Source organism: Glaciimonas sp. OK215 (genome assembly GCF_057787885.1).
The window spans coordinates 1-57,671 of the sequence record NZ_CM173544.1; the positions used below are offsets into that span (position 1 = coordinate 1).

The following is a 57,671-nucleotide window of genomic DNA, read 5'->3' on the forward strand; positions in this document are numbered from 1 at the left end:
AACCGCTTGCCAGTGGCGGAGCGCCTTGCTATAGTTCGGCCTCTGTTGAAAACGACGCGCAATACCGGAAGCAGCGCAGGCTGATTTGGGGCGAAGTTGGAGATGGAAACGAGGTTGCAGTGTGGGTGTTTGCAGGGTGTGGAAGCGTTAAAAGCATTTAAGTTGTTTGTAAAAATGATTTAAAAAGCAGTTGACGAAAAGCACGCAACGCCACATAATCTCATCTCTCTGCTGCCGGCAAACAAAACGATTTGTCGGTGCTGCGAACACTACGGTGTGACGCAAAGCAGGGGAAGTTCTTTAACAATTAACAGCCGATAAGTGTGGGCGTTTAATGGAAGTGCAGCGTGAATTGCTTAGGCGGTTTGCGTAAAACTTAAAACATTAAATGTTCACAAAAGAAGAAAATAGGATGCTTCGCAAGGTCAAACTTGGGGAGCGCCTGTCAGTATTTTGAGTGAGCGATAGCAGCGATGCTAGGCAGCAATGCCACAAAACAGAGATTAAACTGAAGAGTTTGATCCTGGCTCAGATTGAACGCTGGCGGCATGCCTTACACATGCAAGTCGAACGGTAACAGGGAGCTTGCTCCGCTGACGAGTGGCGAACGGGTGAGTAATATATCGGAACGTGCCTTTGAGTGGGGGATAACTAGTCGAAAGATTAGCTAATACCGCATACGATCTACGGATGAAAGTGGGGGATTCGCAAGAACCTCATGCTCATAGAGCGGCCGATATCTGATTAGCTAGTTGGTGAGGTAAAGGCTCACCAAGGCATCGATCAGTAGCTGGTCTGAGAGGACGACCAGCCACACTGGGACTGAGACACGGCCCAGACTCCTACGGGAGGCAGCAGTGGGGAATTTTGGACAATGGGCGCAAGCCTGATCCAGCAATGCCGCGTGAGTGAAGAAGGCCTTCGGGTTGTAAAGCTCTTTTGTCAGGGAAGAAACGGTTTGGGCTAATACCCTGGGCTAATGACGGTACCTGAAGAATAAGCACCGGCTAACTACGTGCCAGCAGCCGCGGTAATACGTAGGGTGCAAGCGTTAATCGGAATTACTGGGCGTAAAGCGTGCGCAGGCGGTTGTGTAAGACAGGTGTGAAATCCCCGGGCTTAACCTGGGAATGGCATTTGTGACTGCACGGCTAGAGTGTGTCAGAGGGGGGTAGAATTCCACGTGTAGCAGTGAAATGCGTAGAGATGTGGAGGAATACCGATGGCGAAGGCAGCCCCCTGGGATAACACTGACGCTCATGCACGAAAGCGTGGGGAGCAAACAGGATTAGATACCCTGGTAGTCCACGCCCTAAACGATGTCTACTAGTTGTCGGGTCTTAATTGACTTGGTAACGCAGCTAACGCGTGAAGTAGACCGCCTGGGGAGTACGGTCGCAAGATTAAAACTCAAAGGAATTGACGGGGACCCGCACAAGCGGTGGATGATGTGGATTAATTCGATGCAACGCGAAAAACCTTACCTACCCTTGACATGGCTGGAATCCTTCAGAGATGAGGGAGTGCTCGAAAGAGAACCAGTACACAGGTGCTGCATGGCTGTCGTCAGCTCGTGTCGTGAGATGTTGGGTTAAGTCCCGCAACGAGCGCAACCCTTGTCATTAGTTGCTACGAAAGGGCACTCTAATGAGACTGCCGGTGACAAACCGGAGGAAGGTGGGGATGACGTCAAGTCCTCATGGCCCTTATGGGTAGGGCTTCACACGTCATACAATGGTACATACAGAGGGCCGCCAACCCGCGAGGGGGAGCTAATCCCAGAAAGTGTATCGTAGTCCGGATTGTAGTCTGCAACTCGACTACATGAAGTTGGAATCGCTAGTAATCGCGGATCAGCATGTCGCGGTGAATACGTTCCCGGGTCTTGTACACACCGCCCGTCACACCATGGGAGCGGGTTTCACCAGAAGTAGGTAGCCTAACCGCAAGGAGGGCGCTTACCACGGTGGGATTCGTGACTGGGGTGAAGTCGTAACAAGGTAGCCGTATCGGAAGGTGCGGCTGGATCACCTCCTTTCTAGAGTTTGTACGGACATTAAGCGTCCACACTTATCGGTGTGTTAATAAAGAAGAACAGTTATTAGGTGCGCTGTTTGTGAGCGGAAGATGCTGACGGACTGCCTGCTGATTACTGATCCAAACGGGTCTGTAGCTCAGTTGGTTAGAGCACCGTGTTGATAACGCGGGGGTCGTTGGTTCGAGCCCAACCAGACCCACCACAAGTTTCGGGGGCTTAGCTCAGCTGGGAGAGCACCTGCTTTGCAAGCAGGGGGTCATCGGTTCGATCCCGTTAGCCTCCACCAAAAATCAAACCTAAGTCGAACGCGCGAGCGTTTGGATTTAGGTTTGATCTTTTCAAGATCATTGGCTGTTTTGTTCTTTAACAATCTAGAAGAAGTAAAGATTCGTCCATGATGCGACAGCATTGTGGATGGGTATGATTGTATCAAATCAAAAAGTATGTAAAGAGTTCTCAAAAGAGCATGCGTTAAGCATGCGATGCGAAAACACTTTGGATACGGCAAACGCTAAACTCATAGAAATACCTCTATAGCCGCTTTTTGTCTGTGAACGCAGGCAGAAGCTAACGTTATAGGGACAAGTGAATAAGTGCACATGGTGGATGCCTTGGCGATTACAGGCGATGAAGGACGTAGTAGCTTGCGATAAGCTGCGGGGAGCGAGCAAACACGCATTGATCCGCAGATTTCCGAATGGGGAAACCCACCCTTTTAGGGTATTGCATACTGAATACATAGGTATGCAAGGCGAACGTGGCGAACTGAAACATCTAAGTAGCTACAGGAAAAGAAATCAACCGAGATTCCCAAAGTAGTGGCGAGCGAAATGGGAACAGCCTGCAAGATTTAGCATCAGCGATAATGGAACACCCTGGAAATGGTGGCCATAGAGGGTGATAGCCCCTTACATGAAATCGGTGGTGTGGAACTAAGTTTGCGACAAGTAGGGCGGGACACGTGTAATCCTGTCTGAACATGGGGGGACCATCCTCCAAGGCTAAATACTCGTAATCGACCGATAGTGAACCAGTACCGTGAGGGAAAGGCGAAAAGAACCCCGGAAGGGGAGTGAAATAGATCCTGAAACCGTGTGCATACAAACAGTAGGAGCGGACTTGTTCCGTGACTGCGTACCTTTTGTATAATGGGTCAGCGACTTACATTCAGTGGCAAGCTTAACCGTATAGGGAAGGCGTAGAGAAATCGAGTCCGAATAGGGCGTTCAGTCGCTGGGTGTAGACCCGAAACCAAGTGATCTACTCATGGCCAGGATGAAGGTGCGGTAACACGCACTGGAGGTCCGAACCCACTAATGTTGAAAAATTAGGGGATGAGCTGTGGGTAGGGGTGAAAGGCTAAACAAACTTGGAAATAGCTGGTTCTCTCCGAAAACTATTTAGGTAGTGCCTCAAGTATCACCATCGGGGGTAGAGCACTGTTATGGCTAGGGGGTCATTGCGACTTACCAACCCATTGCAAACTCCGAATACCGATGAGTGCGAGCTTGGGAGACAGACGCCGGGTGCTAACGTCCGACGTCAAGAGGGAAACAACCCAGACCGCCAGCTAAGGTCCCAAAGATTGGCTAAGTGGCAAACGAAGTGGGAAGGCTAAAACAGTCAGGAGGTTGGCTTAGAAGCAGCCATCCTTTAAAGAAAGCGTAATAGCTCACTGATCGAGTCGTCCTGCGCGGAAGATGTAACGGGGCTAAGCCAGTCACCGAAGCTGCGGATATCAATTTATTGATATGGTAGGAGAGCGTTCTGTAAGCCTGCGAAGGTGTCTTGTAAAGGATGCTGGAGGTATCAGAAGTGCGAATGCTGACATGAGTAGCGATAATGGGGGTGAAAAGCCTCCACGCCGTAAGCCCAAGGTTTCCTGTTCAACGTTCATCGGAGCAGGGTGAGTCGGCCCCTAAGGCGAGGCAGAGATGCGTAGCTGATGGGAAGCAGGTTAATATTCCTGCACCGTCGTGTGATGCGATGGGGGGACGGATCGCGGAAGGTTGTCCGACTGTTGGAATAGTCGGTTTTTGGCTCAGAGAAGGCTGTTAGGCAAATCCGGCAGCGTAATTCAAGGGGTTGAGACGAGTGAACTTGTTCACGAAGCAATCGGAAGTGGTTCCAAGAAAAGCCTCTAAGCTTCAGTCACACGAGACCGTACCGCAAACCGACACAGGTGGGCGAGATGAGTATTCTAAGGCGCTTGAGAGAACTCGGGAGAAGGAACTCGGCAAATTTGTACCGTAACTTCGGGATAAGGTACGCCCCGGTAGCTTGACTGGCTTGCGCCATGAGGGTGAAAGGGCTGCAATAAAAAGGTGGCTGCGACTGTTTAATAAAAACACAGCACTATGCAAACACGAAAGTGGACGTATATGGTGTGACTCCTGCCCGGTGCTGGAAGATTAAATGATGGGGTGCAAGCTCTTGATTGAAGTCCCAGTAAACGGCGGCCGTAACTATAACGGTCCTAAGGTAGCGAAATTCCTTGTCGGGTAAGTTCCGACCTGCACGAATGGAGTAACGATGGCCACACTGTCTCCTCCCGAGACTCAGCGAAGTTGAAATGTTTGTGATGATGCAATCTACCCGCGGCTAGACGGAAAGACCCCATGAACCTTTACTGTAGCTTTGCATTGAATTTTGAACCAATCTGTGTAGGATAGGTGGGAGGCTTTGAAGCGTGAACGCTAGTTTGCGTGGAGCCAACCTTGAAATACCACCCTGGTTTGTTTGAGATTCTAACCTTGGTCCGTTATCCGGATCGGGGACAGTGCATGGTAGGCAGTTTGACTGGGGCGGTCTCCTCCCAAAGTGTAACGGAGGAGTTCGAAGGTACGCTAGGTACGGTCGGACATCGTGCTAATAGTGCAATGGCATAAGCGTGCTTAACTGCGAGACTGACAAGTCGAGCAGGTACGAAAGTAGGACATAGTGATCCGGTGGTTCTGTATGGAAGGGCCATCGCTCAACGGATAAAAGGTACTCTGGGGATAACAGGCTGATTCCTCCCAAGAGTTCATATCGACGGGGGAGTTTGGCACCTCGATGTCGGCTCATCACATCCTGGGGCTGTAGCCGGTCCCAAGGGTATGGCTGTTCGCCATTTAAAGTGGTACGTGAGCTGGGTTTAAAACGTCGTGAGACAGTTTGGTCCCTATCTGCCGTGGGCGTTGGAAATTTGAAGGGGGCTGCTCCTAGTACGAGAGGACCGGAGTGGACGAACCTCTGGTGTACCGGTTGTCACGCCAGTGGCATTGCCGGGTAGCTAAGTTCGGAAGAGATAACCGCTGAAAGCATCTAAGCGGGAAACTTGCCTTGAGATGATATTTCCCGGGAACTAGATTCCCCTAAAGGGTCGTTCGAGACCAGGACGTTGATAGGCTGGGTGTGGAAGCGTAGTAATACGTTAAGCTAACCAGTACTAATTGCCCGTGAGGCTTGTCCCTATAACCTTAGCAGGTTATATGGTGAGCTTATTTGTTTGCCAGAAATGTGCAATCATACCCAGTACTGCAGGCACCTGATCAAACGGGTCTCTGCAGTACAAAACAACATACTTTACTTCTTCCGGATTGCGTTGCTTGTTGCCCTATTGGGAACAAACAACACTACAGTTTATGCCTGATGACCATAGCGAGTTGGTACCACCCCTTCCCATCCCGAACAGGACCGTGAAACGACTTTGCGCCGATGATAGTGCTGCAACCAGTGTGAAAGTAGGTCATCGTCAGGCTCTTATTAGAAAACCCTCCCCGAGCAATCGGGGAGGGTTTTTGCTTTGGGGCGGCGCTTCCTGCGTAAGCCCCCGGTGATCCCATCTTGACGACAAAGCCATTAAGGCTAGATCGGGGCCGCCGACTTCCAACGGTGCGGCGGCAATTCGCCGATGTCGCTCGCCCGTTGGGTCGGCAGTCGCGTGATGACATCCTTGAGATAGGCATACGGATCGTGACCGTTAAGCTGCGCCATCGGATCAGACTCATGATGGCCGCCGCACGCTGGCCCGCCCGCACTGAGCCCGCGAACAACCAGTTCGAACGCGCGGGCTGCCGCGCCGCCGCAAAGCTGAATAGTCTGGAGCCGCTGCGCTGGCTGACCGAGACACTCGAAAAACTGCCTACTTGCCCCAACAGCCAGATCGATTCCCTGCTGCCCTTCTCGAACTTTACACATAGCCTTAGCCTGGCAGGCTAGGTGGGCGGACTGGCCGTTTACGTCATATCTGCGCGCGAACGCGCAGAATCAACAGATCAGAAGTGAATTGAGTGGAAATTGATCAGTGATTTTCCAGTCACATCGCAGCGCGATGCTACCGAAAAGCTGAATTGGTATGTGATACGCTGGAAAATCGAGAAATTCCACAAAGTCCTGAAGTCAGGTTGCACAGCAGAAGAGTCGCGGCTACGGGCGGCGGAAGGGTTGGTCTCATGCAAGAATTGGTTTGCCCACGAGAAGCCAGCATACTGGTGTTGTTACGGAAGCGGATACTAGGCCGCCGCATTCGAGGGTGTGCGGGATTTTGTGTAAACGGAATTTCGTTTAATTCGGCGTCATCCGTTCTTCAAACTGAATTGTGAAGCGGTTGAGTGCTCCTTTCCAGTCCCGCAAGGGCATCGTCCACTTCTTGCTGATGTTGTTGAGTGCCAGATAAAACAGCTTGCTGACAGCCTCATCAGTTGGGAATGAACTGCGGGTTTTGATGACTTTCCGCAGGCTCATATTAATGGATTCAATGGCGTTGGTGGTGTAAATGACCTTGCGGATTTCCGGCGGGTAGTCGAAGAACGGCGTGATCCGAGCCCAATTTCGCCGCCAGGACAGGCTGATCGACTGGTAGTCCTTGTCCCACTTTGACTCAAATTCGGTGAGCATGAGTTCGGCTTCATCGACGGTCGCCGCACTGTAGATTCGCTTCAGATCGGTAGCCACTTCCTTCTGCACTTTCCAGGGAACGAAGTTCAGGCTGTTTCGCACCATGTGAACGATGCATAGCTGAACAGCGGCTTTCGGATAGACCGCCTCGATGGCGTCAGGGAAGCCTTTCAACCCATCGACGCAGGCAATGAAGATGTCTTGCACGCCACGGTTCTTCAGCTCGGTCACCACTTGCAACCAGAATTTGGCACCCTCGGTCTGAGCGATCCACAGGCCCAGCACTTCCTTGTGGCCCTCCATGTTCACGCCGATGGCCAGGTAGACGGCCTTGTTTCGGACAGCCCCTGTGTCGCGCACTTTGACGTGGATGCAGTCGAGATACAGAATCGGATACAAGGCATCGAGCGGCCGGGCCTGCCAGACCTTCACATCCTCGCTCACAGCGTCTGTGACGGACGATATCAGGCTTGGCGATACTTCGGCACCATAAATCTCTTCAAGGTGGCTCTGGATCTCCCTGACCGTCAGGCCACGGGCATACAGGGAGATGATCTTGTCGTCGAAGCCGGTCCAGCGGGTCTGATGCTTGCTGACGATTTGCGGTTCAAACGCGCCTTGACGATCGCGGGGAATATCGAGCGGGAGTGCGCCGAAATCGCCTTTGAGCGTCTTACTGCTGTGGCCGTTGCGAGTGTTGGCCGTGTCGTTGATCACCGCGTCGCTTTTGCCGTGACCGAGATGGTCCGTCATCTCGACCTCCAGCGCACGCTCGACCAACATCTTGGTCAATTGCTTGAGCAAGCCATTTTCGCCAATCAGGTCTTCAGGTTTTTTGTAGTTGGCAAGCAGGCTGTCCGCCAGCTTGACCAGTTCAGGATCGGGCTTGGCCCGTTTGCTGCGTTTTACGTAGGTCATTTTTTCCTCTATGGTGGCAGTGTCCTGCCAAATGACCGTTTACACAAAACTAAATACACCCTCCCGCATTCCGTGATATTCAAATTTCCTATGCAGTTAAAGCTTACTTGCCGCCGAGCTTCTGATTACAAACGAAGTTGTTCATGATGCCATCAGCCAGGGAACCCTTCACAGGGGCCGCAAATTTGCTGTTTTTAAGTGCATCCGAATGATCGCGCTTGTCCCCAGCGCCGTCATTTTCAACAAACAAAATCTCTCTGGTCAGGCGCGTCGTTTTCTCAGCGCAATTGTATTCAGTCAAATCTTGATAGGACTTAAATGTTGGAAAAGTGGGATCTCCTTCATTTTTACGTGGCTCCTTGAAATTCCACATCGACCATACTTGACGTATACCTTTTGTCTCTTTGATCGAATCCTTATCCAACTTCAAGCTCGACACATCGCTTTGACCGACAACCTGCCAGTCAGCAGCCTGAGCACCAAGACAAACAATACCTAACCCGAGAATGAGTGCAATTTTTTTCATGTGTAGTTTTCCTTGAATAATTGAACCGTAAATACGATTTATCTAGCGTATCTTAATTCCTTCACATCACATCTAATTTTACAAATAAACACATTTATTGCTGTATTCGCGATACGACTACAACTCATCGGCATCACTGACTTTGACTGAATGCAGTAAAGATACAGAATCGGATAAAGCGGATCGGGAGGTGGGTCCTGCCAGTACTCCAGATCCTCGCTCACAGCAGTGGTGATGGCAGAGCTCAGACTCAGCGATACCTCGTGTGCCATACATACCCCCCAAACACCAACAGGCTAATTGGACAAAAAAAAAGCCCGCGGACCTTACGGCGCGGGCTGAATCCAAACCTTAGGAGGTGTTGGAGGAGACAGGTGTAACTATATGGCACTGCAACATTCCAGTCTGCTTTATTTATGAAATAACAGATATTCACAAAACTACTATTAAACTTTCGGGAAATATCTTTGAGAGTATCATTGCTTATTTGGTAACGAATTCCAACCTGGTGACAGGGCAGTACCTATAAAAAAGCCAGTCAACAAAGACTGGCTTTTGAATTTATGCCAGGAATATCAAACTTAGAAGCGATAAGCTGCCCGGACTACGGCAAAATTTGCGCCGCTATTCGGTTCCTTGATGCCGCCATTGGAGAAATGCTGCAATTTCAGACCAAGATCAAGGCCGTTGCTGAATACATAGCCGGCGCCCAAATGATCACCGAACTCAAACGCCGTGGAAAAGCGACGACCATTGTTATTGTATATATGCGACATCAGGTGCAGGCCAATGCCAGCCTCGGCGTACAAGCCTTTTTTATCGTCCTTCTGAAAACGGAATACCGGCGTGAAGCCCATATCGGTCAGATTCTTTTGCTGGTCTGGTACGTTCTGATATTTGTTCTGCCGAAATTCAGCCAAACTCAAATCCCAATAACCACCGATGTGCGTACCATTCGATTGCCACCACTTACTGCCCCAGTCCCACTGTGTCGCGACGCGTACTAGTTGGCTTTTATTTCCAGTGCCAACTTCGAGTGAAGCAGAGTCAGGAGTGTAGTCAATTGCGTGGGCTGCCTGAGCGCCAGCCAACAGGCATCCGATTGCAAGGATTTTCAAACCCATTTGTTTATTTTGCATAAAGACTTTCGACAAAAGAAAAGATAAGAAACAGATGCAAGCAGATGATTGAGCCTGAAGTGTATGTGACTAACTTGCGCATCAGAATAATAGCCGTACAGGGTAGTTCAAAATCAAAATCGCTGCCGAACCAGCAGACGGCTTAAGCGGCCGACTGTAGATAGGCTTCCGCCAGATTAACCCAATAGCTCGCGCCAATCGGTAGCAACTCGTCATTGAAGTCATAGCTGGCATTGTGCAGATTGCAGGGACCGAGGCCGTGGCCGCTATCGCGATGGCCGCCCATGCCATTACCCAGGAATACGTAGCAGCCGGGCTTATGTTGCAACATAAAGGCAAAGTCTTCGGCCCCCATTGTCGGTTCAACTGTTGCATCGACGTTGTCGACACCTGACATCGCCTGCATTACCCCGACCGCAAAGGCGGTCTGCTCGGGGTGATTGATCAGTGGCGGGTAATTCCGATGGAAGCGGAAATCCACTTCGGCACCGAACGCCGCTACAGTGTGTTGCGCAATCTCACGCATGCGCTGCTCGATCAGATCCAGTACTTCAACCGAAAAGGTACGTACCGTGCCGATCAACGTCGCCTCATCCGGAATCACGTTGGTCGCGCTGCCGGAATGAATCTGCGTAATCGATAGCACGGCAGGATCATTCGGATTGATATTGCGGGCGACGATGGTTTGCCAGCTTTGGGCTAGCTGTACTGCGATCATCACCGGGTCGATGCTCTTGTGCGGTTGCGCCGCGTGCGAGCCTTTGCCTTTGACGATCACTTCAAATTCATTACTTGAAGCCATCATCGGGCCAGGCGTGACGCCGAATGTACCTGCGGCCATGCCGGGCCAGTTGTGCATGCCAAATACCGCTTCCATCGGGCATTGCTCAAATAGTCCATCATCGATCATGCTTTGCGCACCTGCGCCTCCTTCTTCCGCCGGTTGGAAAATCAGATAGACGGTGCCGTCAAAATCACCATGCAGCGACAAATGATGGGCAGCACCCAGCAGCATCGCGGTGTGCCCATCATGACCGCAAGCGTGCATCTTGCCCTGATGTTGGGAGGCGTGCTTGAAGGCATTCAACTCTTGCACCGGCAGCGCGTCCATATCGGCGCGCAATCCGATGGCACGATCACTTGTGCCTTTTTTGATGACGCCAACCACGCCAGTCACGCCAAGTCCTCGTATGACCGGAATATTCCATTCGGTTAATCTGGCGGCGACCACGTCAGAGGTGCGCTGCTCCTCGTAGCAAAGCTCGGGATGCGCGTGCAGGTCGCGCCGGATTGCCTGGATTTCCGCGTGGAACTGGATAATCGGGTCGATCAATTTCATAATATGCTCCTGATTGTATGGCATGCCTTTGCGCAGAAAGGCTGGCAGGTGTGTCGGGCCTAGACTGTGTATCTTACCCTTACCCGGCCGCCCAGTGTTCAACCGGGCGAGCACGATAAACGTCTATTCTGGCAGTGCCGTCCAATGGATAGAAATACTGCAATGTGGATGATCGGGATTTGTTAAAGTAACGATCTTCTCCGCTGCAGTTTTATCAGGATCATCATGACCACTTCCATCGTCCGTGCCGCCTGTCCGCACGATTGCCCCGACACCTGCGCGCTGCTGGTTACCGTCAAAGACGGTGTTGCCACCGACGTACGTGGCGATCCTGAGCACCCAGGCACCGCCGGTGTGCTCTGCACCAAAGTCTCACGATACACCGAGCGAACCTATCACAAGGACAGGTTGCTGCATCCGCTGAAACGGGTCGGCGCCAAGGGCGAAGGCAAGTTCGTCCGCATCAGTTGGGAGGAGGCGCTGGATACGATAGCGACCCGGCTGGGCGCGATTGCTGCGCATGATCCGCAGGCAATACTGCCGTACAGCTACGCCGGCACCATGGGACTGGTACAGGGCGAATCGATGTCGGCGCGCTTCTTCAACCGGCTCGGCGCTTCGCTGCTGGACCGCACCATATGCGCGGCGGCTGGCGGCACCGGCTACAAATATACAATCGGCGCGCGGGTGGGGATCGACCTCGAACAATTTCAGAATGCCAAACTGATCCTGATCTGGGGTGGCAATCCGATCGCTTCCAATCTGCATTTATGGATGCGCGTGCAGGAAGCCAAGCGACGCGGGGCGAAACTGATTGCGATTGATCCGTATCGCTCGCTGACTGCCGAAAAATGTCATCAGCATATCGCACTGCTTCCCGGGACCGATGCCGCGCTGGCGCTCGGCATGATGCATGTGCTGATTGCCGAGAATCTGCTGGACCACGACTACATTGCCGAACACACTCTGGGCTTCGATCAACTAAGGGAACGCGCACTGGAATGGCCGCCGGAACGCGTGGCGGAAGTGTGTGGGATTACTGCGCAACAAGTGATCCAGCTGGCGCGTGATTACGGCGTTGCTGCCAGCGCCGGCGACGGTGTCGCCATTCGCATCAATTACGGTCTGCAACGGGTCCGTGGCGGTGGCATGGCGGTGCGCAATATCGCCTGCCTGCCGGCGCTGGTCGGTGCCTGGCGCCATGCCGCCGGCGGCGTGCAATTATCGACATCGGATAGCTTTCCAAAGAACCTGCAGGCGCTGCAACGTCCCGATCTGTTGACGCGCCAGGGTGTGCAACCGCGCACGATCAACATGAGCACTATCGGCGACGATTTGCTGCGTAATACGTCACCCGGGTTCGGTTCGAAAATCGAAGCACTGATTGTGTATAACTCGAATCCAGTCGCGGTCGCGCCGCAATCCGGCACCGTCGCGCAAGGTTTTGCCCGCGAAGATTTATTCACGGTGGTGCTGGAGCATTTTCAGACCGATACCGCTGATTACGCCGATATCCTGTTGCCTGCGACGACGCAACTTGAGCATGTCGACGCCCATTCCGCGTACGGCCATTTGTACATGCTGGCGAACAATCCGGCGATTGCGCCGCTGGGCGAGGCAAAGCCGAATACAGAGATATTTCGCTTGCTGGCAGCTCGCATGGGATTTGATGATGATTGTTTCAAGGACAGCGATGACGCGATTGCGGCGCAAGCTTTCGACCGTCGCAATGAACGCGCGATTCACTTCGATTGGGACGCGTTGAAGCAGAAGGGCTGGCAAAAATTGAATGTTCCCGATGCGCCGTTTGCCAACGGTGGGTTCCCGACAGCGTCGGGGAAATGTGAGTTCTTTAGTGCCAGCATGCAAGCGGATGGACTGGACCCATTGCCGACCTATATCGCACCGTATGAATCGGTCGCCAGCAATCCGTCGCTGGCGGCGAAATATCCATTGGCGATGATCTCGCCGCCGGCGCGTAATTTCCTCAATTCCAGTTTTGTAAATGTACAAAGTCTGCGCGATACCGAGGGTGAACCGCGTCTCGATATGCATCCGGCCGACGCTCTGCAACGCGGTATCGTCGCCGGCGATACTGTGCGTATTTATAATGATCGGGGTAGCCTCAACGCCAAAGTCCGGATCACCGATAAAGCCCGGCCAGGACTGGTGGTCGGGCTGTCTATCTGGTGGAAGAAATTTGCCGCCGACGGCAAGAACGCGAATGAAGTGACCAGTCAGCGCTTGACGGATATGGGCCGGGCACCGACTTTTTATGACGTACTGGTCGAGGTCGAGGCGCTACGCTGAAAGTCTTTTAAGAAGTCGGACGCGTGCGCATTGGTCGCTTCCTGTCGACAGTGACGAAGATCTAACAAGACTTCCAAATGTTTGCGATGAAACCACGCGCCTTACTGATCACATGTTCGACTGCATTGTTCGCCTCGCTGGTCAGCGGCTGTGCGCAAGTCGGGTATTACGCCCAAGCCGCACGCGGACAGTTTTCCCTTCTTGCGGAAGCGCGTCCAATCAATGCCTGGCTGGACGACCCTTTCGCCAGCGACAAGCTGAAATCGCAGCTAAGGACTGTCAACGAAATTCGTCAGTTTGCCATCCGCGAACTGGGCTTGCCCGACAACGGCAGCTATCGAAATTATGCGCAATTGCAGCGCAGGTTCGTGTTGTGGAATGTGGTTGCCGCACCGGCCTTATCGTTGACGCCGAAGCAGTGGTGTTTCCCGGTGGCGGGTTGTGTCACTTACCGTGGCTACTATAACCAGCACAACGCGCAGGAATATGGCGCACAACTACGCAGTGAAGGCTACGACGTGCAGGTGCTGGGTGTGCCGGCCTATTCGACGCTGGGCTGGTTTAACGATCCGGTGATGTCGACTTTCATCAATTATCCGGAAGCCGAGTTGGCACGACTGATTTTCCATGAGCTGGCGCATCAGGTGGTGTATGTCAAAGACGATACCGATTTCAACGAGTCATATGCGACTGCGGTGGAGGAGGCGGGCGTTGAGCGTTGGCTTGCGGTCAATGGCGACGAGCGCAAGCGTCGGGCATACGCCGAGTATGAAGGGCGCAAACATGAATTCCTGGCGTTGCTGTTGAAGTATCGGCAGCAACTGCAAAGCGTCTATGCCAGCGATATCAGCGATGCGGAAAAGAAGCAAAACAAGGCACGCATCTTTGCGGCGCTGAAGGACGAGTATCAAGTCCTGAAAGCACACTGGGGCGGTTATGTCGGGTATGACCGCTGGTTTGCCGAGCCGTTATCGAATGCACATCTGGCGCTGGTAGCGACCTATTACGATCTGGTGCCGGGGTTTCGGGCGCTAATGGCGCAGCAGCAAAGCTATGCCAAATTCTATGTTGCCGTCGCTAAGCTCGCGCGGCTAAGCAAAGACGAGCGGCGCCATCAATTGCTTGGCCTGGCATCGACGTTAGCACAGCACTGAAAAGCCGAGGGCAGCAAGCACCGCTTCCGTATACCTTATTTCAGCTAAATGCCAATCCGGCAATAAAGTTTGGTTACAATCCAAAAATGACATTTGACACCGACCTGCATCGCTATACGCTGAAATTACCGGACCGCTTAAGCCATGGTAAGCCGCTGGAAATGAGCGTGATCGATGCCGGTCCGCAGTACGGGCGAGGCCCACGGCAGGAACAGCCGACCATGGTCTTCCTGCATGGTTTTGGTGGCCGCGCGGGTTATTGGGAACATCAGCTCGAACAATTTCAGGTCGAGTATCGTGTCATTGCGCTCGATCTGCGTGGCCATGGCTACACCGATGTGCCTGGCGAGGCGGATGGCGCCCGCTACGATGTGCCGGAACTGGTCGACGATATCGTCGCGGCGTTAGCGCTGTTGCAGGTACCGCAGCAATTCGTTCTGGTCTGTCATTCTTTCGGCGGGGCGTTGTCCGCCTATTTTCTCAAGAAGTTTCCCGAACGTGTTTCGGCATGCATCCTGATTGCTTCGGCAGTGCGGTTTCGCTTGCGCCTGTTGGGGCGTGCGTTGCTGCGGATGCCGCCACCGATCCTGATGTGGGTGTTTAAATGCCTGCCGTATGTCGGGGTCAAGGCCGCGCACATTTACCCGCCTGCGCATGTGGTCTATTTGCAAAATAAAAATGCGTTGCGCGCATGGGATGGGACTGAATATCTGCGCGCCATCAGGATACCGACGCTGGTGATTCTCGGGCATCGGGATATCCTGTTTGTGGACGCGGCCTACAAGGAAGTCGCGCGGCTGATTCCGAACGCGGAAGAAGTCGTGGTGCCGGTGTCGGCGCATCAGGTGATGGTGGAGCGCCCGGACGCTGTGAACCGGGCCATCGAGCGGTTCTTGATGCTGCAATCGGATCCGGTGGCACAAGCCGAGCGCCGGGCTTTGCAAAAAGTTGAACGGCGCGCGGCACGCGAAAAACTGGAGCTCGAGCGGCCGTGGCTCAAGCGCTACGACGCCCGCACGCCGTACAACATCAACCTGCCAACGGTGCCATTGCCGCGGTTATTGGAAGCTACCGCCAGACGCTACGCCAAGACCGTGGCGTTGTCGTATTTCGGTGGAAAAATTGACTGGCGCGAGCTCGAGCGGCAAGCAAATCGCTTCGCCCATGGCTTGATCCGGATGCGCGTCAAACCGGGTGAGCGAGTGATGCTGGCGTTGCCGAATATGCCGCAAACGGTGATTGCTTATTTCGGCATCCTGAAAGCCGGTGCGGTGGCGGTGATGACGGATGCCGAGACGACGAAAGAAGTGTTGCTAACGCGGATCGTCGAGGCCGAAGCGGTGATATTGCTCACCACGTCCAAGCGCTATGCCGACTTGCGCAACGACCTGCAGTCAGACCGGCGTGCGACCGGATTGCGGCGCGTGGTGTTCGCCTCAATGATCGAATACATGGGTTGGCGCGAGAAACTGAGATTTGGCTTGCTGCACCACGTCCAGGATGGCCATTGGCTGCCCTGGTTTCGCCACGATAGTCAGCATCGGAAACAGGAGCGCCGTTATCTTAAATTCAATCAGGTGCTGGGACGCGGCCGTCATCAGGCGCCGGAAATTGTCCAGCATGTGACCGACACTGCCGTCATCGTCTACACCTTTGGCGCCACCGGCACGCCGTTGCCAGTGCCGCTGTCGCATCGACATCTGGCCGCCAACGCCTTGCAGTTACGCCACTGGCTGCCGGAATCGCGACCGGGCGATGAACGGTTTTTGGCGCAGCAACCGCTGTCCACGGCCTACGGTTTGACGGGGTTGCTGCATCTGGGGATGTATCTCGGCGCGACCCTGATATTGTTGCCGGACGCAGCGCTGGAACCATTGTTGAAGACCGTCAAAAAAATGCGTCCAACCTATTTCCCGACTACCCCGCAACTGGTTCGCCAGCTTACCTACAGTCCGGGCGTGCGGCGCTATGGACTGGCATCGATACGGGTGTGCGCGGTCAGCGGTTCGCCATTGGCACCGGAAACACGTGAAGAATTTGAAAAGATTACGCGTGGCCGGCTGATTGAAGCGTATGGGTTGAGCGAGGCTGCGCCTGCGGTATTGGCGATGCCCTTGGCGGCGCGCCGACAGTCGGGTGTGGTCGGCTTGCCATTGCCGGACACTGAAGTAAAAGTGCTGGATCTGGACAGCGGGGCGACGCTGGCAACCGATGCGCTGGGCGAGTTATGGGTGCGCGGCCCGCAAGTATTTGATGGTTACGATGTTGGCAACAGTCGCGATGGTGAGCACCAGCAACGCATGCGCGCATTGACGGCCGAGCGCCTGCGCGGAGGCTGGCTGGCAACCGGCGACATCGCGAGTATCGACGCAGACGGCTATGTGTCGATTATCGATCGCAAGGAGAATATGCTGGTGCGGGGTGGCCAACGCGTATTCCCGCGGCAGATCGAGGATGTGTTGTTTGAGCATCCGGCGGTGGCGCTAGCGCAGGTAAAATGGGCGCCGGACGAAGAGGGCGTGATTCACCTGCGAGCGCACATTATGTTGCACCAGAGCATGCATGCCACTACCGAGGAGTTACACAAATATGCGTCAAAACGCTTGCAAGCGAGCGCTTTGCCCGATAGCATCGCGATAGAATAATAAAACAACCGTGCTTTTTTTAATGCGCACTGTAATTCCCTTCCAGGAGTCTGCGGGACTTAGGGAGTCGATGCTCCCGAAGTCCCGCAGTCACTTCACAAGATTGCATCAATCACAAGTAGAGACTAAAGGCAGAACATGGATAAATTTTGGCTTAAATCGTATCCCGAAGGCGTCCCCGCCGAGATTGATTACACCCAGTATCGCTCCTTGGTGCATTTGCTGGAGGAGGCGTTTCAGAAATATGCGACCCGCAATGCCTACGTTTGCATGGGGAAATATCTGACCTACGCCGAGGTCGACCAGTTGTCGAAGAAGGTTGCCGCGTGGCTGCAAAGCAAAGGCCTGCAAAAAGGTGCGCGGGTCGCCATCATGATGCCGAACGTGTTGCAATATCCGGTCGCGATTGCGGCCATTTTGCGTGCCGGCTATACCGTGGTCAACGTCAATCCCTTGTACACCCCGCGCGAACTGGAACATCAGTTGAACGACTCCGGTGCCGAAGCGATTTTCATCCTCGAAAATTTTGCCACGACCTTGCAGCAAGTGGTGGCACGCACCAGGATCAGGCACACCATCGTCGCCAGCATGGGTGATTTGATGGGCGCCAAAGGATTGATCGTGAATCTGGTGGTGCGGCATGTCAAAAAAATGGTGCCGGCATTTGCGTTGCCCGGTTCCACACCGTTCAAGCGCGTGCTGGCGGAAGCTTCGTCGCTGTCGCTGAATCCGGTTGACATGACCCAGAACGATGTCGCCTTCCTGCAGTACACCGGCGGTACCACCGGTGTCTCGAAAGGAGCGACGCTGTCGCATCGGAATGTGATCGCCAACGTCTTGCAGGCCGAAGCCTGGTTGTCGCCAGGTCTGGAGAAGGGGGCCAAGATCGAACAACTGGCCTTTGTCTGTGCCTTGCCGCTGTATCACATCTTCGCGCTGACGGTGTGCGGGATGTTGGGCATGCGCGCAGGCGCGCTGAATTTGTTGATCCCTAATCCGCGCGACATCGCAGGTCTGATCAAGGAATTGTCCAAGTATCAGATTAATACGTTCCCGGCGGTGAACACACTCTACAACGCATTGCTGAATCATCCGGATTTTGCCAAGCTGGATTTCTCCGGTTACCGGGTCTGTGTCGGTGGCGGCATGGCGGTGCAAAAGGCGGTTGCCGACAAGTGGATGGCGGTGACCGGATGCCCGATCATCGAAGGCTACGGACTGTCGGAAACATCGCCGATCGCCTGCGCCAATCCTGCCACGATTACCGCATATAGCGGCACCATCGGTCTGCCGCTGCCATCGACCGACATCGCGATTCTGGATGACGCCGGACATCCGGTGGCGTTGGGGCAGGCTGGTGAAATTGCCATTCGCGGGCCGCAGGTGATGGTCGGTTACTGGAATCGTCCGGATGAAACGGCCAACGTCATGACGCCGGACGGGTTTTTCAAGTCCGGTGATATTGGCGTGATGGACGAGCGTGGTTACACCAAGATTGTCGATCGCAAGAAGGACATGATTCTGGTCTCCGGCTTCAATGTCTATCCGAATGAAGTCGAAGGCGTGGTGGCGCAGCATCCGGGCGTGCTGGAATGCGCTTGCATCGGTGTCCCGGACGAACATGCCGGCGAAGTCGTGAAAATTTTCGTGGTGCGTAAAGATCCAGCGTTGACGGCTGAACAGTTGATGGGTTACTGCCGGGAGCAGTTGACCGGCTACAAGCGGCCGAAATATATCGAGTTCCGCAATGAGCTGCCGAAGTCCAACGTCGGCAAGATTCTACGCCGTGAATTGCGCGATCAGAAGGTTGAGCAAAAGAAGGCTGCTTGATGCGCATACGCGCAAGTTAGGCAGCTGAAGCACGTCCTGATTTGCTTCCACCGACGAAAAATCCCTGAATATGCTTAACGCACATCAGGGATTTTTTATTTCACGATAGCTTTTTACCACTCGGCGAAGCTGCCATCCTTGTGCCGCCAGATCGGATTGCGCCAGCGGTGTCCCAGCGCGGCGCGCTCCTTGACGTATTCTTCGTTGATTGTGATCCCCAGTCCCGGCCCTTGCGGGATCGTGACGTAGCCTTCGTTGTAGGCGAAGACGGCGGGATCGGTGACATAGTCGAGCAAGTCATTGCTCTCGTTGTAATGGATGCCGAGGCTTTGTTCCTGAATGAAGGCGTTGTACGAGACCGCATCGACTTGCAGGCAGGCGGCCAGCGCGATCGGGCCAAGCGGGCAGTGGAGTGCGAGCGCGACATCGTAGGCCTCGGCCATGGTGGCGATCTTGCGGGTTTCGGTGATGCCGCCGGCGTGCGAGACATCGGGCTGGATGATGTCGACATAACCCTCGCTCAGGATGCGCTTGTAATCCCAGCGAGAATACAGGCGTTCGCCCAGCGCGATCGGCGTGCTGGTCAGGTGCGCCAGTTCCTTCAGCGCCTCGTAGTTCTCACTCAGGACCGGTTCTTCAATGAACATCAGCTTGTACTGTTCCAGCTCCTTGATCAGGATCTTGGCCATCGGTTTGTGGACGCGGCCGTGGAAGTCGACGCCGATGCCGATATGCGGGCCGACCGCGTCACGTACCGCCGCGACATTGGCCAGCATGGCTTCGACTTTTGCATACGAATCGACGAACTGCAACTCCTCCGTACCGTTCATCTTGACGGCGCTAAAGCCACGCGCGACCGCATCTTCGGCCGCAGCTGCGGTGTCGGCCGGGCGGTCGCCGCCGATCCAGGAATAGACCTTGATGCGGTCGCGCACCGGCCCGCCCAACAGCTGACTGACCGAGACGCCAAGCGCCTTGCCCTTGATGTCCCACAAGGCCTGGTCGATGCCGGCCAGCGCACTCATGTGGATTGCGCCGCCGCGATAAAAGCCGCCGCGATAGAGCACGGTCCAGTGATCTTCGATATTGCGCGGATCTTTGCCGACCAGATAGTCGGATAGTTCTTCGATCGCTGCAGCGACGCTGTGGGCGCGGCCTTCGACTACCGGCTCGCCCCATCCCACTACGCCTTCATCGGTCTCGATCTTCAGGAAGCACCACCGTGGCGGCACAATGTAAGTAGTCAGTTTGGTGATTTTCATGACGTCAGCTCCCTATTTTCTGTCTTGATTTTTTATGCTATCGCACGCCATGCAGCGACGAATTGTTGGGCATTCCGGCTGACCTGATCTATACGCATGCCGGGTTTGAACAGCGCTGATCCAAGGCCGAATCCGGAAGCTCCGGCGGCGACAAACGCGGCCATGCCGGCTGGTGTGATGCCACCGACCGGGATCAGGGCGACGCTAGCCGGAATCACGGCACGCCAGGCTTTCACCACGTCCGGACCGAGCTGTTCCGCCGGAAACATTTTGAGGACGTCGGCGCCCGCAGCCAGTGCCGCAAACGCTTCGGTGACGGTGGCAACGCCGGGCGCACAAGCCAGTCCGGCCTGTTTGGCAGCACCGATGACGGCAGCATCGCTGTGCGGCATGACGATGATTTCGCCGCCAGCGTTTTTAACCTCATCCACCAGCGCCGGCGTTAATACGGTACCTGCGCCCACTACGCAATCGGCGGCCAGGGTCGTACGCAGCAGGCGAATGCTCTCAAATGGCTCCGGCGAGTTGAGCGGCACTTCAATGACACGGAATCCGGCGGCGTATAGCACCGCGCCTATTTCCGCGACTTCGCTGGGGCGCACGCCACGCAAAATTGCGATCATGCCGCACTGTTTCAGCGCATTTTTCAGCATCGGATATTCCTTCATCTGGTCTGGTTTGAAGCGGCTCTGCGCGCCGCTTATCTGGTGTGTGTGGGCGCAGCTGCAATCAGTCCGGCCTGCACTGCCAGCAGCCATAAGCCGCGCACAGTCGCCTCTGTTGTTACTTCGGCGTGGTTGATTTCGTATACTTCGAGCGCTTTCAGATAGCGCGCGCACAAAGTCGCATCACCGATCAGGATGATTTTGCCGGGTTGATGGGCTTGTTCTTCCAGCACAGCGCGCAACACCGCGACTTCATGGCCGATCAACAGTCCTGAAAGATATTCGCGTTGACCGGCGTCATCCAGCACACCGGTCAAGCCCAGCGTGCGCGCGCTGAAAATAGTGGAGAGCACACCGGCCCGCCCGGCGACCGTCTGCGCCACTTCCAGGCCGCGCAGAAATGCCGCATAGTCAGCATCGTCCGCGCCAAATTCAAAGGCGTCGTCTACCCGCATGGTGCGCCCCAGAATCGTGTGCGCACAGAGTGCCGCATAGACTTCACCGGTCATGAACGTATCGAAGTGCAAAATGCCGGGCTCGGTACTGTGTTGATGCACGCGTACCCATTTGGAATGGGTGCCCGGCAGGCCGATCAGTACATCGTCATCTTGTTTTTTATGTTTTTCGGCTGCGAGCGCGAGTGCGCCGATGACCTGGGTTTCTTCGCCGCGCATCACATTTGGCAAGGTCGAATGTTGGATCAGGCCCGGCACGATATGGAGCGTTAGCCCAGCGTGCGTTTGCATGGCTTGCAATTTGTTGCCGATCTGATGGAGCGCGATCGGGATCGGCAAGTAGGGCGCTTCGCACCAGCCTTGCATGCTGCCGACCATGCCGCAGGCGATGATCGGTGTTTGCGGTGCCTCAGCCAGCCAGTCGCCGCAGGCTTGGCGGAAGGCCAGTTCAAAGCTGGCCTTGTCGCCTAGCGCAAACCGGTCGTCGGTCGTAGCTGCCGGCAAATGCATGATGCCCCAGGGCAGTCCACGTTGCTCAAGCACCACACCGTCGGTACCGAGACGGTAAGCGCGCAGCGATGAGGTACCCCAGTCCAGTGCGATTAATTGGGATTGGTTCATGCGTTTGCCTTCATCGTTGTCTTCCGCGATGGGATTGTTGTGTCGATCCATGTCGGGCCAGTTCGTCAATTTCAAGGCACGAACCAGAGCGTCGGATCGATGCGTCAGATTACTCCAATGCCATGCATTGTTGCCGGTTTGCCGAACTCTAGACCTTCATATCCGGGTTGTCAATATATGATATTGAATACCAATATATGGGATTAATGCTGATTTTGTGTGAAAATGCGATTCAGTGCACTCGCTGTTTCAGATTGGAACCGGTATCCTGTGCGCCTGTTTAATACTGATTTTTTAAATCGAAGGTCTGGAAAATGCCTAAGCCGCTGATGGCAGTTGATGTATCGCAAAACGGTAGTGCCCCGACCGGCACGCAGACGTTGACGCGCGGGCTGGCGGTATTGCACGCAGTGGCCGCTGGCGCGCGCGATTTGATGGAAATCGCCGCCGCCGTTGGCACCACCCGCAGCACCACGCATCGACTCGCCAGTTGCCTGGTGCAGGAGCGCTATCTGCGCTTTACGTTGAATACGGGATACGCGCTCGGACCGAAATTGATCGAACTGGGTTTTCAGGCACGTGAAGAAGTCTCGCTCGCCGTTGTCGCCCGGCCTTATCTGGAATGGCTCGCGGAGCAATCCAACGACACCATTCATCTCGCGGTACGTGATGCCGATGACGTTCTTTACCTGGATAAGATTCCCGGCAAGAAAGGCTTGGAGATGCGGTCCCGCGTCGGCCATCGAATGCCGATTGCGACCACCGGAGTGGGGAAAGCGTTGATGCTGGGGCTGACCGAGGAGGAGTGGAAAGATCTGTACCAGAAGCGCACGTTTGCACATAGTGCCGACAGCGCCAAGCTACTGAAAAAGGGGAGCTGGAGCGAATTCCGCGAGCACATGCGGGAATATGCAGAGGGGGATTTTTCCTTCGATCTGGAAGACAACGAGCCGTCGATCCGTTGTGTTGCGGCACCGATACGCGATGCCGGTCATGCCATCGTCGCCGCCATCAGCGTTTCCAGCACGGTGCCGTACATGCCGCTGAAGCGGATGCAGTCGCTGATCCCTGTCGTCAAGCAGGCCGCGGCCGACATCTCAACCGAATTGGGAGCGGTGCTTAAAACACGTTCACGCTGAACGGAGTGCGTCCAGCGCTGGAATCTGCCGGGGTTTGCGGCTGGCGTCGGTCGCAACGTAGGTCAGTGTGGCTTCGGTCACTTTGACGGTCTCCGCCTGCAGGCGATTGCGTTCGGCGTAGACTTCTACATTGACGGTAATCGAAGTATTGCCGACCTTGACGATATCAGCGTAGAAAGACAACAGATCGCCGACGAAAACAGGATTTTTGAAGACAAACGAATTTACCGCAATGGTTGCCACGCGGCCATTGGCGCGCCGGGTGGCCGGTAACGAGCCGGCAATATCCACTTGCGCCATAATCCAGCCGCCAAAGACGTCGCCATACACATTGGCATCCGCCGGCATCGGCATCACTCGCAATTGCGGCATTTTGTCGATCGGTAAAGCATGCGGGCTTACATTGTTATTTTGTTCAGTCATCTTTGATTCTCCCTAACAGCTACAATTGCTGATCCGCCTGTAGCTTAAACCATTCCATAAGATTCTATCCATGCGCCGTTACTCTTCATCCTCCGCAGATGCCCCCAATCCAGCGTCCGGGCCGGCTCCCAAACACAGCGACTGGGTCACGTTAAAGACGTTGATCCCGTATTTGTGGACCTACAAATGGCGGGTATCGCTGGCACTGCTGTTTCTGGTCGGCGCCAAAATGGCCAACGTCGGCGTGCCGCTGGTCCTGAAGCGGCTGGTCGATAGCATGACGATTACGCCGTCGCATCCACAGGCCATGCTGGTATTGCCGCTGGGCATCCTGGTGGCCTACGGCGCATTGCGGCTCAGCACGACCTTGTTCACCGAATTGCGCGAATTTGTGTTCGCCCGCGTCACGCAGCGCGCTGTCCGCACCATTGCCTTGCAAGTGTTTCGCCATCTGCATTCCTTATCGCTGCGGTTTCATCTGAATCGCCAGACCGGCGGCATGACGCGCGATATCGAACGCGGTACGCGCGGCATATCGTCGCTGGTGTCGTACGCGTTGTTCAGCATTTTGCCGACACTGGTTGAGATCACGCTGGTGCTGAGCTATCTGGCGCTGCATTACGACATCTGGTTCACCGTGATTACCGTGGCGGCCCTGGTTACCTACATCACTTTCACCGTCATCGTTACCGAATGGCGCACGCATTTTCGCCGCACCATGAATACACTCGATTCGAAAGCGAATACCAAAGCCATCGATTCGTTGATCAATTACGAAACCGTCAAATATTTCGGCAATGAAGCTTACGAAGCCAGGCGCTACGATGAAGGCTTGATGGACTATGAAACCGCAGCGGTGAAATCGCAAACGTCGTTGTCGTTGCTGAACAGCGGACAGTCGCTGATTATCGCCATCGCGGTGACCTTGATTCTGTGGCGCGCGACGCAAGGGGTGATCGACGGCAAGATGACGCTGGGTGATCTGGTGCTGGTCAACTCGTTCATGATCCAGCTGTATATTCCGCTGAATTTTCTGGGCGTGGTTTATCGCGAAATCAAGCAGAGTCTGGCTGACATGGAGCGGCTGTTTACCCTGCTCGACGAGAACCGCGAAATTGCCGACGCGCCGGATGCCAAACCGCTGTTCACCGGCGGCGCGCAAGTACGTTTTTCCCATGTCGATTTCAGCTATGAAAGCAAGCGTCAGATTCTGTTCGATGTTGACTTCACGATAGCCGCCGGCACCACCACTGCGGTGGTGGGTCATAGCGGTTCAGGCAAGTCGACGCTATCCCGCTTGCTATTCCGCTTTTACGATATCGATCACGGCAAAATTACGATTGACGGCCAGGAGTTGCGCGACGTTACGCAAGCTTCATTGCGCCAGGTCATCGGTATCGTGCCGCAGGATACCGTGCTATTCAATGACAGCATCGAGTACAACATTGGCTATGGCATGCCGAGTGCCAGCAAGGAGCAAATCATTGCGGTGGCGAAGGCCGCGCATATACACGAATTTATCGAGTCGCTGCCGGATGGCTACGCGTCGACGGTCGGCGAGCGCGGTCTGAAACTATCGGGTGGCGAGAAGCAGCGCGTGGCGATCGCGCGCACCTTGCTGAAAAATCCGGCACTCCTGATTTTTGACGAGGCGACGTCCGCGCTGGACTCCAAAGCAGAGCAGGCAATCCAGGCTCAGCTGAAGGAAATTGCCAAAAACCGGACCACGCTGGTGATTGCGCACCGCTTGTCGACGATTGCCGATGCCGAGCAGATTCTGGTGCTGGATCACGGCCGCATCATCGAACGCGGCACCCATGCGCAATTACTGGCAGCCGACGGCGCGTATGCGCAAATGTGGGCACGCCAGCAGGCACATCCGGAAGAAGCGATGTCTGCGTCGCCACCAGCCATGCCGCAGATGCCGCTCGCCGCAGTCTGACGACTCGGGTTACGATAGCGGAATGGAAAGCAAATGGTTAGAAGACTTTATTTCGTTGGCCGAAACGCATAGTTTCAGCCGTTCGGCCGAGTTGCGTCACGTCACGCAGCCGGCTTTTTCGCGCAGGATTCAATCGCTTGAGGCCTGGCTTGGTGCGGATCTGATTGATCGCACTTCGTATCCGACACGATTGACGCCCTCCGGGGAAGTTTTTTACGAGCAGGCCATGGAGATGCTCGGCCAGATCAACAATGCGCGCGCGCTGATGCGCGGCAAGCGGCCGACCGCGGTGAGCACGGTAGATTTCGCCGTGCCGCACACGCTGTCATTGACTTATATGCCGCGCTGGATCCGCTTGCTCGAAACCGACTTCGGGCCACTCAGCACGCGGCTGATTGCGCTCAATGTCCACGATGCGGTGATGACCATGGTCGACGGCGGCTGCGATCTGCTGCTGTGCTATCACCATCCGCGCCAGCCGGTGCAACTCGATTCCGGTCGTTATGACATGCTGACTTTGGGCAGCGAAGTGTTGCGTGCGTATGCGCATTGCAATAAAGCAGGGGTCCCGGATTTTCTGTTTCCAGGTAGCAGCGCTGCACCTTTGCCATTTTTGTCCTACACCAGCAATGCTTATCTCGGGCGGATGGTGGAGTTGATTCTGGCCGATGTGAAGAAGCCGCTGTATCTGGAAAAGCGCTATGAAACCGATATGGCAGAAGGCTTGAAAATGATGGCGCTGGAAGGCCATGGGATCGCCTTTTTGCCGGAGTCGGCAGTCACGCGCGAGGTCAAGCTAAAGCAATTGGCCAGCGTGGACGGCGGCGCGCCGGAGTGGGAGGCGATCATGGAAATTCGCCTGTATCGCGAGCGCCCGACCGCACAGCGCCCGGGCAAGCCGATTGTTGCGCGGCTCTGGGCTTATTTGTTGCAGCAGCAGGCGCTGCAGGAACAGTCGCGGAATCGCGTAAAAAGCAAAAAACAGAAGGCGGCCTCATAAATAACTGCTTTATGCAAAATTTGCATAGTTGCATGCGTACAAAGCATTGGAAATGCTGTGTGCCGGTGTTCTACGATTCGTGGGCTAAATTGGTACGGCTGCTGCACGGGTCTTACCCGCACTGATTTGCTACACACTGCTTACCTACGGAGCGCATTCACAATGTCTATTCAGCATGAAGTCCCTTCCTATTTGTCGAGCCATGGTATTGGTCCATGGGGCGATTACCTTGAACAGATCGATCGTGTCACACCCTATCTCGGCTCCTTAGCACGCTGGGTCGAAACCATGAAGCGGCCAAAGCGCATGCTGATCGTCGATGTGCCGATCGAACGCGACAACGGCACCATCGCCCACTTTGAAGGCTACCGCGTACAGCACAATACTTCGCGCGGCCCAGGCAAAGGCGGCGTGCGTTTCCATCAGGACGTAACGCTGTCGGAAGTAATGGCCTTGTCCGCCTGGATGACCGTCAAAAATGCTGCAGTCAACGTTCCATACGGCGGTGCCAAAGGCGGTATCCGGGTCGATCCAAAGACGCTGTCGCCAGGCGAGTTGCAACGGATGACGCGGCGCTACACCAGCGAGATCAACATCATCATCGGCCCCAACAAAGATATCCCGGCGCCGGACGTCAACACCAACGAGCAAATCATGGCCTGGATGATGGATACCTATTCCATGAACCAGGGCAGCACTGCTTCCGGCGTAGTGACCGGCAAGCCGATTTCGCTGGGCGGCAGCCTGGGACGGCGTGAAGCCACCGGTCGCGGCGTGTTTGTGGTTGGCTGCGAAGCGGCTTCGAAGCGCCATCTGGATATCAAGGGTGCACGGGTTGCGGTGCAGGGTTTCGGTAACGTCGGCAGTATCGCCGCGCGCCTGTTCTCCGAAGCCGGCGCCAAAGTGGTGGCGGTGCAGGATCACAAGAGCACCGTTGTGCGTGAAAGCGGTCTCGATGTTGCGGCGCTGCAGGCGTATGTGCTGGAGACCGGTAGCGTTGCCGGTTTCCGCGGCGGTGAAGAGATTGCCGACCGCGCACTGTTTTGGGCCACTGATTGCGACATCCTGATTCCGGCGGCACTGGAGCAGCAAATCAATGTGGAAAATGCGCAGACCATCCGTGCCAAGATCATTCTGGAGGGTGCGAATGGTCCGACCACACCGGCCGCTGACGATATTTTGCATGACAAGGGTGTGTTAATCGTGCCTGACGTGATCGCCAATGCGGGCGGCGTGACCGTTAGTTATTTCGAATGGGTACAGGATTTCTCCAGCTTCTTCTGGACCGAAGATGAAATCAACTTGCGCCTGACACGCATCATGCGTGAAGCCTTCAGTTCGGTATGGCAACTCGCCGAAGAGAAAAAAGTATCGTTACGGACTGCGGCATTTATTATGGCTTGTACCCGTGTCTTGCAAGCGCGCGAGATGCGCGGTTTGTATCCTTGATTGAGGGTGCGCCACAGGCGAAGAATTTCCTGCACGCAGTGCCGCAGCGGGTTGGTCAGCGCCAGTCGCTTCGGGGCAAGTGCAGGGCAACAATCGGGTACCGCTGTTGATGGACTGCCTATCTCTGGCTTAAATCTTGCATAACAGACATGGCAGCGGTATCGGCGCATCTTTTAGGGGAGAGATGTGGTCGATCGCGGTCAGTTACGGTCATTGAATATCACCGTGGTTGAAGGACCAGATCACAGCGATTCTTTCTCTATGGTTGAAGATAAAACCGCAAATGCTTGCGCGATGGACGATTTCCCGCTGTTTGGTTTACGTGCGACATCCAGCAATCCCCCGTTTCCCATCCGATCAGGTCGGGAATTGATGCAGGCGATTGGTGTCGCGTCGGATTTTTCGTAAAACCGGAATATATCGGTGTACGTACTCGATGTTTTGGCAGTCGCAGCCCTAAAAAGATAGGTCAAGTGCATATTTTTTAGTACTGGTTATTGAATTAGTAATAGGATAGTAAAGTACTGCTGTAGCAACATCGATTTTGTTAAACTAAACAAATATTTTTTTCAGGAGTCGTTATGAAGGTATCAAAGTTAATCGTCGCTCTAATCAGCGTGGGAGTTATTGCTGGCACCGCACAAGCTCAGGAACTGACCGGTACTCTAAAAAAGATCAAGGACACCGGCGGCATCACGCTGGGTGTGCGCGATTCCTCGATTCCATTTTCTTACCTTGATGACAAGCAATCGTACCAAGGCTATTCAATCGATCTGTGCCTGAAGGCGGCAACTGCCATCCAGAAGCAGCTCGGCATGACAGCGTTGAAAGTCACGATGGTGCCAGTCACTTCGGCGACCCGTATTCCACTGATTTCCAACGGCACTATCGATCTGTCCTGCGACTCGGCCACGAATAACCTTGAGCGTCAAAAAGTGGTGTCGTTTGCGCCAACGATGTACGTCACAGCGAATCGCCTGCTGGCAAAAAAATCGTCGAATATCACCAAGCTGGAAGATTTGAAGGGCAAGACCGTCGTATCGACTTCCGGTACCTCGAACCTGAAACAAATCACCGTGTTGAATGGCGAGCGTAACCTGGGCATGAATATCCTGGCCGCCAAAGATCACGCCGAAGCTTTCCTGATGGTCGAAACCGGCCGTGCGGTGGCATTTGCCATGGATGACATCCTGTTGGCGTCGCTGGCAGCCAATTCGAAGAAACCTGACGATTACGCGATCACCAAGGAAGCTTTGTCGGTTGAGCCATACGGCATTATCGAACGTAGCGGCGATTTGCCTTTCAAAAAGGCGGTCGATACCGCACTGACCAATGTCTATAAATCAGGTGAAATCAACAAGATCTATGCAAAATGGTTCCAGTCGACGATTCCGCCAAAGGGTGTCAACCTGAACGTACCCATGAGCCCAGAACTGAAAGCAGCATTTGCCAAGCCAACCGACTCGGGCGATCCGGCTTCTTATGCGGTAGTGCCTGAGGCGCAAAAGCAATCTTCCAAGAAAAAGTAAAACGAACACCATCCTAAGCGAAGCTGGGGGGCGCAAGCCTCCCGTTTTGTTTCTGGGACAGAGTTGTTGCGGCGCACAAAATGGGTTGTTTTGATGCCGGCATCACCATCAGCAATGATGATTTGTGGAATAGAGGGGACTTGATATGCATTACAACTGGAACTGGAACATCTTCTGGCAGGTGTCTCCGGACGGTGTCAGCACTTATATGGACACCCTGCTGGTAGGCCTTAAGTGGACGCTCGCGCTGTCTGCTTTCGCCTGGCTGATGGCACTCGCGATCGGTACCGTTATCGGTACGATTCGCACCATGCCAAATAAATGGGCAGTACGCGTAGCCAATGGTTACGTTGAATTATTCCGTAACATCCCGCTGCTGGTGCAGATGTTCCTGTGGTACTACGTGATGCCCGAACTGGTTCCTGCATCACTCGGCGGCTGGCTCAAGAGTTTGCCGAACGCGTCGTTCATCACTGCTTTTCTGGCGCTGGGTTTCTTTACCTCGTCGCGTGTTGCAGTACAGGTTTCTGCCGGGATCAATGCGTTGCCGCGCGGCCAAAAGCTGGCTGGCACCGCGCTTGGCCTGACACTGCCGCAAACTTACCGGTTTGTACTGTTGCCGATGGCCTTCCGTATCATTGTTCCGGCATTGACCAATGAGTTCGCGGCGATCATCAAGAATAGTTCGGTGGCATTGACGATTGGTCTGGTCGAATTGACCGCAGCGACGTATTCGATGCGTGAATTTACCTTCCAGACTTTCGAATCGTTGACTGGCGCAACGATCATCTACATCATCATCTCCGGTTTAGCCTTGTTGCTGGCGCGTTACCTGGAGAAAAAAACAGCGGTCCCGGGCTTTATTACCGCCGGTAGTGCTGGAGGGGGCCATTAATCATGTTTTCGAATTTTGACTTTGACGTTATTCAACGTTCCTGGTTCTACCTGTTTACGACCGGCCTGAAATTTACGCTGATGCTGACGGTGACGGCAATGATCGGCGGTATTTTCTTCGGCACCATATTGGCAATGATGCGCTTGTCGCACAACAAAGCGATTTCGCTCGTAGCGACCAGCTACGTCAACACGATTCGCTCGGTGCCATTGGTGCTGGTGATTTTCTGGTTCTATTTTCTGGTGCCGTTTATCGGTGCCTGGGTCACTGGCGCCTCGCAACCGATCCAGGTCGGTGCATTTTCGTCGGCGCTGATTACCTTCATCCTGTTTGAAGCGGCGTATTACTGCGAAATCATGCGATCGGGAATACAGTCGATTCCACGTGGTCAGGTTTCGGCCGGTTATGCGCTGGGTATGAACTACTGGCAAATGATGGGGAACGTCGTGTTGCCACAGGCATTCCGGAATATGATTCCGATCCTGCTGACGCAAACCATCGTATTGTTCCAGGACGTCTCGCTGGTGTATGTGCTGGGATCGGTGCCGGAGTTTGTCACCGTGGCGTCGAAGATCGCGCAACGCGACGGCCGTCTGGTGGAAATGTATCTGTTCGTCGCAGTGGTTTATTTCGCGATGAGTTACGGCTTGTCGACGCTGGTCAAGAAACTGCAGGAAAAAGTCGCGATTATTCGATAACGTGAGCCGCTTGGCGCGGCTTCCGGGCGGGGCGCGACAAAGTGGAGCACTTGCAAAACTGAATTCAGGAATTAGGAGAATGACTCATGATTAAACTTAATAACGTCAGCAAATGGTACGGTCAATTTCAGGTGTTGACCGATTGCAGCACCAGCGTTGCCAAGGGCGATGTGGTGGTGGTGTGCGGTCCTTCCGGTTCCGGCAAGTCGACCCTGATCAAAACCGTCAACGGTCTTGAGCCGTTCCAGAAGGGCGATATCACCGTTGACGGTATTTCGGTCGGCGATCCAAAAACCAACCTGTCGAAATTGCGCGCGCGCATCGGCATGGTGTTCCAGAACTTTGAACTGTTCCCCCATCTGTCGATTCGTGAAAATCTGACGATCGGCCAGATCAAGGTACTCGGGCGCAGCGTCGACGAAGCGACTGAAAAGGGTTTGAAGTATCTGGATCGCGTGGGCCTGATTGCGCAAAAAGATAAATTCCCGGGCCAGTTGTCCGGCGGTCAGCAACAGCGCGTCGCGATTGCCCGCGCATTGTCGATGGACCCGATTGCGATGTTGTTCGATGAGCCGACGTCGGCGCTCGATCCTGAAATGATTAACGAAGTGCTGGACGTCATGGTTGGCCTGGCGCAAGAAGGCATGACCATGATGGTCGTGACCCATGAAATGGGTTTCGCCAAGAAAGTCGCCAACCGCGTGATCTTTATGGATCAGGGCCTGATCGTTGAAGATTGCAAAAAAGAGGACTTCTTCGGTGCTCCGCGCTCTGAGCGTGCGCGTGACTTCCTGGCGAAAATCATTCACTAAGCTACCGTTTAGATTCAATTGGCTTAAAGCCGCTTCAGGATAAAACTGCAGCGGCTTTTTTACACATCAAGCAACATGCTGTCATTGCGACTTCAGGAAGAAATCTTCGACGCACAAGAATCCGCGTTGCGTTCGGAGTAATGCCAATTTACGTTAAAGACAGTGATTCAGCTTGTGAACAGTATTAGTGCATTTAGTCCGGCGACTCTGTCATTTTCCATCCTGTTTTCAAGCGCTATTTTCGCGCTCATCGCGTCAGCGATCTCGCTGCAAATAGTCAGACCCAGCCCGCCTCCTGCATTGCTGCTGGCAAATGGCTGAAAAACGCTGTTCTGCAAATCGTCCGCTAAACCCGGGCCGGTATCCCATACACATAACAATATGGATTGATCCAGGTTTTTAATCTTAATGCCAAGCTTCGAATTGTTCGGCGTATGGCGTATGGCATTATGCAGCAGGTTGGAAATCAATTCGCCGAGCATCCACGGATGTCCCATAATTTTTACTTTCTCGACCTCAACCTCCATTTCAAAGTCTAAATTTTTATCGCTGATCAATGGTGATAAATCGACGACAGCTTCTCTGGCGAGCATGGCGAGGTCACACAACTCCTGAGCGCCGCGACCGCGCAGCTGTTCAACTTTTGCAAGCGAAAGCAACTGGTTCGCTAAATTAGTCGCGCGGTCGACTGTACTAGCCATTTCTTTCAATGCGCTGATTGCCGGCGTATCTCCTCGCAAGCCGGATTGCAACTGGATTTTAAGGATGGCAAGCGGTGTGCGTAATTGATGCGACGCATCCGCCACAAAACGCTGTTGATGGTCAAGCAGTCGTTGCAAGCGCGCCATGAGTTGATTTAGCGCACTTACAACGGGTTGAATTTCTCGTGGAGCAGATGGGGCTGCGACGGGAGAAAGATCTTCATCGCGCCGTTGATCGAGTTGTTTTTTCAAGGCGTCGAGCGGGCGCAGCGCATGTGAGACAACAAATATCGTCACCATCGTGACGAGTGCCAACAGCGCCGTCAGACGTAGAAGAGTCTGCCAAAATATTTTTTGAATTAATCGCTTTCTGTTTTCGACGGATTCTGCCACCTGAATTAACGCGCTGCCACTAGCGTCGTTTGATATGACAGGTTGAAAGAGAGCCGCAACTCTGACCGGTTCCCCTTCATACTTATCTTCATAAATATGGACTACAGCAGGATAGGATGCATGACTTTGTACCGGTCCGGTGTATTTTGGAAGTCCTCGGTCTCCGGACAAGAATTCCCCGGTTAAACCATTAATTCGGTAGATCATCTGGCTGGAACCATCGGCTTCATATATTTCCAAAGCTGCGCGCGGAAGAGATACCTCCAAATGGCCGTTTTGGATGCGCAACAAATCGCCTATTGAATGCGCCGACGCGATGAGCATGCGGTCATACGCCGTATTCACAGAATCCAGGGTGTTACGGTAGAGAGTGAAAGTGTCAATCGCAATGAAAATAGCGATAGGTGAAATAATCCATACCAGCAGATAGGCCCGTACCGAGCGCGGTGGCGATAAAAAAGTCATGCCTTACAACGCGCTTGCTGTGCACGTAACAAATAACCCAGTCCTCTCAATGTCATGATCTCCGTTTGCGTGCCTGTCAGCTTTTTTCTAAGCCTGTGAATGATGACCTCGATTGCCTCAATTTGTATCGCTTCTTCAAGTGGAAACACTAAGCGGAACAACCGCTCCTTGGTAATAGCGTGGCCGGGTTTAGCGATCAGGGCTTTTAAAAGCGCGTACTCTCTCGGTGTAAATTCCAAAGGTTTCTCGCCGTGGTAGAAGGCGCCGGAACTACGTTCAAAGCACAATTCACCGAATTTTTGCAAGGACGCCTCACTGCTGTTTTTACGTCGCAATAAGGCGTGAATACGGGCATCCAACTCATCCAGATCGAACGGCTTGGCCAAGTAATCGTCTGCACCCGCGTTAAGTCCTACAATGCGGTCTCCCACTGCGCCCCGTGCAGTAAGTACGATCACAGGGGTGTCGATTTCCTGAGCGCGAACGCGCTTTAACAGATGCAGGCCATCGAGTATCGGAATATTCAGATCCAGAATGATCAAATCGTGTGTGCTCTCTTTGATATTGCGTAATGCAGTGGCGCCGTCGAAACAAGGCGTGACAGAAAACCCACGCTTCTCAAGTGCCCTCATGAGTGCTTTCGACATGTCTATGTCATCTTCAACCAGCAGGATATTCATTGGCTTACGTGTCGATCAGAAGTAGCTTTTAGTATCCCGTTTATACATCCAATTTGATGTCGGCGCTAGTTAGTGTCCTGACTCGCATGATGAGAAAACACAGAAGAATGAAAGCAGACTGAAAGGCATTGGAAAGCACAATGCAAGGAATCTGCCGATTCTGGACTTGTTGATTCGCAAAAGTCAGAAATCTATCCTAGACTGCGTCACAGCTTAAGAACTGCTTTTCAAAGCCAGTCAATGATAAAAGGAGACAACATGCGATTAATTAAATACCTGGCAGCCCTGGTCTTGTGCATGCCCATGCTTGGGTTCGCGCAGGACAGCTGTTCGAATCGTGGCGACCTTGATACGCCATACTGCGACGCCAATAAAGACCTCGTAGCGGATGCTCCCACTGATCCGCAGAAGTTCAAGAATCCGAATACGCTGGTCTTTACTTTCACCCCGGTAGAGGATCCGGCAGTCTATGACAAGATGTTTAAGCCCTTTACCGATTACCTCGCTCAGTGCACGAAGAAAAGAGTGATGTTCTTCCAGGTGCAATCAAATGCTGCCGAAATCGAAGCCATGCGCTCCGGGCGTCTGCAAGTCGGTGGTTTTTCGACCGGTCCCACTGCTTTCGCTGTGAATATCGCGGGCGCAGTGCCGTTCGCCGTTATCGGAAATCAAAACGAATTTCAAGGTTATAACCTGATATTGATCGTCAGAAAAGATAGTCCGATTCAAAAGATCACAGATATCAAGGGGAAAAAAGTTGCCCATACAGCCCCTTCGTCCAATTCAGGGAATTTGGCGCCATTGGCGCTGTTCCCTAAAGAGGGTGTGGTCCCGGGCAAGGATTATAAAATCATTTTTTCAGGCAAGCATGATCAATCGATTTTGGGTGTCAAGTCAGGAGATTACGACGCCGCTGCGGTAGCCTCGGATGTATTTGATCGGATGGTGGAGCGCGGCATCATTAAAGCAGAGAACTTTCGCGTACTCTATCGTAGCGGCAAATTTCCTACGCAATCTTTTGCCTATGCACACGACCTGGAGCCGAAATTTCGTGACCATATGCTGAAGTGCTTTTACGACTATCGCTTTACTGATGAGCTGAAAAAAGCGTTCGCCGGCTCAGATCGATTCTTTCCTATCGATTATAAGAAGGACTTCAGTTTGGTGCGTTCTGTATCCCAGGCTGCAGGCGAATCATTTAACCGCGCGGCTTACGATAAACAGGCCGCAAATCCAAAAAATTAAGTCCTCTTAAACTTTTCCCTCAGTTCGAGCCATCAGTCGCTGTAAGCGCAGCGACTGAGAGGGGGGCTTTACCTAAAATTTTGATAGAAAGCGATTTTCTATGTCTCACGCTCTCGAAATAAAAGATCTGGTCAAGGAATATACGCCAGGAAATTCCATTTTGAAGGGGATTAATCTCAACATAGATGGCGCTGGATTGACTGCAATTATCGGCCCTTCCGGCACTGGTAAATCGACGTTGATTCGCTGCATTAACCGTCTGGTCGATCCAACCAAAGGTGAGATCTGGTTTACTTCCGAAGGACGGCGTACCGATCTTGCACAACTGCACGGCCGCGAGCTGCGTTCGAGTCGGCGCCGTATCGGCATGGTCTTTCAGGAATACAACCTGGTAGAGCGTTTGACGGTAATGGAGAACCTCCTGTGCGGGCGGCTTGGTTATGTCGGCGCTTGGTCAGCCTGGCGGCGCAAGTTTCCCAAAGAGGATGTTGATTGCGCATTTGAGTTGCTGGACACCGTGGGGCTTGGTTCTTTTGGGAACCAGCGGGCTGACGCTTTGTCCGGCGGCCAGCGCCAGCGTGTGGGCATCGCACGTGCATTGATGCAGAGGCCGCAACTACTATTGGCCGACGAGCCGACGTCGTCGCTGGACCCGAAAACCTCATTTGAAATTATCTCTTTGCTGAAAGAGCAAGGACGGGCACAGGGAATTCCTGTGATCGTCAATATCCATGATGTCGAACTTGCCAAACGCTATTCGGATCGGATTATCGGCATGTCGGGAGGGCATGTGGTCTACGATGGCACTCCCGACGGGTTGAGAGATGATTTTCTCAAACAAATCTACGGCGGTGAGGACTGGCTGTGATGAGCACCTCAAACATTTTGCCGCCGCTGCGTGTTTCTCATGCATTTCAGACGGGCATCCTCACACGAATTGTCGCGCTTCTTATTTTCGCCTACACGCTATACGCTTCCACTCAGCTAGGATTTTCGTGGGATCGCTTCGTCTCCGGTTTGGTTAACGGAGGCAAATTTCTCAGCCGAATGTTTCCACCAGACTTGCGTAAAGGGGACATTCTGTGGGGCGGTATCGCGGAAAGTCTGCAAATTGCGGTGTTGGCGTCGCTTGTCGGGATTCTTCTGAGCTTGCCTATTGGCTTGTTGGGCGCAAGAAACCTGATGCCTGCATGGGTCTCCTGGCTTGCGCGCGGACTGGTATCGGTTTGCCGTTCGCTGCATCCGGTGATCGTCGCCATTCTATTTGTCAAAGCCGTAGGATTCGGCGCTTTGGCCGGGATTCTTGCGTTGATCGTGTCAACCATCGGCTTCATTGGTAAATTATTTTCAGAAGCGATTGAAGAAATTTCGGCCAAGCAGGTCGAGGCCGTGCGCGCTACAGGGGCACCGTTCATGAGCGTTATCTTGTTTGGCGTATTGCCGCAAGTGCTCGCTCGTTTCGTCGGCTTCTCAACCTATCAACTTGACTCCAACCTGCGTAACTCGACCATGCTCGGCATCGTCGGCGCCGGTGGTGTAGGAGGGGTACTGTTCTCTGCCTTCCAGCGCTTCGACTACGACTTCGTGTTGACTATCCTGGCGACCATCATTTCTATCATCATAGTGGGTGAGTTGTTGGTTAACTATGTGAAAAAGGTATTCCATGTCTAACACGACAGCAAAACACAGTGCGGGCGACTTCGCTATGCCCGAACCAAACAGCCGTATTTGGCAGCGCCATACGCTAACCGAGAAACTGTTTCGTTTCACTGTATGGCTGGCGATTGCTCTTGCGGTCGCGCAGTCACTGCGCAATATCGAAGTGATACCAGAGTTTCTTTATGATGCTCCCGCGCAGATGAGCGACATGATGGCGCGTATGTGGCCAATTGATTGGGCATATTATCCTTCGGGCGTACATGCGGCTTTAGTGGAAACAATTCATATTGCTAGCCTTGGCACCCTGCTTTCGATCGTGCTGGCAATCCCGTTCGGCCTACTGGTAGCGAGCAACCTTACGCGCAATAAGGCGCTAAATTTGATCGCACGGGTAGTGCTGGTCGCCAGTCGTTCTGTCAATTCGCTTGTTTGGGCATTGCTATTCGTCGCTATTTTTGGACCCGGCGCGGTTGCAGGCACGTTGGCAATCGCATTTCGTTCAATCGGCTTCATCGGCAAACTAGTCGGCGAGACAATTGAGCAAATGCCGCGTGGCCCGATTGAAGCGCTGCAGGCGGCGGGCGCCAGCAAGTCCGCTGAAATCTGGTATGGCTACTGGCCACAGCTCAAGCCGGCTTTCTGGTCGATCGTCTTGTTGCGCTGGGATATCAACGTCCGCGAGTCGGCTGTGTTGGGTCTGGTCGGTGCGGGTGGTGTCGGCATGGTACTTGATACCGCGCTCAACCTGTTCCAGTGGCCGCGCGTCGCCGTGGTATTGACAGCCATGTTCGCCATCGTGATCGTGACGGAAATCGTGGTCACCCAGATACGCAAACGCGTCCTGTAAAACGGCGATTCGATGATTCACTTTTATCTATCTGTACTTTCACTCACGAGGACAACGATGATGAACACTGCAAATACAATATTACACGTCGCAAAAGGACTGGGATGGCGCATCGGTCTGTGCAGCGCAACCCTGTTATTGGCCGCATGCGCCAGCCAGCCGACCATGACGCTGAAAACGCTCGATGGCAATCCGCCCTTGATTATTGGACATCGCGGTTTGCCGGGTCTGTATCCGGAAGAAGTCATCGCCGGCTATCAGGCAGCGATAGCGGCGGGTACCGATGCGCTCGAATTTGATCTGCAATCGTCCAGCGATGGTGTGCTGTTTGCCTGTCATAACGTGTTTTTGAGCGATACCACCGACGTTGCCAGTCATCCTGAATTCGCAGCACGGAAGAAAGCACGCATGGTGGACGGTGTCGCCACCGGACCGGAATGGTACATCAGTGATTTCAGCGCCGCCGAACTGAAGACGTTGCGCGTCAAACAGCCGATTGCCGCGCGCAGCAAACAATACGACGGCTTGTATCCGATGGCGACGTTTCAGGAAATCATCGATCTCGCCAAGCACGCCATGGCCGCAGATCCCAAGCGCAGGATCTATATTTACCCTGAAACCAAGAATCCGATTTATCAGCGTCAGCTAGGTTTGCCGCTGGACGAAAAGCTGGTGGCGATGCTGGGCGCAGAAGGCTGGAATACCCCGGATGCACCGGTTTTCGTACAGTCGTTTGAGCCGGTCAGCCTGAAGCACATGCGCAAGCTGGGCCTGAAAACCAAGGTCGTGCAATTGATCGACGGCGACGGCACCGACTTCAAAACCGGTGTCATGACCTATGGCTCACCCGATACCGCAAAGCCGTTTTCCTGGCTGCAAGCCAACGACCCGCGTACTTTCGCGGCCATGGTAACGCCGGCAGGCCTGGCGGAAATCAAGACCTACGCCGACGGCATCGGCCCATGGAAGCTGTATATATTGCCGCCGCAAGGCGTGGATGCCGCCGGCAATGCAGTGAAATCGCTAGACCAGGCCGCGAATATGGCGCCAACGACGTTGGTCGCCGATGCGCACAAGCTCGGCCTGTTCGTGCATCCGTTTACGTTTCGTGACGAAGCTGCACGTCTGACGAAAACCTATCACGGCGACCCGAAAGCCGAATACAAGGCGTATTTCGATTTGGGTATCGATGGCGTCTTCACCGATTTTTCCACGACTGGCCGGGTCGCGTTGACGGAGTGGCTGAAGACGAACGCGCCTAAATAGTCGACTCTGAGCAAGAATGATGATCGGGTGATTCTGGTGTCGTGATGAGATTGCTGGCGGTTCTTGTCGACATACCGGCAAATTGCCCGGCTGCGGTAAAATGTCGACCTACGCTTATCAATGCAGAAGAGAATGAAGATGACTGATACCCTGACCATCACCCGTCCCGACGACTGGCATTTGCATTTGCGCGATGGTGATGTGCTGGCCAGCGTGTTGCCTGACAGCGCGCGCCAGTTTGGCCGGGCGATTGTGATGCCGAATTTGAAACCTCCGGTGACCACTGTCAAGCAAGCCGCGGCCTATCGTGAGCGCATTCTGGCGGCACTGCCGGCGGCGCTATCGTTCGAGCCCCTGATGACGCTGTACCTGACCAACAACACGCCGCCGGATGAAATCCGGCGCGCCAAAGACAGCGGTTTTGTGCACGCCGTGAAGCTGTATCCGGCTGGCGCCACTACCAACTCCGACGCCGGCGTCACGGATCTGAGCAAGTGCTACAAGACGCTGGAAGCGATGCAGGAACTCGGCATGCCGCTGTTGGTGCATGGTGAAGTGACCGATCCGGCGATCGATATCTTTGATCGTGAAGCGGTCTTCATCGAACGCGTGATGCAGCCGTTGCGTCGCGCTATGCCGGAACTGAAAGTGGTATTCGAACACATCACCACCAAAGATGCGGCGCAGTATGTCGCCACTGCCGAAGGACCGACTGCGGCGACGGTCACGGCCCATCATTTGCTGTACAACCGCAATGAAATTTTCAAGGGCGGGATTCGTCCGCATTACTACTGCTTGCCCATCTTGAAGCGTGAAGAACACCGCCTGGCGCTGGTGCAAGCCGCGACCTCCGGCAGCGATCGCTTCTTCCTGGGTACCGATTCCGCACCGCATCCCAAGGGTTTGAAAGAACACGCCTGCGGTTGTGCCGGTTGTTATACTGCGCTGCACGCGTTGGAACTGTATGCGCAAGCCTTTGACCAGGCCGGCGCGCTGGATCAGTTGGAGGCTTTTGCCAGCTTCAATGGCCCGGCGTTCTATCAACTGCCGCGCAATCAGGGTAGCGTTACGTTAAGGCGTCAGGCCTGGACCATCCCGGCAGAATTGCCTATGGGCGAAACCACAATGGTGCCGTTAAATGGCGGCGAGACGATCAACTGGCAGCTGGCATCAAGATCTGATGGCTCCTGAGTTCTGAGATCATCCGCGTCAACCCATAAAATCGCACCGCCTGGTGCGATTTTTGCATGTGGGAGGAGGATAATCCGATTACGGTAGCGTTGTCCGGCGCGCAGAGTCACCGCGTCTGAAGCCGGCGCGGATCCAAATAACCGATGTTTCTCCGGCCTTGTAGCATGCATAACCTGCGTATTGTTGTAGTCAATCCGGTTGCCATCGATGGCGACAATGATCCTGCGTTCACAGCGCAGGCGGCGCGTAGCAACGCTTTGCGCATAGGATTGCTGCAGGCTGGTTACAACATCATTGCGTCATTGCCTGCGGACCTTTACCTGCCGGAACGGATTGCCCAATTGCAACCGGACATGATCATTATCGACGCGGAGTCCGACGCCCGTGATGTGCTGGAGCACGTGGTGATCGCCACCCGCGATGCGCGCCGGGCTATCGTCCTGTTTACCGAGGATGACAAAAAATCCAGTATGGAAGCGGCGATGGCGGCGGGTGTCTCTGCCTATGTCGTCGCCGGGTTGCAGGCAGCGCGCATCAAGCCGGTGCTGGAAGTCGCGATGGCGCGCTTCAATCAAGAGCAGAAGCTGTTGAACGAGTTGTCTGACACTAAACTCAAACTGGCCGAACGCAAAGTGGTTGAGCGCGCCAAAGGACTGTTGATGGCGCGTCAAAATTTAAGCGAGCAAGATGCCTATAAAAAATTGCGGCGCCTGGCGATGGATAAGAACCTGAAATTGTCCGAAGTAGCCCAGCGGATCATTGATGCCAATGATTTGTTGGGGTAACTCCCAGCAACAGAGCTTGATCTGTCTCCTGCAGCACTGCACCAATAAATGCGAGCAAATCTGGTGCGCCGCACAAAGGCGGTGCGCATTTCGTTGTAAAAACCCGCAAACTAATCCTGAAAACGCTGGCACGTCACTTGCCTTAGTAATGGTATGCGCCAACGCTGGCGCAACTGGATTTGGCCAACGGCGGTCGGTCCAATAAGACAAAGGTGTCTTTCCGTATGACTTGCTCATCGCGGAACGACGCCTTTTTTATTGCTGAAACAAACGTGGAGCGAATGCGATGGAACGAAAAGATGCAGTCCCAGACAACGATTCGGTTGCTGTTGGGAAAGGCCGGATTGTTGTTAAGCGTCGTCAACTCATTCAAACCGCGACCATTGCGGCAGGAGCTAGCATGTTAGGATTATCCACTGGCGGTGTGTGGGCTGCAGGCTCGGATAAGCCGGAAAAGACCGAGGTCAAGATAGGTTTCATTCCGCTGACCGATTGTGCATCGGTAGTGATGGCGTCGGTACTTGGCTTCGACAAAAAATACGGTATCAAAATTGTCCTCAGCAAAGAAGCCTCATGGGCCGGCGTGCGCGACAAGCTGGCGAATGGCGAACTGGATGCCGCGCATGTGTTGTCGGGCCTGATTTACGGTGTGCAGATGGGGATCGGCGGACAGAAAAAAGACATGGCGATTCTGATGGGCCTGAACAATAACGGTCAGGCCATTACATTGTCTAAAAAGCTGGCAGACAAAGGCGCGGTGGATGGCGCCTCGCTGGCAAAATTGATGGCCGCCGATAAGCGCGAATATACCTTTGCCCAGACCTTTCCGACGGGCACTCACGCGATGTGGTTGTACTACTGGATGGCCGCCAATGGCATTAATCCGATGAAGGATGCCAAGGTCATCACGGTGCCGCCGCCGCAAATGGTGGCCAACATGCGCGTCGGCAATATGGACGGCTTCTGCGTCGGTGAGCCGTGGGGCCATCGGGCGATAGTCGATGGTGTCGGCGTCACTGCCATCACTACCCAGGAAATCTGGAAAGATCATCCGGAAAAAGTACTCGGCACCAGCGCCGAGTTCGTCCAGAAAAACCCGAACACCTGTCGCGCCCTGATTGCTGCGGTGCTCGATGCCAGTAAATGGATAGATACCTCGCTGGCGAACAAGAACAAGATGGCGGAAACCATTGCCGACAAGTCGTACGTCAACACCAGCAAGGATGTCATCGATCAACGCATTATGGGCCGCTATCAGAACGGCCTTGGCAAGACCTGGGACGATCCGAATTACATGAAGTTCTACAACGACGGGCTGGTGAATTTTCCCTATCTGTCGGATGGCATGTGGTTCATGACGCAGCACCGTCGCTGGGGTTTGCTAAAGAGTGACCCCGACTATCTGGCAGTCGCAAAATCGGTCAGTCAAATCGATCTCTACAAAGAGGCTGCGACGTTGACAAAAACCAGCGTGCCGAAAGAGCCGATGCGTACCTCAAAGCTGATGGATGGCACAGTCTGGGACGGCAAAAATCCGAAGGCCTATGCTGCCGGATTCAAGATCAGAGCTTGAGTGATGCCATTCGTATAGCCAGCGTGCGCTGTAGTAGCGTAATGCCGGCGAGCCTCGGTCTCGTTCGCGTTTGATCTGGAAATGGCGTGAGGCATGCGGAGTGAGACATACGGAGTGAGACATGGGCCCAGTGCATCGATTAATCGGGGAGTCAGTATGAACGCAATCATCAAGTCCGCCGCAGGTACGGATCGCCACACCTCGACAGCCGGCAGCGTATCTGCAGGAAGCCGCATCGGCGCCGAGGCAGCAGCATCACCAATCGTCACCCGCTCGATAAAAAAGGCGGCATGGCGCCGCAGCACCGTGAGTCCGGGCTTGCTGGCGCTGGCAGCACCATTATTCGGCTTGTTTTTTCTGGTGCTGATCTGGCAGTTGATCGCGACGAGCAATAGCCAGTTTCCGACGCCGCTGGTGACGTTGAAGGAAGCCGTTAAATTGTTTTCGGACCCGTTTTACCGAGCCGGGCCTAACGATCAAGGCATCGGCTGGAACATTCTGGCGTCCTTGCAACGCGTGGCGATTGGCTTTGGCCTGGCGGCTTTGGTCGGGATTCCGTTGGGCTTCATGATTGGACGTTTCGCATTTTTATCCAGCATGTTCGGACCGATTATCAGTTTGTTGAAACCGGTCTCACCGCTAGCCTGGTTGCCGATTGGTTTGCTGGTCTTCAAGTCGGCCAATCCGGCTGCCATCTGGTCGATTTTCATTTGTTCGATCTGGCCGATGGTGATCAACACCGCAGTCGGTGTGCAGCGGGTACCGCAGGACTATATGAACGTCGCGCGCGTGCTGAATTTGTCCGAGTGGAAGATCGTCACCAAGATACTGTTCCCCGCCGTTTTGCCTTACATGCTGACCGGTGTCCGGCTGGCGATAGGCACGGCGTGGCTGGTGATCGTTGCGGCAGAGATGTTGACGGGCGGTGTCGGTATCGGCTTCTGGGTCTGGGATGAATGGAACAACCTGAATGTCCCGCACATCATCATCGCGATTGTGGTGATCGGCGTGGTAGGCCTGCTGCTGGAGCAACTGCTGGTGGCATTGGCTAAGGCGTTCACCTATGAGCAAGTCGGCAATTGATTGGTAAACGGTACGAGCCCTGGCGACGCATGCAATAGATCTGCCAGTGGCGCAGACAAGGAGAGAAAAATGGCACTGCGTGACGCAAAATTCATTGATATACATCAGGCAGAAATGCTGTTTCACACGCGCAAGGGCGATTTCCATGCGCTGCGCGAGATCAATCTCACGGTGCGCAAGGGCGAATTCGTGACATTGATTGGACACTCCGGGTGCGGCAAGTCGACTTTGCTGAATCTGATTGCGGGCCTGCTGCAGCCGAGTGACGGCGTATTGCTGTGCGCCAATCGGGAAATCGCCGGGCCGTCGCCGGAACGCGCAGTCGTGTTCCAGAACCACTCGTTGCTGCCATGGTTGAGTTGTTATGAAAACGTTTATCTTGGCGTCGAACGGGTATTTTCGGCTACCGAAAACAAGGCGCAGTTGAAACAACGCACCCATGCAGCACTGGCGTTGGTCGGCTTGACGGCTTCCGCGCAAAAGCGTCCGAACGAAATTTCCGGCGGCATGAAGCAGCGCGTCGGCATCGCCCGCGCATTGGCGATGGAACCCAAGGTGTTGCTGATGGACGAGCCGTTCGGCGCCCTCGACGCCTTGACCCGCGCCCACTTGCAAGATGAGTTGCTGAAGATCGTTGCGAAGACCGGATCGACGGTGGTGATGGTGACCCACGATGTGGATGAGGCGGTGCTGCTATCCGATCGCATCGTGATGATGACCAACGGCCCGGCTGCCACGATTGGTGAAATTGTTGAGGTGCGCTTGCCGCGACCGCGTGAACGCGTTGCGCTGGCGCAGGACGCGCTGTACGCAGATTACCGCACCTCGGTGCTCGAATTCCTGTATCGCAAGCAGGCCAATCCGGCGGCACAGGCAGCTTGACAGCCACCAAATATATGCAACACCGGGAGGAGACGAGGAGGGCGCTGTAAAATGTGCGCAAAATGTACACTCCGTCCCTTTCCTCAACTGCTCGCTTCCTTGATGCCATTGACTGGCAACAGCCGTGGCTTACGCCATTCCGTGCCGACGGCGTGCAATTCCTGGCGGCGGAGGATTGGCGTCAGGCGCTCAACAGCATCGCCAGCGCGCGTGATATCCGCAACCATCTTGGCTTGCCGATTGGCTTTGTGCCGCAAACCGCATTGCCTGCCGCTACCGCCTATGAAGCCTTCATCAGTGACACCGGTCAGGTGCCGACGCGCGAGAATCTCCATGATTTTTTAAATGCGCTGGTATGGCTCTCATTCCCCGCGAGCAAAGCGCGTCTGAATGCGCTGCAGGCAGCTGAGCTAGCCAAGGCCTGCACCCTGTCCGGCAGCGGCAAGCCGCGTGGCGCGGCGCGCGATGCTGCGACCATCTTCGATGAAAACGCGGCGTTGCTGGTGGTCCGTGATGGCCTGGTCGGGCAGTCATTGATTGCGGCGCTCAGGGAGCATCAATGGCGGCAGGCCTTTATCGAACAGCGTGCTGCATTTGATGCGGATGCCGAGGTCTGGCTATTCGGTCACGCGCTGGTGGAAAAGCTGGTGCGGCCGTACAAGGCGATTACCGCTCACACACTGGTGCTGCTGGCAACTGAAGAATTTTTTGCGCAAGACCTTGATGCCAGAAGGGGCTGGATCGATCGGCGAATTGCCGCGCATTTGACGCAGCAAGGCATGACGATCGGTCAACTAACGCCGTTGCCGGTCCTCGGCGTGCCGGGCTGGTGCGTCAATCAGGATCCCGCGTTCTATGCTGATGCCGCGGTGTTTCGACCGAAACGGGTGGCCGGTTAACATGTTGGACGCTGCGGGTGCCTGATAAAATCCGTCCATCGAAAATTTCCATTGGTCACACGCATGCAATTCTTAGACAAAGCCATTCTTGATTTCGATCGCGCCTTGCGCGTGATTGGTGGTATCGCGTCGGCTTCGCGCCCGAATCCCGCCATGCAAGTAACGGAGGCCGTGCTGGACGCCGAGCAGCAACGCCATAGTGCCGGCTTGATGCGGGTAAATCATGTCGGTGAAGTCTGCGCTCAGGCGTTGTATGACGCCCAAGGGCGTTTTGCGCAAGGTCAGCCAATCAAGCAGCAATTCGCGGAAGCGGGGCGCGAAGAGGAAGACCATCTGGCATGGACCGCAGAACGTTTGCGCGAACTGGGATCGCATATTAGCTTGCTCAATCCGCTGTGGTACGTCGGATCGTACGCATTGGGGACGATTGCGGCGCGTCTGGGCGATGCGCGCAGTCTGGGGTTTGTTGCCGAAACCGAGCGTCAGGTCGAGGAGCATTTGACCAGCCATCTGATCGAATTACCTGAATCGGATGCAAAATCCCGCGCGATCGTGGTGCAAATGCGTGAAGATGAGATTGCCCATGGTGCCGCTGCCAAAGCCTTGGGCGGTGTTGACCTCCCGCTAGCGGCGCAAAAGGCGATGCGGGCGATGTCGAAGGTGATGACCAGCGTTGCTTATTACATCTAGTGCCGGGTTGGTTGCGGCCGGGTGGCTGCTGTGCGCTGCATCACTCTCCGCCATAACGCTATATCTCAGCGTGTTGCGTTGGTTTTAGGTGCGCCTGGCGCACCTTGCCAGGCGGATCAGGTGGTTGGCGGCAGTTCCGCCAGATCATCTACAATTTCATACGTGTGCGTCATTTCAGCGGTCTTTTCCAGCATGATCGAGGCCGAGCAATATTTCTCATGCGACAGCTTGATCGCGCGTTCGACCAGGTTTGGTTTCAGATTGCGGCCGCGCACGGTGAAATGGAAATTGATCTTGGTAAATACCTTCGGTTCTTTTTCTGCCCGCTCGGATGTCAGCCTGACCTCGCAACCGCGTATGTCCTGACCGCTTTTGCGCAGGATCAGCACCACGTCGTACGCGGTGCAGCCGCCAGTGCCGGCCAGCACTAGTTCCATCGGGCGCGGTGCCAGGTTGCGGCCGCCGCCATCCGGCGCACCGTCCATCGTTACTGCGTGGCCAGAGCCGGTTTCGGCCAAAAACGTCATGCCGGACAAGCCGGTCCAGCGTACTGTGCATTCCATATGTTCTCACTGACTGATTAAAAGATCGGAATATTCTAACTGCTCTTATTGTTTGTCGTTTGCTGACGGATGCTTTAGCTTGAGATGGCGGCTAAACAGAATAACTGGCAGGTAATATGCTGCGGCGCGTCAATTAGGTGTCTGTTGAGGGAGTTTTTATACAGAAAAACCACGGTTTTAATGACTTTAAAATTTTTCTTCATAGATAAAGTGCGAGAAAATTTTCTTCTGTTGGCATTCAATGATTTTTTCTTGCACTGCACAATTCAGTCTGCTAAGATAAATTCACTGAGCGCCACAGCTACTGTTGGCGATCTTCAATGTCTCCTCCACTCTCCTCGTAGAAGTGGCTTCAAGCCCGGAACCAGATGTTTCGGGTTTTTTTTTGCTTTCTGATAACGGCGGTGGTGTCGGTTAGCGAAAATGCGGCTGCATTTACAACAGCTGGCCCGGCCTGGCCATAGAAATTCAGCTGTTACATCAATGAATTTGACCTCAAGTCCTTGAAAACGTTATAATTTACGGCTTTTCCGTTTGCTCAGGAAAAGATAACAAGGCCGAGTCTGGCGCTAAAAGCAGGGCGCAAGCACCAGGGTTTTGGGTGTTGCGATAGTGCCGGAACCACCATTTGAGCGAATTAAACTAGTTAGGAAGTCAACATGAAAACTTTTTCCGCTAAAGGACATGAAGTCCAGCGTAATTGGTACGTGGTTGACGCGACGGACAAAGTCCTCGGACGTGTTGCCAGCGAAGTGGCACTCCGATTGCGCGGCAAACACAAACCAGAATTTACTCCCCACGTCGACACTGGCGATTTCATCGTCGTTATCAACGCTGGCAAATTGCGTGTTACTGGCGCAAAGGCAACCGACAAGACGTATTTCCGTCACTCCGGTTACCCAGGCGGTATCTACGAAACCAATTTCCTGAAAATGCAACAGCGTTTTCCAGGTCGTGCGCTAGAAAAAGCGGTCAAGGGCATGTTGCCTAAGGGTCCGCTTGGCTACGCCATGATCAAGAAGCTGAAAGTGTACGCAGATGGCTCCCATCCGCACACTGCACAGCAACCACTAGTACTTGAACTCTAAGGAATCGACATGATCGGTAACTACAATTACGGAACCGGCCGTCGCAAGAGTGCAGTGGCTCGCGTCTTCATCAAGTCCGGCTCAGGTCAAATCATCGTCAACGGCAAGCCAGCGAACGAATATTTTTCGCGCGAAACCGGTTTGATGGTTATTCGTCAACCACTGGTACTGACTAACAATGTCGAAACTTTCGACATCAAAGTCAACGTCAGCGGCGGCGGCGAGTCTGGCCAGGCGGGTGCGGTTCGTCACGGTATCACTCGTGCACTGATCGACTACGATGCAACTTTGAAGCCAGAACTGTCAAAAGCCGGCTTCGTAACACGTGATGCACGTGAAGTTGAGCGTAAAAAAGTCGGTCTGCGCAAAGCACGTCGCGCAAAACAATTCTCGAAGCGTTAATATTTGCTTCAAGATTCAAGAAAAACCGCCAGGTTTGCGCCTGGCGGTTTTTTTTTGGGTGCAAGTTTGTTTCAGGTGGAAGTTCGAGTTTAAGATTTTTACGCGGATTTTTTTATGCGCTGCAAGCAGTTGCCGTGAGGCTGCTAAAATACCCGGCCGTGCTACCGCTAGCTCAGCCTGGCCGGGTCAGGTCTGGGTTGCAAACCAGGTTGGCAATTCAGGGCACCAGTATAGTTTTCATGCAAGGACAAAAAATGATTAAGGTCGGAATCGTTGGCGGCACCGGATATACCGGGGTCGAGTTGCTGCGTTTGCTGGCAACCCATCCACAAGTGCAGCTCATGGCTGTCACCTCGCGTAAAGAGGACGGCATGCCGATCGCAGACATGTATCCGTCATTGCGCGGCCGTGTTGCGCTGGCCTTTTCCAGTCCCGAAAAGGCGCAGCTGACAGAGTGCGACGTCGTGTTCTTTGCAACGCCACATGGCGTCGCCATGGCGCAGGCGCCAGCGTTGCTGGCAGCAGGTGTCAAAGTGATCGATCTGGCGGCGGATTTCCGTTTGCAAGACACAGCCGTTTTTGAGAAATGGTACAAGCTGTCGCACAGCTGCCCGGAACTGCTGAAGGAGGCTGTTTATGGTTTACCGGAGTTGAATCGCACAGCGCTCAAAGATGCGCGCATCGTCGGTAATCCCGGCTGCTATCCGACTACCATCCAGCTGGGCCTGGCACCGTTGTTAAAGGCGGGTGTGATTGACGCCTCGAATCTGATTGCCGATTGCAAATCGGGTGTTTCGGGTGCTGGCCGCAAAGCCGAAGTAGCGATGCTGTTCTCCGAGGCAAGCGACAACTTTAAAGCCTACGGCGTGTCAGGCCATCGTCATTTGCCGGAAACACTGGAGCAGTTGGCCAAGTTGACTGGCGACAAAGTCGGCTTGTTGTTTACCCCGCATCTGGTACCGATGATACGTGGCATGCATTCAACCTTGTACGCACGCCTCAACCGGAAAATCGACAACGTCGCGTTGCAAGCGTTGTTTGAAGATGCCTACAAGAACGAGCCATTCGTCGATGTGATGCCGTTCGGCGCGCACCCTGAAACCCGCTCGACACGCAGTTCGAACATGCTGCGGATCGCATTGCACCGCCCGAATGATGGCGATACCGTGGTGGTGCTGGTGGTCCAGGATAATCTGGTCAAGGGCTCATCCGGGCAGGCCGTCCAATGTATGAATTTGATGTTCGGTCTGGATGAGGCGACCGGTTTGATGCACGTGCCTGTGCTGCCATGATGTCGGCTGGCTGGCTGATTCGGAAGGCGTTGGTCGCGGTCCGATGAAGTACACGTTATGGCGTCGACGGATGTCGATTTCCGCCCCAAGAATGACCATCAAAAGTCATTCTCCATGGCCGCTGAAGGCGGTGTTTTTAGCTGCGCTGATTGGGCTGGGTGGCGCGATGGCGCTGCTGGCCTTTGAGTTGGGGCGGAATTTTACCGGCTTCAATTCGACCACGAGCACACAGCAGGTGTCGGATTTGACGGTAAAAGTCGCGAGTTTGACTGCCGAGCGCGACCGTTTTTCAAGCGTCGTCGACGCGGCCGAGAGTCAGGCAAATATTGCCCAGGCGACACAAGCGCAGCTGAGCAAGCAGATCGCGACGCTGGAAACCGAGAACGCCAAACTCAAAGAGGATCTGGCGTTTTTCGAGGGCTTGCTGCCGACCGCCACCGGGAGCCAGGGTATCGCGATTCAGCGCCTGAGTCTTGAGCTGGTCACGCCGACGCAACTGCGTTATCGCTCACTGATCATGCAAGGCGGTAAGGTTGGCCGCGATTTTGTGGGGGATTTGCAGGTGCTGGTGACAGCAGTGGTGCGCGGTAAAAATGTTGTGTTGACTTACCCTGAGCAAAACACCAATCCGAATGACAAGGCTGGCTTTCGGCTGGACTTCAAATATTATCAGCGCGTCGATGGGATGTTAACGCTGCCTGACGGCGCCACGGTTAAATCGTTGCAGGTGAAAGTGCTGGAAAAAGGTCAGCTGCGAGCGCAGCAATCCACGCACCTGTAGTGCGCTTATAATCCCCCATCCATCGTGTCAACGGTTTGATTGGGGTTAATGGATATCAATTGATCAATATATAAATAGGCATTTAAGGAAACTACATGTTCAACCGCAAAGCGAAAAGCACCATCGATAGTCTGATAGGTTCATCGACAAGTATTCAAGGCGATGTGCATTTCACGGGTGGCCTGCGTATAGACGGCCACATCAAGGGGAATGTGGTGGCGGAGGTGGGATCGATCAGCATGCTGGTAATTTCCGAGAATGCCAAGGTCGAGGGTGAAGTACGGGTTGCGCATCTGGTGGTCAACGGCGAAATCGTCGGTAATGTTTATTCGTCAGAGCTGCTTGAATTACAGCCGAAAGCCCGCATAACGGGTGATGTGAATTACAAAGCGTTGGAAATGCATAGCGGTGCGCTGGTCAGCGGTAAATTGACGCATGAGCAGGCTACGCTGGAGCCGGCATTGAAATTGCTGGCCACGCGACCGATCCCGCAGATTTCACAAGCCGCACCCGTTCCAGAATTGCCGAAAACATCAGAGTCTGCGTGACGCCTGCATGATTGCAGCCAAACGCCTATAATGCAGTATTGTATGTCCCCCCCCGCAGGAGCCAAGAATGAACGCTGTCGCTGAAATCCAAGATGTTGCATCCCCTATCCTTTTTTCCGATAGCGCGGCCCTGAAAGTGGCTCAACTGATCGAGGAAGAAGGCAATCCAGATCTGAAGTTGCGCGTGTTCGTGCAAGGTGGCGGTTGTTCAGGCTTCCAGTACGGTTTCACATTTGATGAAATCGTCAACGAAGACGACACCACAATGAGCAAGAATGGCGTGCAGTTATTGATCGACTCGATGAGTTATCAATATCTGGTCGGTGCCGAAATCGACTACAAGGATGATCTGGAAGGCGCGCAATTCGTCATCAAGAATCCGAATGCAACGACCACATGCGGCTGCGGATCGTCGTTCTCGGCATAATTTCGCCTGAGTAGATTCGGCCATTCCGGTCGGCATAGTTTAAAAAGGGCGCTGAGGTCATGGACCTCGGCGCCCTTTTTGTATTTCGACCATCGCATCATCCGGCCGGATACAGTGCTCCCAAAACCCGTGGCCCGGCGGCGCCCGTAACCAGGGGTAAATTACCCGGCAGGCGCTGGTCAAAGCGTTGTGCCAGCCAGGCGAATGCCAGTGCTTCCACATGATTAGGCGCGATACCCAATGCTTCGGTCGACTCCACCGCAGCCCCCAGGCCGCGCTGCCGGAGTGAGCGGCCCAGTAGTTGCATCAGATAGGGGTTATAAGCACCGCCACCGCAAACATAAACCATCTTGGCATCCGCCGCGTGCCGCGCAATTGCATCGGCAATGGTCGAGGCAGTAAGGGCTGCCAGCGTAGCCTGCACGTCAGCTGCCGCAAATTGTGGAAACTGCGCCAGTTTCGCCGCCAGCCAGGCCTCGTGAAACAGGTCACGGCCAGTGCTTTTAGGCGGTGGTAACGCAAAGTAAGGCTCTTTGAGGCAGGCTTTCAATAGCTGCGGGAGGGCGCTGCCGCTGGCTGCCCAGATGCCATTTTCATCGTAGTCTTTGCCTTGATTCAGCTTGACCCACAGATCCATCAACACATTACCGGGGCCGGTATCAAAGCCGCTATCCAGAATTTCAGCGTTGTCAGGATGCCGCTGGTGCAAGACGCTGATGTTGGCTATTCCGCCAATATTCACCACTACCCTGGTTTCTGCCGGACTGGCAAACACGGCCTGGTGGAAGGCGGGTACCAATGGCGCGCCCTGGCCGCCAGCGGCAATGTCGCGGCTGCGGAAGTCGGCGATGACATCAATCCCGGTGAGTTCTGCCAGCAGCGCCGGGTTATTGGTCTGGCGGGTAAAGCCCAGTTCTGGCCGATGGCGGATGGTTTGCCCGTGCACGCCGATAGCACGTACCTGATCGGCGCGCAGGCCGGCATCGGCCAGCAAACGTTCGACACAGGCCGCATAGTGCGTCGCCAACGTATTGGCGACCAGCGCTTCACGCTCGATTTCATTGGCGCCAACGCGTTGCAGCGCCATCAACTCCCTGCGCAATGACGCGGAAAAGGGCATGTAGGCGGATGCCAGCGTAGTGGCCGGATGTTGCTTGGTGGCGTCATTCGAAAATGCCGCCATGGCGCCATCTACGCCATCCAGACTGGTGCCCGACATCAGGCCGATGAACAAGGTGGTATTCGAGTTTTGCGTAGTCATAAAAAAACCGTTGTTGGATCAGCTAATTCTACAAGGCCTGATCCGCCAACGGTTTTTTTGAAGTGCCGCCAGGCAGCTTAATTTGTCATGCGGGACATTACTTTGACGCGACTTGCATGGTTTTATCGAAGGCGGTGGTCTCATTTGCTTGCAGTAATGCAAAACGATGTGACATATCGCTGGCGACAGTATGAAAACGCTGTAGCTTGGTACCAGACAGTGCCGGCATGGTTGGTACGACCGCTGTCATCGGATCGAGTGGCTTGTCGGCGACCCGGTATTCATAGTGCAAATGGGGCCCAGTCGCCCAGCCGGTCATGCCGACGAAGCCGATGACGTCGCCCTGGCTGATCTTGCTGCCTTGGCGGGAGCTCGGCGCGAAGCGGCTCATATGTGCATACACGGTCGAGATGTTGCCGCCATGTTTGAGGATGACCACATTGCCGTAGCCATTCTGTACGCCGACGAAATCGATCACGCCATCACTGGCGGCATGGATGGGTGTCCCGGTAGGCGCTGCAAAATCAACGCCGCTATGCATTTTCCAGCCGCCCAGAACAGGGTGTTCGCGCATCGAGAACCCGGAAGAAATCCGCGTAAACGCCAATGGCGATTTCAAAAACGCCTGTTTCAGCGACTTGCCGTCAAAGCCATAATAGCCACCGCCCTGGGGATTCTTCGGGTCGTCAAACCAGACTGCCTGAAAGGTTTTTCCGCCATTCACGAATTCGCCCGCAAGTATGCGTCCGGTGCGCACAAACTGCCCATTCTGCCAAAAAGTCTCGTAGGCGACGTTAAAGCGATCGCCGCGTTTCAGGTCGGATGCAAAGTTAATGTTGGTGCCGAACATATCGATAATCTGGGACGACACCGTATCCGGAATGTCGGCGGCATCTGTGGCGGCAAACAGTGATGAGCGGACCACGCCTGAGTGCATTTCGACACGTTTTTCCAAGGCTGAGGTTTCCTCTGCCGCACTAAATTTGTTACCGTTGCGGGTTACCACCAGATTTTTGGAGGCGTCGTTTCCGTCTGACAGCGTTGCGCGCAGCCATTGCAGATCGCCTTCAGTATTGGTTTGTGCCTGCACCGCGCTACCGGCCTTGAGGCGCAACATGCCGCGGGCGGTGCTGTTGGACTTGATGAAATTGGCAGCCTCGGCGTCGCTAACGCCAAGCCGGGTCATCAACGCGGCCAAGGTGTCGCCAGCGCGCATTTTATCTTCGGCGACGTACAGGTGATCCTGCGATTCAAGCTCGGCGATTTGCTGGGGCAGACTCGGCAGCACCAATTCTTCTGCGATGGCCCTGACATGAATGTCAGAGGCGTCCGGCTCGATAGGAGCTACCCCCGCGGCACCAAAGGCGCAGACAATCAGAAACAAGGCGGAAGCGGAAACAATACGGGTTTTACGTGATGAACCAGTCAACAGCTTGACGCTGGGACGAATGCTCAAGAATTTATCTTTAAAGGACATGGTGCTATACGTTAAAATTTGCCGTTTGTACCGATTCTCGTTGCTGTTGTTTTGTTGTTAGACACTCAGGCGGGGTTTCAGGGAATCGAGAATTATAACAGGTCTCAGTATGCCGACTTTCAAAGTGTTAAATCACTCGTTGGTAATTGTGTCTTCCTTCGCATTGGACCTCATTCACCCTGTGCAGTGCGCTGACTTTTAAGAATCTACTCTCGCTATACGCTAGAAATATCCTATGTCTCTTCATCCCCAGAATATTGCACCGAGCGCGACAGACAACGCCGTCGCGGCCGCCGAAAACAAGCCATTGGTCCTGTCCGACAAGGTTCAGGAAGCATTGGCCATCACCAAACGCGGCATTGATGAACTGCTGATCGAAGCGGATTTCGCGCGCAAATTGCAGCGCTCCGAGCAAACCGGCAAGCCATTGCGCATCAAACTCGGACTCGATCCGACTGCACCAGATTTGCACCTCGGTCACACCGTGGTACTCAACAAGATGCGACAGCTGCAAGATCTGGGCCATAACGTGATCTTCCTGATCGGCGATTTTACCTCGATGATCGGCGATCCGTCAGGCCGGAACATCACGCGTCCGCCATTGACGCGCGAGCAGATCGAAGAAAACGCCAAGACCTATTTTGCCCAGGCCAGTTTGGTCCTGGACCCGGCACGCACCGAAATTCGCTATAACTCGGAATGGTCGGACAAGCTGGGTGCCCGCGGCATGATTCAGTTATCAGCCAAATACACGGTGGCGCGGATATTGGAACGGGAAGACTTTACCAAGCGCTACAAGGCTGGCACGCCGATTTCGGTGCATGAGTTGCTGTACCCGTTGATGCAAGGTTACGACTCGGTCGCGCTGGAATCCGACCTGGAACTGGGCGGCACCGACCAGAAATTCAACTTGCTGGTCGGTCGTGAGCTGCAGAAGGACTACGGCCAGGAACCGCAATGCATCCTCACCATGCCGCTGCTGGAAGGTTTGGACGGCGTTGAAAAAATGTCGAAGTCGAAGGGCAACTACATCGGCATTACCGAACCCGGCAACACCATGTTCGCCAAGATCATGAGTATTTCCGACGTCATGATGTGGCGCTATTACGAATTGCTGTCGTTCAAATCATTGGCGGATATCGCAGCGTATAAGGCGCAAGTCGCTGATGGCCAAAATCCGCGCGATATCAAAGTCGCGCTGGCACAGGAGATCGTCGCCCGTTTCCACAGTCAGCAAGCAGCGCAAGAGGCGCTTGCCGATTTCAATAATCGCGCCAAAGGCGGGATTCCCGACGATATCCCGGAAGTCAGCCTGAGCGGCGCACCACTTGGCATTGGCCAGTTGCTGAAACAAGCCAATTTGTGCCCATCGAGTTCAGAAGCGTTGCGCATGGTGGAGCAGGGCGGCGTACGGATTGACGGTACGGTGATCAGCGATAAGGCCTTGAAAGTTGATGCCGGCACGCTGGTGGTGCAAGTTGGCAAGCGCAAGTTTGCCCGTGTGACGCTGTCTTGATGCGGGCGGCGTAAATTGATTGGGCTAATTCAGCGCGTAAGCCATGCCAGCGTTGTGGTCGACGCTGTCACCATCGGCGCCATTCAGGCCGGATTGATGGTGTTGGTGTGTGCCGAGCGTGGCGATACCGAAAAACAGGCAGACGCATTATTGGCGAAATTACTCGGTTACCGGGTGTTTGCCGATGATGCCGGCAAGATGAATCGTAGCGTGACCGATGTGGCGGGCGGATTGCTGTTGGTGCCGCAGTTTACGCTGGCGGCGGATACCTGCTGCGGCACCCGACCATCCTTTACCCCGGCTGCGTCGCCCGAAGATGGACGTCGCCTGTTTGCCTATTTTGCCGCGCAGGCCGCTGCGCAACACCCCCAGGTCGCCACCGGGCGGTTTGGCGCCGACATGAAGGTGTCGTTGACCAATGATGGTCCGGTCACCTTTTGGCTGCAGGTCAAGCCGCCGGCAGCGACGATTGCCTGAATCACGTACTATTATTTACGCTGAAATTCTCACTAACACCTTATAGGAGACAGGCATGAAATTCTGGAGTGAATCCTTTGACGATGGCGCCGCTATTCCGGGCGAATTTGCTTTCGCGGTCATTGATCCCGCCACGCACCTGACCTTGTCGGCCAACCGCAATCCGCATTTTGGCTGGAGTGACTTGCCTGCCGGAACGAAATCGCTGGCGCTGATCTGCCACGATCCTGATGTGCCTTCGCGCGGCGACGATGTCAACCAGGAAGGAAAAACGGTGCCGGCAGATTTGCCGCGTGTCGATTTCTTTCACTGGGTGCTGGTTGACCTGCCGCCGCAAGCCGGCCCCATTGCCGCCGCCGCATTCAGTGCCGGCGTGACAGCACGCGGCAAGTCAGGTCCGGCGATTAGCGCCAGTCCGATCGCGGGCGCCCGCCACGGCGTGAACGATTACACTGGCTGGTTCGCTGCGGATGCCGACATGGCTGGCGACTACTTCGGCTATGACGGTCCGTGCCCGCCATGGAACGACGCGATAGTGCATCGCTACGTGTTTACGTTGTATGCGCTGGATATTCCAAATTTGCCGGTGGTTGGCAAATTTACTGGTCAGCAGGCAATGGCTGCGTTGCAGGGCCATATGCTGGATCAGGCTGCGATCACCGGTACGTATACATTGAATCCGGCGCTGTAGGAATCGGCGGGGCTCAGCGCAGCAAGGTTGAGCCCGACCATAGCGCTGGATGCATTTTTGCCAGCTTCACCTTACCTGGTCAAGCCCATTAGCACCCCCCCCCAATTCATATGTCAACAGGCCTTAATGCAGATCACAGAAATTTTATTGATTCGTCACGGTGAAACCGATTGGAACGCGGAAAAGCGTCTGCAAGGGCATCTCGATATCCGGCTGAATGCTGAAGGTCAGCGCCAAGCGCAGGCCTTGGGGCGGTGTTTGGCTGAGTTGGAACTGGATGCTGTATTTTCCAGTGACTTGCAGCGCGCGCGCCAAACTGCCGAGCCGCTGGCTATTGCGCACGGGTTGGCGGTACAGGTCGATACCGATTTGCGTGAACGATGTTATGGCGCAATGGAAGGACTGCGTCCGCCCGAGATAGCGCAACGTTTTCCGCAAGCGTATGCGGCATTGAAGGCACGTGAACCTGATGTGCGCTATCCGCCGGGCGCCAATGCGGCTGAGACGCTCAATGAGTTTGCAACGCGCGCGCTCGGCGCCTTGCAACGGATACTTGCCAACGCCAGGCATCGCCGGATCGCCATCGTTAGCCACGGCGGTGTTCTCGACTGCATTTATCGACATGCTGAAAATATGCCGCTGACGCAGGCGCGTGATTTCGCTGTTTTGAACGCCGGCATTAATCGCCTGACATGGGATGGCGAGAAATTGCGGCTGATCGCCTGGGGCGATGTGGGGCATTTGCAGGACGTCTCTTTGGATGAGGTGGATCGATAAGCCGGCTGGAAAAGGCTGATCGCATTGCCAATTCAATTCGAGGCGCACTCTGCATAAATTGTATATGACATAAATGCATAACATTAGTTAAAAGGCACTACTATAAATAATCATCGTTTGTGCTAGTCTGCTTCGGAGTGCAATCAATTCGGATTAACCGGAGCCAGCATGAAATTTAGTTTTTTCCCATCTCGCGCGCGACGCGCAACTAATGCATCCCCCGACTCCGAACCAGACTCCGCTGCAGCGGCGCAGGACGTTACGCACGCTTCAGCCGACACCACACTTGATGCCGAGCGGTTAGAACTGGCCGGCGCGCTACACCAGTTATTGAGAGGACTA

The 57,671-nt window shown here is 54.4% G+C and carries 50 protein-coding genes, 2 tRNA genes, 3 rRNA genes and 1 pseudogene (1 of these 56 running past the window's edge); 42 read left to right on the forward strand and 14 right to left on the reverse strand.

Annotated features, from left to right (window positions below):
• Positions 1 to 505: 505 nt before the first annotated feature.
• The 5 genes from AC3CHX_RS00005 (at position 506) to rrf (ending at position 5,780) form a co-directional block, all read left to right on the forward strand.
• A 16S ribosomal RNA gene (locus AC3CHX_RS00005) occupies positions 506 to 2,038 on the forward strand.
• A 125-nt stretch (positions 2,039 to 2,163) separates the two neighbouring features.
• Positions 2,164 to 2,240 (forward strand) — tRNA-Ile (locus tag AC3CHX_RS00010).
• Positions 2,241 to 2,248: 8 nt separating this feature from the next.
• Positions 2,249 to 2,324 (forward strand) — tRNA-Ala (locus AC3CHX_RS00015).
• Between the two features lie 293 nt (positions 2,325 to 2,617).
• Positions 2,618 to 5,493, forward strand: a 23S ribosomal RNA gene (locus AC3CHX_RS00020).
• Positions 5,494 to 5,667: 174 nt separating this feature from the next.
• A 5S ribosomal RNA gene (gene rrf / locus AC3CHX_RS00025) occupies positions 5,668 to 5,780 on the forward strand.
• Together the 16S, 23S and 5S rRNA genes with 2 tRNA genes alongside form the textbook arrangement of a ribosomal RNA operon.
• Before the next feature lie 107 nt (positions 5,781 to 5,887).
• On the opposite strand, the pseudogene AC3CHX_RS00030 reads toward rrf, so the two are convergent.
• Positions 5,888 to 6,087, reverse strand: a pseudogene (locus AC3CHX_RS00030) (transposase domain-containing protein); the annotation flags it as partial.
• Between AC3CHX_RS00030 and AC3CHX_RS00035 the strand changes: the two are divergent.
• Entirely contained in the window at positions 6,032 to 6,241 is a 210-nt protein-coding gene (locus tag AC3CHX_RS00035) for a transposase domain-containing protein (RefSeq protein WP_488644675.1), read from the forward strand. The pseudogene AC3CHX_RS00030 and the gene AC3CHX_RS00035 overlap by 56 nt on opposite strands.
• Positions 6,242 to 6,586: 345 nt before the next feature.
• Here AC3CHX_RS00035 and AC3CHX_RS00040 read toward each other — a convergent pair whose 3' ends face one another.
• The 4 genes from AC3CHX_RS00040 to AC3CHX_RS00055 form a co-directional block, all read right to left on the reverse strand.
• Entirely contained in the window at positions 6,587 to 7,837 is a 1,251-nt protein-coding gene (locus AC3CHX_RS00040) for an IS256 family transposase (protein WP_488629134.1), read from the reverse strand.
• A 103-nt stretch (positions 7,838 to 7,940) separates the two neighbouring features.
• A complete protein-coding gene (locus tag AC3CHX_RS00045) occupies positions 7,941 to 8,363 on the reverse strand; it encodes a surface-adhesin E family protein (protein ID WP_488631477.1) in 423 nt (140 codons plus the stop codon).
• A 581-nt stretch (positions 8,364 to 8,944) separates the two neighbouring features.
• Entirely contained in the window at positions 8,945 to 9,502 is a 558-nt protein-coding gene (locus AC3CHX_RS00050; protein WP_488631478.1) for an acyloxyacyl hydrolase, read from the reverse strand.
• Between the two features lie 142 nt (positions 9,503 to 9,644).
• Positions 9,645 to 10,841 (reverse strand): M20 aminoacylase family protein, encoded by a 1,197-nt coding sequence (locus AC3CHX_RS00055; protein WP_488631479.1) that lies wholly within the window; start codon positions 10,839 to 10,841, stop codon positions 9,645 to 9,647.
• Between the two features lie 225 nt (positions 10,842 to 11,066).
• Between AC3CHX_RS00055 and AC3CHX_RS00060 the strand changes: the two genes are divergently transcribed.
• The 4 genes from AC3CHX_RS00060 (at position 11,067) to AC3CHX_RS00075 (ending at position 18,780) form a co-directional block, all read left to right on the forward strand.
• Positions 11,067 to 13,151, forward strand: a complete 2,085-nt coding sequence (locus AC3CHX_RS00060) for a molybdopterin-containing oxidoreductase family protein (RefSeq protein WP_488631480.1) — start codon at positions 11,067 to 11,069, stop codon at positions 13,149 to 13,151.
• A gap of 86 nt (positions 13,152 to 13,237) precedes the next feature.
• Entirely contained in the window at positions 13,238 to 14,305 is a 1,068-nt protein-coding gene (locus AC3CHX_RS00065; protein ID WP_488644676.1) for an aminopeptidase, read from the forward strand.
• 86 nt (positions 14,306 to 14,391) lie between these two features.
• Positions 14,392 to 16,950: an alpha/beta fold hydrolase gene (locus AC3CHX_RS00070; protein ID WP_488631481.1), complete on the forward strand. Its 2,559-nt coding sequence runs from the start codon at positions 14,392 to 14,394 to the stop codon at positions 16,948 to 16,950.
• A gap of 138 nt (positions 16,951 to 17,088) precedes the next feature.
• Entirely contained in the window at positions 17,089 to 18,780 is a 1,692-nt protein-coding gene (locus AC3CHX_RS00075; RefSeq protein WP_488631482.1) for a long-chain-fatty-acid--CoA ligase, read from the forward strand.
• 113 nt (positions 18,781 to 18,893) lie between these two features.
• Here the strand turns inward: AC3CHX_RS00075 and dgoD are convergent, their stop codons facing one another.
• The 3 genes from dgoD to AC3CHX_RS00090 are packed head-to-tail and all read right to left on the reverse strand — an operon-like array spanning position 18,894 to position 21,783.
• Positions 18,894 to 20,042 carry a galactonate dehydratase gene (gene dgoD, locus AC3CHX_RS00080; RefSeq protein ID WP_488631483.1) on the reverse strand — a complete coding sequence of 383 codons (1,149 nt, stop codon included), beginning with the start codon at positions 20,040 to 20,042 and terminating at the stop codon, positions 18,894 to 18,896.
• A 32-nt stretch (positions 20,043 to 20,074) separates the two neighbouring features.
• Positions 20,075 to 20,695 (reverse strand): 2-dehydro-3-deoxy-6-phosphogalactonate aldolase, encoded by a 621-nt coding sequence (locus AC3CHX_RS00085; protein ID WP_488631484.1) that lies wholly within the window; start codon positions 20,693 to 20,695, stop codon positions 20,075 to 20,077.
• Positions 20,696 to 20,742: 47 nt separating this feature from the next.
• A complete protein-coding gene (locus AC3CHX_RS00090; RefSeq protein ID WP_488631485.1) occupies positions 20,743 to 21,783 on the reverse strand; it encodes a 2-dehydro-3-deoxygalactonokinase in 1,041 nt (346 codons plus the stop codon).
• Between the two features lie 314 nt (positions 21,784 to 22,097).
• Between AC3CHX_RS00090 and AC3CHX_RS00095 the strand changes: the two genes are divergently transcribed.
• On the forward strand, positions 22,098 to 22,922 hold the full coding sequence (locus AC3CHX_RS00095) for an IclR family transcriptional regulator (RefSeq protein WP_488631486.1): 825 nt from the start codon (positions 22,098 to 22,100) through the stop codon (positions 22,920 to 22,922).
• Here AC3CHX_RS00095 and AC3CHX_RS00100 read toward each other — a convergent pair.
• Entirely contained in the window at positions 22,914 to 23,345 is a 432-nt protein-coding gene (locus AC3CHX_RS00100; RefSeq protein WP_488631487.1) for an acyl-CoA thioesterase, read from the reverse strand. The two genes, AC3CHX_RS00095 and AC3CHX_RS00100, sit on opposite strands and share 9 nt — an antisense overlap.
• Before the next feature lie 70 nt (positions 23,346 to 23,415).
• On the opposite strand from AC3CHX_RS00100, the gene AC3CHX_RS00105 reads away from it, so the two are divergent.
• The 8 genes from AC3CHX_RS00105 to AC3CHX_RS00140 all read left to right on the forward strand — a co-directional run bounded on the left by AC3CHX_RS00105 (position 23,416) and on the right by AC3CHX_RS00140 (position 31,670).
• Positions 23,416 to 25,287, forward strand: a complete 1,872-nt coding sequence (locus AC3CHX_RS00105; RefSeq protein WP_488631488.1) for an ABCB family ABC transporter ATP-binding protein/permease — start codon at positions 23,416 to 23,418, stop codon at positions 25,285 to 25,287.
• A 22-nt stretch (positions 25,288 to 25,309) separates the two neighbouring features.
• Complete coding sequence (locus AC3CHX_RS00110) at positions 25,310 to 26,287, forward strand: LysR family transcriptional regulator (RefSeq protein ID WP_488631489.1); 978 nt, start codon at positions 25,310 to 25,312, stop codon at positions 26,285 to 26,287.
• A 162-nt stretch (positions 26,288 to 26,449) separates the two neighbouring features.
• A complete protein-coding gene (locus AC3CHX_RS00115) occupies positions 26,450 to 27,736 on the forward strand; it encodes a Glu/Leu/Phe/Val family dehydrogenase (protein ID WP_488631490.1) in 1,287 nt (428 codons plus the stop codon).
• Between the two features lie 186 nt (positions 27,737 to 27,922).
• Positions 27,923 to 28,144, forward strand: a complete 222-nt coding sequence (locus tag AC3CHX_RS00120) for a hypothetical protein (RefSeq protein ID WP_488631491.1) — start codon at positions 27,923 to 27,925, stop codon at positions 28,142 to 28,144.
• 173 nt (positions 28,145 to 28,317) lie between these two features.
• Positions 28,318 to 29,265 carry an amino acid ABC transporter substrate-binding protein gene (locus tag AC3CHX_RS00125; protein ID WP_488631492.1) on the forward strand — a complete coding sequence of 316 codons (948 nt, stop codon included), beginning with the start codon at positions 28,318 to 28,320 and terminating at the stop codon, positions 29,263 to 29,265.
• 145 nt (positions 29,266 to 29,410) lie between these two features.
• The gene (locus AC3CHX_RS00130; RefSeq protein ID WP_488631493.1) at positions 29,411 to 30,160 is read left to right on the forward strand and encodes an amino acid ABC transporter permease; all 750 of its coding nucleotides are present in this window, start codon (positions 29,411 to 29,413) and stop codon (positions 30,158 to 30,160) included.
• A gap of 2 nt (positions 30,161 to 30,162) precedes the next feature.
• Positions 30,163 to 30,858 carry an amino acid ABC transporter permease gene (locus tag AC3CHX_RS00135; RefSeq protein ID WP_488631494.1) on the forward strand — a complete coding sequence of 232 codons (696 nt, stop codon included), beginning with the start codon at positions 30,163 to 30,165 and terminating at the stop codon, positions 30,856 to 30,858.
• 86 nt (positions 30,859 to 30,944) lie between these two features.
• Entirely contained in the window at positions 30,945 to 31,670 is a 726-nt protein-coding gene (locus AC3CHX_RS00140) for an amino acid ABC transporter ATP-binding protein (protein WP_488631495.1), read from the forward strand.
• 167 nt (positions 31,671 to 31,837) lie between these two features.
• Here the strand turns inward: AC3CHX_RS00140 and AC3CHX_RS00145 are convergent, their stop codons facing one another.
• Both AC3CHX_RS00145 and AC3CHX_RS00150 read right to left on the reverse strand, forming a co-directional pair.
• On the reverse strand, positions 31,838 to 33,229 hold the full coding sequence (locus AC3CHX_RS00145) for a sensor histidine kinase (protein ID WP_488631496.1): 1,392 nt from the start codon (positions 33,227 to 33,229) through the stop codon (positions 31,838 to 31,840).
• On the reverse strand, positions 33,226 to 33,909 hold the full coding sequence (locus AC3CHX_RS00150; protein WP_488631497.1) for a response regulator: 684 nt from the start codon (positions 33,907 to 33,909) through the stop codon (positions 33,226 to 33,228). The genes AC3CHX_RS00145 and AC3CHX_RS00150 overlap by 4 nt, the downstream gene beginning before the upstream one ends.
• A gap of 258 nt (positions 33,910 to 34,167) precedes the next feature.
• On the opposite strand from AC3CHX_RS00150, the gene phnD reads away from it, so the two are divergent.
• The 12 genes from phnD (at position 34,168) to coq7 (ending at position 46,029) form a co-directional block, all read left to right on the forward strand.
• The gene (phnD, locus tag AC3CHX_RS00155; protein ID WP_488631498.1) at positions 34,168 to 35,154 is read left to right on the forward strand and encodes a phosphate/phosphite/phosphonate ABC transporter substrate-binding protein; all 987 of its coding nucleotides are present in this window, start codon (positions 34,168 to 34,170) and stop codon (positions 35,152 to 35,154) included.
• A gap of 100 nt (positions 35,155 to 35,254) precedes the next feature.
• On the forward strand, positions 35,255 to 36,022 hold the full coding sequence (gene phnC, locus AC3CHX_RS00160) for a phosphonate ABC transporter ATP-binding protein (protein WP_488631499.1): 768 nt from the start codon (positions 35,255 to 35,257) through the stop codon (positions 36,020 to 36,022).
• Positions 36,022 to 36,825, forward strand: coding sequence for a phosphonate ABC transporter, permease protein PhnE (gene phnE, locus AC3CHX_RS00165; protein ID WP_488631500.1), 804 nt, complete (start codon positions 36,022 to 36,024; stop codon positions 36,823 to 36,825). Before phnC ends, phnE (AC3CHX_RS00165) begins: the two co-directional genes overlap by 1 nt.
• The gene (gene phnE / locus AC3CHX_RS00170; RefSeq protein ID WP_488631501.1) at positions 36,818 to 37,660 is read left to right on the forward strand and encodes a phosphonate ABC transporter, permease protein PhnE; all 843 of its coding nucleotides are present in this window, start codon (positions 36,818 to 36,820) and stop codon (positions 37,658 to 37,660) included. Before phnE (AC3CHX_RS00165) ends, phnE (AC3CHX_RS00170) begins: the two co-directional genes overlap by 8 nt.
• A gap of 57 nt (positions 37,661 to 37,717) precedes the next feature.
• Entirely contained in the window at positions 37,718 to 38,926 is a 1,209-nt protein-coding gene (locus tag AC3CHX_RS00175; RefSeq protein WP_488631502.1) for a glycerophosphodiester phosphodiesterase family protein, read from the forward strand.
• A 138-nt stretch (positions 38,927 to 39,064) separates the two neighbouring features.
• Positions 39,065 to 40,117 carry a dihydroorotase gene (gene pyrC, locus AC3CHX_RS00180; protein ID WP_488631503.1) on the forward strand — a complete coding sequence of 351 codons (1,053 nt, stop codon included), beginning with the start codon at positions 39,065 to 39,067 and terminating at the stop codon, positions 40,115 to 40,117.
• 164 nt (positions 40,118 to 40,281) lie between these two features.
• On the forward strand, positions 40,282 to 40,902 hold the full coding sequence (locus AC3CHX_RS00185; protein WP_488631504.1) for an ANTAR domain-containing response regulator: 621 nt from the start codon (positions 40,282 to 40,284) through the stop codon (positions 40,900 to 40,902).
• 286 nt (positions 40,903 to 41,188) lie between these two features.
• Positions 41,189 to 42,475: a CmpA/NrtA family ABC transporter substrate-binding protein gene (locus AC3CHX_RS00190; protein WP_488631505.1), complete on the forward strand. Its 1,287-nt coding sequence runs from the start codon at positions 41,189 to 41,191 to the stop codon at positions 42,473 to 42,475.
• Between the two features lie 156 nt (positions 42,476 to 42,631).
• Positions 42,632 to 43,558 carry a nitrate ABC transporter permease gene (ntrB, locus tag AC3CHX_RS00195; RefSeq protein ID WP_488631506.1) on the forward strand — a complete coding sequence of 309 codons (927 nt, stop codon included), beginning with the start codon at positions 42,632 to 42,634 and terminating at the stop codon, positions 43,556 to 43,558.
• Between the two features lie 69 nt (positions 43,559 to 43,627).
• On the forward strand, positions 43,628 to 44,440 hold the full coding sequence (locus AC3CHX_RS00200; RefSeq protein WP_488631507.1) for an ABC transporter ATP-binding protein: 813 nt from the start codon (positions 43,628 to 43,630) through the stop codon (positions 44,438 to 44,440).
• 62 nt (positions 44,441 to 44,502) lie between these two features.
• Positions 44,503 to 45,339 carry a DUF3025 domain-containing protein gene (locus AC3CHX_RS00205; protein ID WP_488631508.1) on the forward strand — a complete coding sequence of 279 codons (837 nt, stop codon included), beginning with the start codon at positions 44,503 to 44,505 and terminating at the stop codon, positions 45,337 to 45,339.
• A gap of 63 nt (positions 45,340 to 45,402) precedes the next feature.
• Positions 45,403 to 46,029 carry a 2-polyprenyl-3-methyl-6-methoxy-1,4-benzoquinone monooxygenase gene (gene coq7, locus AC3CHX_RS00210; protein ID WP_488631509.1) on the forward strand — a complete coding sequence of 209 codons (627 nt, stop codon included), beginning with the start codon at positions 45,403 to 45,405 and terminating at the stop codon, positions 46,027 to 46,029.
• Between the two features lie 116 nt (positions 46,030 to 46,145).
• On the opposite strand, the gene AC3CHX_RS00215 is transcribed toward coq7, so the two are convergent.
• Entirely contained in the window at positions 46,146 to 46,592 is a 447-nt protein-coding gene (locus AC3CHX_RS00215) for an OsmC family protein (RefSeq protein ID WP_488631510.1), read from the reverse strand.
• Positions 46,593 to 47,251: 659 nt separating this feature from the next.
• Between AC3CHX_RS00215 and rplM the strand changes: the two genes are divergently transcribed.
• The 6 genes from rplM (at position 47,252) to erpA (ending at position 51,130) form a co-directional block, all read left to right on the forward strand.
• Complete coding sequence (gene rplM, locus AC3CHX_RS00220) at positions 47,252 to 47,680, forward strand: 50S ribosomal protein L13 (protein ID WP_488631511.1); 429 nt, start codon at positions 47,252 to 47,254, stop codon at positions 47,678 to 47,680.
• 9 nt (positions 47,681 to 47,689) lie between these two features.
• Entirely contained in the window at positions 47,690 to 48,082 is a 393-nt protein-coding gene (rpsI, locus tag AC3CHX_RS00225; protein ID WP_108442889.1) for a 30S ribosomal protein S9, read from the forward strand.
• A 254-nt stretch (positions 48,083 to 48,336) separates the two neighbouring features.
• A complete protein-coding gene (gene argC / locus AC3CHX_RS00230) occupies positions 48,337 to 49,374 on the forward strand; it encodes an N-acetyl-gamma-glutamyl-phosphate reductase (protein ID WP_488631512.1) in 1,038 nt (345 codons plus the stop codon).
• Positions 49,375 to 49,444: 70 nt separating this feature from the next.
• Positions 49,445 to 50,155 (forward strand): DUF6776 family protein, encoded by a 711-nt coding sequence (locus tag AC3CHX_RS00235; RefSeq protein ID WP_488631513.1) that lies wholly within the window; start codon positions 49,445 to 49,447, stop codon positions 50,153 to 50,155.
• Positions 50,156 to 50,250: 95 nt separating this feature from the next.
• Entirely contained in the window at positions 50,251 to 50,703 is a 453-nt protein-coding gene (locus AC3CHX_RS00240; RefSeq protein ID WP_488631514.1) for a bactofilin family protein, read from the forward strand.
• 67 nt (positions 50,704 to 50,770) lie between these two features.
• Positions 50,771 to 51,130, forward strand: coding sequence for an iron-sulfur cluster insertion protein ErpA (erpA, locus tag AC3CHX_RS00245; protein WP_488631515.1), 360 nt, complete (start codon positions 50,771 to 50,773; stop codon positions 51,128 to 51,130).
• 97 nt (positions 51,131 to 51,227) lie between these two features.
• Here the strand turns inward: erpA and AC3CHX_RS00250 are convergent, their stop codons facing one another.
• On the reverse strand, positions 51,228 to 52,391 hold the full coding sequence (locus AC3CHX_RS00250) for an anhydro-N-acetylmuramic acid kinase (protein ID WP_488631516.1): 1,164 nt from the start codon (positions 52,389 to 52,391) through the stop codon (positions 51,228 to 51,230).
• Positions 52,392 to 52,488: 97 nt separating this feature from the next.
• Positions 52,489 to 53,868: a peptidoglycan DD-metalloendopeptidase family protein gene (locus AC3CHX_RS00255; protein WP_488631517.1), complete on the reverse strand. Its 1,380-nt coding sequence runs from the start codon at positions 53,866 to 53,868 to the stop codon at positions 52,489 to 52,491.
• A 235-nt stretch (positions 53,869 to 54,103) separates the two neighbouring features.
• Here AC3CHX_RS00255 and tyrS point away from each other — a divergent pair, with 235 nt between their 5' ends.
• From tyrS to AC3CHX_RS00280, 5 genes are all read left to right on the forward strand, one after another.
• A complete protein-coding gene (tyrS, locus tag AC3CHX_RS00260; protein WP_488631518.1) occupies positions 54,104 to 55,384 on the forward strand; it encodes a tyrosine--tRNA ligase in 1,281 nt (426 codons plus the stop codon).
• A 15-nt stretch (positions 55,385 to 55,399) separates the two neighbouring features.
• Positions 55,400 to 55,861, forward strand: a complete 462-nt coding sequence (gene dtd / locus AC3CHX_RS00265; protein ID WP_488631519.1) for a D-aminoacyl-tRNA deacylase — start codon at positions 55,400 to 55,402, stop codon at positions 55,859 to 55,861.
• A 55-nt stretch (positions 55,862 to 55,916) separates the two neighbouring features.
• Positions 55,917 to 56,552: a YbhB/YbcL family Raf kinase inhibitor-like protein gene (locus tag AC3CHX_RS00270; protein WP_488631520.1), complete on the forward strand. Its 636-nt coding sequence runs from the start codon at positions 55,917 to 55,919 to the stop codon at positions 56,550 to 56,552.
• 132 nt (positions 56,553 to 56,684) lie between these two features.
• The gene (locus AC3CHX_RS00275) at positions 56,685 to 57,329 is read left to right on the forward strand and encodes a histidine phosphatase family protein (RefSeq protein ID WP_488644677.1); all 645 of its coding nucleotides are present in this window, start codon (positions 56,685 to 56,687) and stop codon (positions 57,327 to 57,329) included.
• A gap of 168 nt (positions 57,330 to 57,497) precedes the next feature.
• Positions 57,498 to 57,671, forward strand: the start of a protein-coding gene (locus tag AC3CHX_RS00280; RefSeq protein WP_488631521.1) for a sensor domain-containing diguanylate cyclase. 1,044 nt of this gene lie beyond the right edge of the window; only the first 174 of its 1,218 coding nucleotides appear in the window; the start codon lies at positions 57,498 to 57,500; its stop codon lies beyond the right edge, outside the window.

Bases quoted from the DNA above. Each gene is read 5' to 3' on its own strand.
- phnE (WP_488631500.1), top strand. From the start codon at position 36,022: ATGAGCACCTCAAACATTTTGCCGCCGCTGCGTGTTTCTCATGCATTT.
- AC3CHX_RS00090 (WP_488631485.1), bottom strand. From the start codon at position 21,783: ATGAACCAATCCCAATTAATCGCACTGGACTGGGGTACCTCATCGCTG.
- erpA (WP_488631515.1), top strand. From the start codon at position 50,771: ATGAACGCTGTCGCTGAAATCCAAGATGTTGCATCCCCTATCCTTTTT.
- tyrS (WP_488631518.1), top strand. From the start codon at position 54,104: ATGTCTCTTCATCCCCAGAATATTGCACCGAGCGCGACAGACAACGCC.
- dgoD (WP_488631483.1), bottom strand. From the start codon at position 20,042: ATGAAAATCACCAAACTGACTACTTACATTGTGCCGCCACGGTGGTGC.
- coq7 (WP_488631509.1), top strand. From the start codon at position 45,403: ATGCAATTCTTAGACAAAGCCATTCTTGATTTCGATCGCGCCTTGCGC.
- phnC (WP_488631499.1), top strand. From the start codon at position 35,255: ATGTCTCACGCTCTCGAAATAAAAGATCTGGTCAAGGAATATACGCCA.
- AC3CHX_RS00190 (WP_488631505.1), top strand. From the start codon at position 41,189: ATGGAACGAAAAGATGCAGTCCCAGACAACGATTCGGTTGCTGTTGGG.
- AC3CHX_RS00075 (WP_488631482.1), top strand. From the start codon at position 17,089: ATGGATAAATTTTGGCTTAAATCGTATCCCGAAGGCGTCCCCGCCGAG.
- AC3CHX_RS00240 (WP_488631514.1), top strand. From the start codon at position 50,251: ATGTTCAACCGCAAAGCGAAAAGCACCATCGATAGTCTGATAGGTTCA.
- AC3CHX_RS00050 (WP_488631478.1), bottom strand. From the start codon at position 9,502: ATGCAAAATAAACAAATGGGTTTGAAAATCCTTGCAATCGGATGCCTG.
- ntrB (WP_488631506.1), top strand. From the start codon at position 42,632: ATGAACGCAATCATCAAGTCCGCCGCAGGTACGGATCGCCACACCTCG.
- AC3CHX_RS00040 (WP_488629134.1), bottom strand. From the start codon at position 7,837: ATGACCTACGTAAAACGCAGCAAACGGGCCAAGCCCGATCCTGAACTG.
- AC3CHX_RS00125 (WP_488631492.1), top strand. From the start codon at position 28,318: ATGAAGGTATCAAAGTTAATCGTCGCTCTAATCAGCGTGGGAGTTATT.
- AC3CHX_RS00200 (WP_488631507.1), top strand. From the start codon at position 43,628: ATGGCACTGCGTGACGCAAAATTCATTGATATACATCAGGCAGAAATG.
- AC3CHX_RS00185 (WP_488631504.1), top strand. From the start codon at position 40,282: ATGCATAACCTGCGTATTGTTGTAGTCAATCCGGTTGCCATCGATGGC.
- AC3CHX_RS00085 (WP_488631484.1), bottom strand. From the start codon at position 20,695: ATGCTGAAAAATGCGCTGAAACAGTGCGGCATGATCGCAATTTTGCGT.
- AC3CHX_RS00130 (WP_488631493.1), top strand. From the start codon at position 29,411: ATGCATTACAACTGGAACTGGAACATCTTCTGGCAGGTGTCTCCGGAC.
- AC3CHX_RS00045 (WP_488631477.1), bottom strand. From the start codon at position 8,363: ATGAAAAAAATTGCACTCATTCTCGGGTTAGGTATTGTTTGTCTTGGT.
- argC (WP_488631512.1), top strand. From the start codon at position 48,337: ATGATTAAGGTCGGAATCGTTGGCGGCACCGGATATACCGGGGTCGAG.
- pyrC (WP_488631503.1), top strand. From the start codon at position 39,065: ATGACTGATACCCTGACCATCACCCGTCCCGACGACTGGCATTTGCAT.
- rpsI (WP_108442889.1), top strand. From the start codon at position 47,690: ATGATCGGTAACTACAATTACGGAACCGGCCGTCGCAAGAGTGCAGTG.
- AC3CHX_RS00255 (WP_488631517.1), bottom strand. From the start codon at position 53,868: ATGTCCTTTAAAGATAAATTCTTGAGCATTCGTCCCAGCGTCAAGCTG.
- rplM (WP_488631511.1), top strand. From the start codon at position 47,252: ATGAAAACTTTTTCCGCTAAAGGACATGAAGTCCAGCGTAATTGGTAC.
- AC3CHX_RS00250 (WP_488631516.1), bottom strand. From the start codon at position 52,391: ATGACTACGCAAAACTCGAATACCACCTTGTTCATCGGCCTGATGTCG.
- AC3CHX_RS00235 (WP_488631513.1), top strand. From the start codon at position 49,445: ATGTCGATTTCCGCCCCAAGAATGACCATCAAAAGTCATTCTCCATGG.
- AC3CHX_RS00150 (WP_488631497.1), bottom strand. From the start codon at position 33,909: ATGAATATCCTGCTGGTTGAAGATGACATAGACATGTCGAAAGCACTC.
- phnE (WP_488631501.1), top strand. From the start codon at position 36,818: ATGTCTAACACGACAGCAAAACACAGTGCGGGCGACTTCGCTATGCCC.
- AC3CHX_RS00140 (WP_488631495.1), top strand. From the start codon at position 30,945: ATGATTAAACTTAATAACGTCAGCAAATGGTACGGTCAATTTCAGGTG.
- AC3CHX_RS00095 (WP_488631486.1), top strand. From the start codon at position 22,098: ATGCCTAAGCCGCTGATGGCAGTTGATGTATCGCAAAACGGTAGTGCC.
- AC3CHX_RS00205 (WP_488631508.1), top strand. From the start codon at position 44,503: ATGTACACTCCGTCCCTTTCCTCAACTGCTCGCTTCCTTGATGCCATT.
- AC3CHX_RS00065 (WP_488644676.1), top strand. From the start codon at position 13,238: ATGAAACCACGCGCCTTACTGATCACATGTTCGACTGCATTGTTCGCC.
- AC3CHX_RS00110 (WP_488631489.1), top strand. From the start codon at position 25,310: ATGGAAAGCAAATGGTTAGAAGACTTTATTTCGTTGGCCGAAACGCAT.
- phnD (WP_488631498.1), top strand. From the start codon at position 34,168: ATGCGATTAATTAAATACCTGGCAGCCCTGGTCTTGTGCATGCCCATG.
- AC3CHX_RS00100 (WP_488631487.1), bottom strand. From the start codon at position 23,345: ATGACTGAACAAAATAACAATGTAAGCCCGCATGCTTTACCGATCGAC.
- AC3CHX_RS00055 (WP_488631479.1), bottom strand. From the start codon at position 10,841: ATGAAATTGATCGACCCGATTATCCAGTTCCACGCGGAAATCCAGGCA.
- AC3CHX_RS00145 (WP_488631496.1), bottom strand. From the start codon at position 33,229: ATGACTTTTTTATCGCCACCGCGCTCGGTACGGGCCTATCTGCTGGTA.
- AC3CHX_RS00215 (WP_488631510.1), bottom strand. From the start codon at position 46,592: ATGGAATGCACAGTACGCTGGACCGGCTTGTCCGGCATGACGTTTTTG.
- AC3CHX_RS00105 (WP_488631488.1), top strand. From the start codon at position 23,416: ATGCGCCGTTACTCTTCATCCTCCGCAGATGCCCCCAATCCAGCGTCC.
- AC3CHX_RS00175 (WP_488631502.1), top strand. From the start codon at position 37,718: ATGATGAACACTGCAAATACAATATTACACGTCGCAAAAGGACTGGGA.
- AC3CHX_RS00035 (WP_488644675.1), top strand. From the start codon at position 6,032: ATGGCCGCCGCACGCTGGCCCGCCCGCACTGAGCCCGCGAACAACCAG.
- AC3CHX_RS00070 (WP_488631481.1), top strand. From the start codon at position 14,392: ATGACATTTGACACCGACCTGCATCGCTATACGCTGAAATTACCGGAC.
- AC3CHX_RS00270 (WP_488631520.1), top strand. From the start codon at position 55,917: ATGAAATTCTGGAGTGAATCCTTTGACGATGGCGCCGCTATTCCGGGC.
- AC3CHX_RS00060 (WP_488631480.1), top strand. From the start codon at position 11,067: ATGACCACTTCCATCGTCCGTGCCGCCTGTCCGCACGATTGCCCCGAC.
- AC3CHX_RS00135 (WP_488631494.1), top strand. From the start codon at position 30,163: ATGTTTTCGAATTTTGACTTTGACGTTATTCAACGTTCCTGGTTCTAC.
- AC3CHX_RS00115 (WP_488631490.1), top strand. From the start codon at position 26,450: ATGTCTATTCAGCATGAAGTCCCTTCCTATTTGTCGAGCCATGGTATT.